We start from the raw sequence: 57,671 nt of genomic DNA, 5'->3' as shown, positions 1-57,671 counted from the left end.
CATCTCAGATATTTGCTGCCATAGAGGTGCTTCTATTTCACACGGAAAGGTTCTTAGTAATGGAGAGCGTGTAATTTGTCCTTTCCATGGATTCGAATACGATTCGCAAGGAAGAGTACGGACCATTCCAGCAAACGGAAGAAACACACCAGTACCCGAAAATTTCAGGGTGAAATCTTACCCGACCTATGAGTTAGCAGATTTCATATGGATCTGGTACGGCGATAGGGAACCAGAAAAACCACCAAAGTACTTCGATGATATAACTGATGAACTGGTCTACACAGAGTTTAAAGAAGTTTGGAACGTTCATTATTCAAGGGCAATAGAAAATCAACTTGATCCCATACACCTTCCCTTCGTACATTACAACACAATAGGCAGAGGGAACAGAACAGTTGTCGATGGTCCAATAGTTGAATGGAAGGATGACGAAATGTTCTATTTCTACGTGTTCAATAGAATCGATGATGGCACACCAGCTCGAAAACCAGAAGAGATGGATCCAAAAAGAAAGAGCAAGGTTTATCTCGAGTTTAAATTTCCAAACATTTGGCAGAATCATATATCCGAAAAAATCAGGGTAACGGCTGCATTTACTCCCATAGACGACGATCATACGATGATCTATCTGAGATTTTACGTGGGTCTTACTGGAATCAAGTTTTTAGATAAATTGATAGCGGTTTTAGGAAAACCTTTCAACAAGATAGTGCTTCACCAGGATAAACGTGTTGTTGAAACCCAGATTCCAAAAAGAAGCGAGCTTCGAATGGGTGAAAATTTAATTCCGGGCGATGCACCGATACTTGAATACAGAAAAAAAAGAGAAGCATTGAAGTCCATGCAGCAGAATAATAGGGTGAAATGATGGAAGATCAAGGGCAGAGGATAACAAGTTTCGAACAGTTAATAAAACTTTGAGAGAAAACATATGACGAAAAAAGAAAATCCAAGCGGTTTCATCTGCTTCCGTACTACTCGAAAAACATTGTGTTCAAGATCTAGATAAAGATTGCAAGGGAAAAAAGCAGAGTACTCCCTGGTAAAACTGCTGAATCAGTTGTCAAAGTTTTCATGGCCGTAGATAAACCACCAGAGGATTTTGAGAAAATATCGAACGCGCATTTCTTTTATACACCATCCAGGTAAGGCGTAGGTGAAATCGAACGAACTGAGCTCCAAAATTTAAAGGATTCACTGAGGAAAAATTTCAACGAAGAAGAAATATCCCGTTGGATCGACAGATTTTGCAAACATACTTCATACGAAATTTCTATTCCTGTGCTGAGAAACAGGAAATTAGCGCTGGAAGGAAAAACAGGAGTCATAGTAAACTTTTTCTTTGACTACCAGTTGGTGAAGATGATATACGATTCTGGTTGGTACGATAAGTTCAAAATGATTCTAGAAAGCGATAGAAACGCTATCGGAAACGGTATGCCTCAGTTTGAAAGATAAGGCGATTTTTAAGTTCTCTTCAACTCCTTTGACTATAGAAAGATATGTGGGCACATCGATGGTTCTGTCGTTGGCTGGGCATTCAGCGAAAAACTCTATAAAAATCTGTCGAAGTCGCCTCTAACTCCCTTTCCAGATATCTACAAGGCCGGTCAGTGGGCATATCAACCTGCGGGTGTACCCATGGCGATTCTAACGGGAAAATTGACCGCAAACAAAGTCTAAGAGAGAAATGAAACTACGATCTAAAAAAAATCGCTCCGGCATTGCGCCGGAGCTGTTTATTCTTCCCTTGAATTTTTTCAACCATCTTGTATTATACCACAAACTGTTTCTGTTTGTCAAGTACTTTTTTGTCCCGTTTCTTCTTTCGAAATCATTATAACACATTCCCGCGAAAAGACAAGTCCCCCTCAACTTTCAAATTTTTCCCTCATCTCCTTTGCAAGCGCTACCATGTTTCTGAGCGATGGAATTACTTCGTCCCAGTTTCTCGTCTTGAGACCGCAGTCGGGATTAATCCAGATCAGCTCCTTAGGCAGTACCCTGAGAACTCTTTCGACTATTTCCCTCATTTCGTTGATGGAGGGAACAGCAGGAGAGTGGATGTCCCAAACACCAACACCGATCTGCTTGATCCATCCCTTGAAATTTTCAAAGGCAGAAATGATCTCACCTTTACTCCTCGAAGCCTCAATGCTGATCACGTCGAACTCCAGCTGGTGGATGTACTCAATTATTTCGTTGAAATCCGAGTAGCACATGTGGGCGTGGATCTGTGTTTCCGGTCTCGCGTTGGCCGCCAGGTTGAAGGCGTTTATCGCCCATTCGAAGTACTCAGGCCATTTACTCTTTTTGATGGGTGCTTTTTCTCTGAACGCGGGCTCGTCGATCTGCACGATTTTTATTCCCGCCTCTTCCAGATCCTTCACTTCTTCGTTTATCGCAAGGGCTATCTGGTAGGCTATTTCTCTCTCTGGGATGTCTTCCCTGTAGTAGCTCCAGCTCATGATGGTGACGGGTCCTGTGAGCATTCCTTTGACGGGCTTTTCCGTGAGAGACTGAGCGTAGGTGATTTCTTTGAGCGTCATGGGTTCTGGTCGTGTGACGGTGCCGTATATGATTGGTGGGCGATAACACCTCGAACCGTAGGAGAGAACCCAGCCGTTCTGAGTAGTGGCGATGCCGTTCAACTTCTCAGCGAAGAACTCAACCATGTCGGTTCTTTCAAACTCACCGTGCACAAGAACGTCGAGTCCTATTTCTTCCTGAAGTTCTATAGCCTTTTTTATCTGTTCCTTTATGAAAGCTTCATATTCTTCTTTGGAAATTTCTCCCTTTCTGTATTTTGATCTCATCTTTCTCACTTCAGGAGTCTGCGGGAAAGAGCCAATGGTCGTTGTTGGAAAGAGTGGAAGGTTCAGTCTTTCTCTTTGGATTCTGTCGCGCTCGGTGTATTCTTTCTCCCTTCTGAACGAATCTTCTGGAAGATTTCTTACCCTCTCAACAGCTTGGAGGTCCACCGCGAAATCTTCAAAAGACACGTTAGGAAGGTCAAATGTTTTGCCTTCCAGGAAATCTTTCAACATTTTTAGCTCTTCGAGCTTTTCTTTTGCAAAGGCAAGTTTTTCCTTCAATCCGCCTGGCAGATTGTTTTCCAGTTCCAGAGTCACTGGAAGATGAAAGAGTGGGCAGGAATTTGAGATGGCACTCGCACCGAGTTTTTCTACCAGCGATGCCACCTTTCTGAGATCCACTTTCCAGGGCTGGCGGCCGTTTATCACACCAGCCACGAGTTTTTTGTCTTCCGGGAACCCGTGTTTTTCGAGATTTTTCAGATTTTCTTCGTTCGAAACGAAATCGAAGTGAAGTCTCTTCACCGGAAGGGAGACGCACGCTTCGTAGTCGGAAACGCTGTCGTAATAGGTGAAAACAGTCAGTGGAAATTCTGAAAGCTCACGGTACACGTTCAGTATCAGATCCCAGTGGGCCTTTTCAAGATCGCAGACGAAAGCGGGTTCGTTCACGAGAATCTCCTTACAGCCATTTTCCACGAGCTTTTCGAATACTTCTTTGTAAACAGAAACGAGGCTTTCCAGCAGTTTTTCCATTTGATTTGGTCTTCTGATCCACTCGCCGTTTCTTTTGGAAAGGTACAGGAAAGTGAAAGGACCTATCACCCACGGTGCTGTTTCTATTCCCTTCGATTTGAAGAACAGATAATCCTCAAGAGGTTTGTTTTCGAGAAGATAGAACTCTTCGGTTTCTATTTCCGGAACGAGGTAGTGATAGTTGGTATTGAAGAATTTGGTCATTTCCAGAGCCTTTCCACCGCGCGCCATATCGAAGTACGTTGAAAGTCCTCTGTACTCACCGAACCTCTCCGGAACTGCCCCCACCATCACCGCTGTGTCGAGCACAAAGTCGTAGTAGGAAAGTTCGTTTGAAGGAATCACATCGACGTTCTTTCTGTAGTTTTCCACCATGTACATTCTGAGTTTGTTCATCTCTTCCTCGAACTGTTCTTCCGTGATCTTTCCCTTCCAGAAATCCTCCAGAGCCTTTTTGAATTCCCTCTTTTCTCCTATCTTCGGAAAACCGAACGCGTAAGCCTTCAACCCTTTTCACCTCCATTTGTTGTATGTTTTGAAAACATGATACCACATGTTGTGTGTAACATGGTTAACAGAAGGAAAATTTGCATAAACATTTTTTGAGGGAAAAACTGGCTCTTTCAGATTGTGATGTGTGATATACTCAAAGTCAGAAAAATCGATGAAGGAGGGAACAGGTATGGTCGTGAGATCTTCTGAAATCACCCCTGAAAGGATTTCTAACATGCGCGGTGGGAAAGGTGAAGTGGAAATGGCACATCTTCTCTCCAAAGAAGCTATGCACAACAAAGCAAGACTCTTTGCCAGAATGAAACTCCCTCCCGGATCTTCCGTGGGGCTTCACAAACACGAGGGGGAATTCGAAATCTACTACATCCTCTTGGGAGAAGGCGTCTTCCACGACAACGGAAAGGACGTTCCCATAAAAGCAGGAGACGTGTGCTTCACGGATTCTGGAGAGTCTCATTCGATAGAGAATACAGGAAACACAGACCTTGAGTTTCTGGCGGTGATCATTCTGCTGTAGTGTATCTGTAGTATCTTCGGCCGCTGTACTCGATGATTTTCACATTTTTGCAGGATCTGAGTTTTTCCAAAACCGGTTTGGGATCGATCTTCTGTGAAGTCAAAAGATCTCTTACCTCCTCTTCGTTCATGGGATGACGCTTGATCACGTTCAAAACGGCATCGATTCCTTCTCCTGCAGCGATGAATCTACTTGCTGCGGGAGTTTCTATCGATGCGGCATTGAAAAGCTCTTTTGCTTTCTCTATCGTTTCCTCATCTGGAGGTTCAACCCATCCCTCTGCCGGAGGTCTCACAGGAACGTTCACATAAACCCTGTCCGACTCTACCTGCGAGATCTTTTCTTTTAATTCTTCCAGTGCGAAATCGTTCAATCCCTTCACCAGCATCACTTCGAGCCAGATCTCACCGCTGTACTCTCTTCGAAACTTTTTCAAACCCTCGAACACTTTTTGAAACGACAGATTTTTGTGAGGTTTGTGGATCGTCCTGAAGCTCTTTTCGTCCCACGCAGAGAGTGTGGGCATTATTATGTCCGACAACTTCGCCTCTTTCCTGACTTTTTCACTCCAGAAGAGTGATCCGTTCGTTATGAGTACAACGGGTTTTCCGGTGATCGATTTGCACAGATCTATCAGGGCATCGAGGGGAGTGTAGAGAGTGGGTTCACCCTCTCCAACGATGCTCACCACGTCGAAATCATACCGGTGCCTCTTCACGAACCCTTTCAACTCTTCTTCGAACACCTTCAACGGAAAGAACGTCTGCCTTTTCACGGTGAAGTTCGTTGTTCTTCCAAGCTGGCAGTACACGCACGAATACGTGCACGTTTTGAACGGAATAGGGGAGACACCGAGAGATCTGCCGAGCCTCTTAGAGGGAACGATCCCGTACACACGGCTGTTAGAACTCATCCCATCTTCCTCGCCCTCTACCGTATCCTCTTCCCATGCCTCTGCCGAAACCTCTTCCAAGCCCTCTTCCAAAACCTCTTCCCATTCCTCTCAGCGCGGGATTCTCATAATTAGGTCTGATGGCTCCAACAGGGCATGCATCGAAGCACTTTCCACATCGAATACACTTGTAGTTGTCGATAACGGCCTTTCCGTTCTCTATTCTAATTGCACCTTCAACTGGACACACTTTGACACAATTTCCACAGCCAACACACTTCGAATTCACCCAGGGCACATCCTCACCCCTCTCTGGTGAAGGTCGTCAACTCCTCGAGCCTTCCTTCGCTGAAAGCGTCGATTGCCTCCTGAACCGTTCCTCCTTCGAACCGATAGACCTTCACTCCAGCCGCCTTCAAAGTCTCAAACGCGTTTCTGCCGACATTCGAGGCTATGAGATACTCTACTCCCTTCGAAACGAGACTTTGAACAACCTTCGGGCCTGTCCCATGCGCATCGGCGATGGTGTTTTCAACGACTTCCACATTTCCAGACTCCGTGTCATAGATGATGAAATACTCTGCCCTGGCGAATCTATCGCTCACCATGGAAGACAGATCCTTCCCCACAGATGGAATCGCTACCCTTGCCATGATGCCACCTCCTCAAGAAATTTTCTCTATGATCTTCTCAACTATCTTCTTTATGGACTCTGCAGCGGGACTGTTTTCGTACGTAACCACCGGTTTACACTCCACAGAAGCCCTCACCACCGTTTCGTCGAACGGGATTTTCCCCAGTAAATCGAGCCCTTCACTCAAACAGTAATCCTCTATCTCTCGAGACACGACCGAGTTTATATCGTACTTGTTGATCACTATTCCAAATTCTCTCTTGAGACACTTCAACGTTTCCACGATTCTCTTGAGGTCGTGAAGTCCGGACATGGTTGGCTCAGTGACAACAACCACATAGTTCACTCCGACGATAGACGACGTGGCAGAGCACCCTATACCGGGAGCCCCATCTATGATCACATAGTCTCGTTTCAGTTCTTTCGCTTTCTCGAGAGCGAGCTTGCGAACTTCCGCTACGAGTCCACCGGAATTTTCTTCACCGGGGCTCAGCCGGGCGTAAACAATGGGTTTGCCTCCAGACCAGGCGAAGAAATACCTTCCAGCGAGGGACTGAACCAGAGTGATGGCATTTCTGGGACAGGAAACCACACACGCGTTGCACCCTTCGCAAGCGTACTGGTCAACTCCGTATTTCTCACCCGGGATTATCGCGTCGAATCTGCACACCCTTTCACAAATACCACATCTGTCACACTTCTCTTGATCTATAACGGCCTTCTTCCCTCTGTAGTATTCGTGCTCTTCCACGGGATCTCCGGGAAACAGGATGTAGAGGTTGGACGCATCGACATCACAATCTGCGAGCAGGGAATTTTCAAGAAGAACCCCGAGAGACGCGGTGAACGTTGTTTTCCCTGTTCCACCTTTTCCACTCACGACAGCGATCTGCTTCATCGAACCATCACCTCGATCTTTTCGAACAGCTCCAGGAAGTCTTTTTTCATATCCTGGAAGGCCTCGACAATCAGCTTTCCTTCGGCGCAGAGAGAAGCTATCTCCCTTTTGAACGGTATCTTCAGAAGAACAGGTATTCCCTCTTCATCGGCGAACTCTTCGATGATGGTGTTACCTGGAATGTATCTGTTGACAACGATACCGGAGGGTATCCCCATCTCTTTTGTGAGCTCGACTGCCAGTTTCAAGTCGTGAAGGCCAAAAGCGGTCGGCTCGGTTACCAATAGAGCGAAATCTGTGTTTCTCAAGCTTTCCACGACAGGACAGGACGTGCCCGGAGGAGCGTCAACGATCACAACATCCGCTTTCTCATCGATGTGCTTTTTCAACTTCCTGATGACGGGAACTCCCGTTCGCTCTCCGATGTTCAGAATCCCCATACCGAACGAGATGTTTCCATCGGCCGTTCCAAATCTTATCTTTCCTATCTCCTTTGGCCTTTCGGAGATCGCGTTGACGGGACACATTATAGAACATGCACCGCACCCATGACAGAGACTTTCGAAAACGAACGTTCCGCTCGGAAAGACGGATATGGCTCCAAACTGACAGGTGCTTGCACACTCACCGCATCGAATACACACGGAGTTGTCCACAACCGGAATCATCAGGTGGACTGGCTCTTCGAAAGAAACATCGACGTTGAAAAAGATGTGATCGTTGGGTTCCTCCACGTCCGCATCGAGAAGCTGCACCCTGTAACTTTCCGAGAGCGCTTTTGCCATGTTGACAGAAACGGTGGTCTTTCCTGTTCCTCCCTTTCCGCTGAGAACAGTTATCTTCGTCATGCATATCCCTCCACGGTTTCATTATATACCATAAACATATATTATTGCGAACATTTCTCAATAAATTCAAAGAAAAGTCATTTCTTCGTTCCTCTTATCACCACAAAAGCACCTTCACCGTAGCCTTCCTTAACCGGTTCGATCTCACTGAGCTCCGATGGGTGTTTGAAGAGAGTTTGGACGACTTTGAATTCTTCAAAACCCGCTTTTCTCATCAGATCCATCAGTTCCTCCGTTGAGAAGAATCGAGCGTTTTTGTAGAAAACGCTCTTTTCTTTGTTTTTTTCGTATTCTCTTCCAAGAAAACTCTCCCTGTCCACGATACCGACGATGAGATACCCACCCTTTTTGAGGATACGATAGGCTTCTTTCAACGCCCTTTCCGGATCATCCACAAAGCAGATCGTTGTCACCATCAACGCGAAATCGAAGCTTTCATCCTTCAAGGGAAGGTTCTCCGCTGTACCCTTCAAAACGAACACGCCTCGCTTTCTTGCTATCTCTGCCATGCGCTCTGAAGGTTCCACTCCGATCTTTATTTTGAGAGGAACGGCAAATCTTCCCGTTCCTACACCTATTTCCACACCTCTCCCTTCTGGAAGAAGGCACTTCACCGCTTGCAGTTCGGAAAGGTACGCGAACCTGTGGACCAGAAACCACCGCTCGTATTCGTTCACGAAACGTTCAAAGATATGCCACACGAATCTTCACTCTCCTTTCTGATAGAATTGAAATCTGTGGGGAGGGATCCTCTTGTTCGAAAAGTACACCTCTTTTGTTTTCAAAAACAGAAAGAGAATATTCGCTCTCGTTCTTGTGATCAATATTTTAGCACTCTTTGGCCTTTTCAGACTCCACTTCACAACGGAGTTCTCCATTTTGATGCCGCAGAAATCCCATCAGAAAGAGATCTATGACAGGATGAACACCATCTTCAAGAGCGGAGAACAGCTCGCGGTGATGGTGAAGATGAACACGGACCCTCTGAGCAGGGAAGGACTGAACAAGGTCTTTGAGATCAAAGAAAGGCTCTCCTCTATAGAAGGTGTTAAAACGGTCATAACACCCGTTCCAGAGAAATTCCCCGTCGGCTTCAGGCTCGTGGAAACAAAAGGCATGGCAGAAAAGGAGTACGAAGATTTTCTGAGTTATGTTCAGAGCGTGAAGGACCTTCTCAACGTGAAGAAAACAGATGATGGATACTACGCCCTTTTCATGATACTACCCGAAGAGAGCGCTCCACCTGAAAAAATCGAAAAGGTTCTCTCGGACTACGAGCATTATCTGTCCGGAACTCAGTACTTGGAAGACCAGATATTTCGCTATCTTCTTTTCATGATCTTCACGCTACCACCCTTTGCGGTCGTTCTTCTTTTGAACGTGTTCAGAGTACAGCTTGGAAGGTTCAAATACGCGATCTTTTCTCTCATTCCAGCTGGTTTCGCTGCTCTCTGGACACTCGGCATCGTCATGGGATGGTTCGGCCAGGATCTTTCGATAATCACTTTTCTGGTACCCATCTTCACCATTGTTATGGGTAGCGCTGATGGTCTTCACTTCGTTTCTCATTTTCTCGAGAGAAAAAGAGATAGCGAAACCACTTTCAACGCGGTAAAGAATACCCTTGAAAGCGTTGGAAGGGCGATGATACTGACTACCCTCACCACGATGGCCGGATTTCTTTCTTTTCTCACGTTGAACTCCGAATCCATGAAACAGATGGGAGTGCTCGCGTCGATCGGTATAGGGCTCGCCGGTGTCTCCACTTGGATCGTCCTCCCCGTGATCCTCTCGAGGGTAGAGAAGGTAGAACCGAAAAACAAAGAAAGCGGAGTGTTTCGCGTCTTTCAGAAACTTTCGAAACGCGCCTTGGTTGTCACAACCGTCTCTGTTCTCATCTTTCTTCCCGGTCTGTTTTTCCTGAAAGCCGATCTCAACATCCTGAAACTCTACAAGAGCTACACACGGGTGAGAAAGAATGTGAAGAAGATCGAGGAAGTCTTCGGGAGGGCGCTTCCTGTGTACGTTCTTTTCGAGTCGGAAAACCTGTTTGATCCTTCCTTCGCACAGAAGGTTCTGTCCATGGAGGAAGATCTGAAGAAAGAAGGTTTCGATGCCTTTTCGATGTACGACATCATCTCGAAGTTGAACGAACGCCTCTTCAAAGAAAAAGGATATCCGAAGATTCTCGCGAGAGCCCTGATACTGAAAAGACTCCTTCCAGACGAGTACACAGAAAATCTCGTCTCCGGAAACACGGGAAGGGCTTTTATCTTTCTGAACGACCTGGACAGAGAAATCTTGGTGAAGGTAGAAAACGTGGTAGAGAAACACGGTTTTCAGGTCACCGGCATTCCTTACATCATAAAGGAGATGAACGATTCGATAGTACCTCAGCAACTACTTTCTGTGTTTCTGGCTATCAGCATGGTTTTTCTCCTGCTCGTGCTGTTTCAAAGAAGTTTTCTTTATCCTGCGAAAGCGATCGTTCCCGTTGGTATCTCTCTTGTGTCGCTCTTTGGTTTCATGGGGCTTTCCGGGATCCCACTCAATCTGATCACCGCGAACATGGCTGGAATAGTGATAGGTGTGGGAATAGACTACGCTATACACGTGACGGAACTGTTCAGGTACTACGGTGACATGGAAAAGACTGTCAGGATAGCGTCCACTCCCGTTCTTGCCAACGCGTTCGGACTCTCTATAGGACTTTCCGCATTGATACTCTCTCCTTTCACCTTCCACACCTATCTTGTTGCGATCATGTGGGTGACCATGACGGTGAGTTCTTTCATGAGCCTTGTGATTCTTCCAAAACTCCTGGAGGCGAAAAAATGAGGAAAGATGAATACAGAGCCACACTTCTTGAGCCGAATGTGTGGCATATCGCAGATTACAGGGGAGACAGCATGTACCTTGTAGTGGGAGAAGAGAAAGCCCTTCTTGTAGACACGGGAATTGGAGAAGGAGATTTGAAGGGCTTTGTGAGATCCATTACAGAAAAACCTGTCGAAGTTGTCCTCACCCACGCCCACTGGGATCATATCATGCAGGCAAATCAATTTGAGAAGGTGTACCTCAACCACAGGGATTTCCAGATCATAGAACTGTTCAAAATAAACGTGAATTATGAAAACTTTCTGAACGTGAAAGAAGGTGACAGGTTCGATCTCGGTGGTAGAACTCTTGAAGTGATAGAAGTTCCGGGACACACGCCCGGCTCGATCGTTCTCCTCGATAGAGAAAACAGACTTCTTTTCAGCGGGGACTCCGTGGGAGCCGGTCACACCTGGATGCACCTTCCTGGGTGTCTTCCTTTAAGAGAATACCTGAAGAGTCTCAAGAAACTGAAAGAAACTGACAGCTTCGAAAGGATCTACCACGGGCATCTCACAGGAACTCAGCTGAAACCCTTCGGCCCGGATTATCTGGACGATCTGATAAAGGTCGTCGAAGGTGTGATAGATGGTTCTCTGAGAGGTGAACCCTACCTTTACGGGAATTTCAAGGGACTTTACGTAACGTGTGGTTCCGCAGTGCTGGTGTACGATCCAAAGAACATCTAAACAGTTCTCATTGATCTTTTTTTCTCTCCACCAGATATTTGATAAGTAATCCAACGCCAACTCCTATAAGGAATGCAGTAGCAAAGTAAAACACAGAGTATCTGAAAAGAATAAAACCAATTCCAAGGCCTATCAGGGTCGTTCCACCTGTTATACTATTTTTTTCATAAACATCCTCCTTTTTTAGTCAGTGTTCTTATTATACTCTCAAAATCCTCCGGCATCCACTCGACGTTTGATTCTTTTTTAGCGGCTTTCTTTGCCAGACTGTCAGCCTCGTCGTTGCAGAAGTTCCCGGAGTGGCTTTTTATCTTTTCGAATACCACCTTCAGTCCCATCTGACAGAATTTTCGATAGTAGTGTCTGTACACCTTCGTTACCAGCTTGTTTGTCCTGTACTCCTCCGTTGCCCACTTTTCCAGACCTTCAAGGTCGTACCTGAGAACGAGTTTTCTCGCTCCCTTTTTGAGAGCGTAATCCATCGCAAAGAGTGCCGCCATAATTTCACCGGTGATGTTTCTTGAGTCTTTGAACTCCCCGATGTTCGTCCAGAAGTAGTATTCTTCCTTTTTTCCTCTATAGCACAAAACAATTCCGGATCCGCACACCTCATCGTAACTTCCATCGATGTACGCGATCATCGTCTCTGTGTCCAGTTCTGGACAGATGCACTCGTTCTTTCCTTCCATATAGGCTTTCGCGTCTTCCAGTCTTTCAAAACTTTTGTACTCGGCTCCCGGGAAACCTTTTACCTGTTCTTCCGCCTCTTTCCAGGTTTTGTAGATCCCGGGAACTCTTCCTTTTCTTACAGCGTAGTATTTTTTTGCCAACTTCATCACCTCTCAAACCCATTTATACCATGTCCATTTAAAATCGATACAATTTGGAGAAATTAAGGTCCTGGATGTATAATAGACCCAGTCGTTGAAGGGGGGATTTTCCGTGGAAAAAAGAGTTCTGGGGAAAACAGGTGAAAAGCTCTCTGTGGTCGGATTCGGCGGAATCGTTGTGATGAACGAGTCCGTGGAATCTGCAAAAAAGATAGTTGCCAGAGCGATCGAGAGGGGCATAAACTACTTCGACGTTGCTCCTTCCTACGGAGACGCCGAGGAAAAACTTGGCCCAGCGCTGAAGCCTTACAGAGACCAGGTGTTTCTGGCCTGTAAAACGATGGAGAGAACAAAAGAAGGTGCCTGGAAAGAATTGAACGAATCTCTGAAGAGACTCCAGACGGATCACTTTGACCTTTATCAGTTCCATGCTGTGACCACGCTCGATGAGGTGGAGGCCATCTTTTCACCGAATGGAGCTATAGAGGCCTTTTTGAAGGCAAAAGAAGAAGGACTGATAAGGTACATCGGTTTTTCTGCTCACAGTGAGGAAGCTGCACTTTCGATGCTGGAAAGGTTCGATTTCGATACGGTACTTTTTCCACTGAACTGGGCAAGCTGGCTGGGAAAAGGATTTGGCAAAAGACTTTACAGCAAAGCCCGGGAGAAAAACATGGGAATTCTGGCAATAAAGGCTCTGGCAAAAAGACGTCTGGAGGAAGGAGAAGAAAAACGCTGGGAAAAATGCTGGTATCATCCTGTGGATGATTTCGAAGAAGCATCCATGGCACTTCGCTTCACACTATCACTGCCCGTCACCGCAGCTGTGAGTCCAAGTCACCAGGAATTTCTCTGGTGGATGTGTCAAATCGTTGAAAATCAGGGAACAAAAATCAGCGAAGAAGAACTGCAGATACTGAAAGAAAAAGCACAGAAACTGACACCCGTTTTCCCACTCGATCACTCTTGAGTCATCCAGTGTAATATCCTCACCAGTCTTCTTCTTGCCCTGCCGTCCTCTTCACACCAGAAGGCAACAAACAGGGGCTGAACCTTGAGAGAGTGCCTCTTTGCAAACTCTCTCACCACATCCGGCTTCCTTAGCCTGATCCCAAACCTCACTCCATCGTACCTTCCGCAGTTCCTCAGAAATCTATCAAGGAATTTTCTGTCAGGCTCTTTCATCTCGATGTATTTCAAAGTGAATCTTTCTAGTTTCTTTCTTTTCATCTATTGCGCTATCTATTTCTGAGAGAGCCTCCTCATAAAGCTTTTCATGACGGTATTTCAGAAATCTTATGTAATGTTTCCAGGATGCATCATGGCATGTTTTGAAGCAGTATGTAACAAGTGGTCGTGAGAAAAGAAATCCATGCTGAAATGGTGCTTTCAAAAGTTGATGACTTTTCAATCCTTTCCCTCCAAAACTATTATTTTTACGCTATTTTATCACACTGCTGTGTAACGTTAGGAGTGAAATTGCACAAAACATGAAATCTCAATGAAAATCCTTTATCGCAGAACGCTTTAAAAAGGGCTTTTCAAAACCAGGAAGATTTGAAAGGTCACAAAAGATCTGTTCTAATGAGGAAGGGGGATGAAAATCATGAAAAGCTATCTTATACGCATTCGTGTTTCCTAGCCTTTTCAACGATTATCAAACGACCATGATGGGTCTATCTGACACGAAGACCATTGCTGTGACATTTTTTGGTGGAGAGCCTTCTCTCTATCCTGAAAAGTTGAGTGAAATTATTAGAATTGCTGAAAAAGAGCAAGTGCCGATCAAGCAGTACAATATAATAACAAATGGTGTGAGTTTTTCTAATCATATGTTTGAAGTACTAAGTAATTCCAAATTCAGGTTTATTCAAATAACCATAGATGGGCCAAAAAACATTCATGATAAAAGAAGGATCTCGCAAAACTACGACGGGACTTGGGAAGTAATAATAGATAACATAAACAAATTACTTAATAAAACAAATTTAACAATAGTTATCCATACTGTTTTAGACAGAATGAATTCAGAGGAAAAATACGGTATGATGATAGATGAGCTCATAGACATCTTCGGTAAAAATACGATAAAAGAGAGATTTTTATTCAACATTGGATTACTAAGTCATCCAAATAGTTCTTGTGCCTATACGATCGAGAATATACCTGATATTGCAGAGTATGCAAATATTTATGTAAATACTATAAAAGTTGCTCTAGAACGGGACATTTTCCTATTGGATTTTCTCAACATCTGGCCATGTACCTACCATAAGGAAACAGATCTAGTTGTTGCTCCTAACGGAGATTTGTACAATTGTATTTCGGGAGTGGGAAGAGAGGAGTTTAGGATATGTTCCTACAGTGAATTTCTTAATTCTCCAATAGACTTTTTGAGGCGTTACTCTCAATTCATGGAAAACGATAATACTGACAACGAGTGTAAGGACTGTATCTATTTACCTATATGTAATGGTGGCTGTAGGTTTAACGCCTATATTTTGAAAACAAAGAAAGATTGCTGGAAAGTTTTTCATCAAAATTCTTATCCAGAACTTTTGAGATTATTTTCAAAGTTCCGTGAAAGGGTGAAGTTGGTATGAGAAAAGTCGTAGAAGTGTCCGGTGTCAGGAAATCCTTCGGAGAACTTCGAGTTCTCGATAAAGTTGATTTTTACGCAGAAGAGGGAGACTTCAAGGTAATCGTCGGCGAGAACGGTTCGGGAAAAAGCACACTGCTGAAAATCATGATAGGTCTCTTGCTTCCTGACGATGGGGAAGTGAAGGTTCTCGGCGTTGATGTGAAAAAGCACTGGAAGAAACTATCTGCGAGAATAGGGGTGGTTCTTGCAAACGAGAGAAGTCTGTACTGGAAACTCACTGCCTGGGAAAACCTCGATATCTTTGGGGGTGTATACGGCGTACCGAAAAAAGTCAGAAGAGAACGAATGGAAGAGCTTCTCAAAAGATTCGGTCTGTTCGAATACAAAGACAAACCCGTCGAAGAGTTTTCAACGGGCATGAGGAAAAAGTTGATGATTTGTAAAGCGCTAATTCACGATCCAGAGGTACTGTTCATCGACGAGATACTCAACGGTCTGGATCCACCGTCGGTGCGTGAAATGGTCGGTTTTTTGGATGAACGGAACAGGAGGGGATTGACTATCGTAATGATAAGTCATGTACTTCACGTTCTTCCCGAGAATGCCTGCGTTGTTCTTCTTAGAAACGGTCGTGTACAGATGGAAGTGAGATACAAGGATATCCGCAGCGAAAGAAGCGAAGTATATGAGGTGTTCGAAAACCTCATCAGGGGGCGAAATATGGATGAGGAAGATACTCCATCTGGTTCTGAAGGAGATGAAGATAAGGCTTAAATACAGGTTCGTGTGGGTGAACATGGCTCTGACACCATTTTTCATCATAGGACCTTATGTGTTTTCTTCCAGAATCGCTGATGTGAACTCGCTTGCAGAGAACGTGTTGATAGGAGCCCTGCTCTGGTACTGGCTGAACCAGTACTTCTTTGGGGTGGGAGACGGATTCACAGAAGAAAGAGAAGAAGGTGCCCTCATCTCCGTGGTACTTGCTCCAATCAGTCTTTTGGCTTTTTTGTTCTCAAAAGCCGCTGACACATTCTTAATGAACCTGTACATAACATTCTTCACATTGCTTTTCTTCTACCTTTCCGGTATAAAGCTTGAGATCCATCTTTACTTTCTTCTTTTGCTGGCGGTGAGCGGTGTTTACATAACATTCTTTTCGATATTTTTCGCAGCGTTGTCGTTGTGGAAGAAGAGAATCAGAAGCATAAATTCCACTGCCCAATTCTTTTTTGGCGTCCTCTCAGGGATGGTCAATCCTGTTGAGAATTTCCCTTCTTACGTTCGACTCATCTCGTACATGATACCGCTCACCTACCTCATCTCCATAGGAAGAAGCATAATAAAAAACGGAAACATGAGTGGCTTTGTTCCCCAACTCCTGATACTGACAGGTTTGAGTTTTGCCTATCTGATCCTCGGAGTATGGTTGCTTAAAAAGGCAGAAAACGAGATTCGAAAAAAAGGAGAATGGGAATCATGGTGAGAAGTCTGTATCTTGCAAAAGCCAGTTTCCTGAGTGCGAAAAGATACAGAATAGACTGGTATGGAGCTTTCCTCACACCCCTTCTGACGATAATGCCCGTTGTCCTGCTCTATTACTTTGGCACAGAATCAGGCCTTGTACGGTTTTTCTACGGTGCGACGAACACGAAGAACATCATCGGATACCTCCTGCTAGGGGCAGCTTACTGGAACTACGTTGAGGTACTCTGGGGATCTGTCTTTGCTTTGAGGTACTACATGAGAATAGGACAGCTGGAAGAACTGTTCATCATGCCCGTGAGTTCCATAGGGTACATCCTCTCGTGGTCGGTTTTTGGTCTTGTGAAAGTTACCGTGGAGTCTGTTCCGATAATCGTCCTGGCAGTGCTGCTGAATCTGATGACCTTCAACCTGGTTGAGTTTGCCCTTGCAGCGGGTGTTGTTATTCTTTCCATAATCGCTTCTTTCGGTCTTGTCTTTCTGTTTTTTGGCATCACGTTGAGATTCAAAGAAGGGGACGAACTGGTGAGTTTGCTTGGTAATGCCGCTCCTCTGATTGGTGGTATGTTTTTTCCTGTGAATGTTCTTCCAAAAGTGCTGGAATATCTTGCATATGCTTTTCCATTTACGTGGGGGTTGGACCTCACACGCTATTTTCTCATGAAAACAAACACATTGCTTGACTTGAAAAAAGAATTCATCATCTTGATTGTTTTATCTTTACTGTACTTAGCTTTTGGCACCATTTCTTTTAAGGTACTTCAAACCAAAGGAAGGAAAAATGGGTTGCAGGGTTTTTGATGATTCTTTCACGTCCCATTGCTATATTGTTCAACAGTGGATAAGTAGCAATCACCGTGGGAATTTATCAAATGAAAATAGGTCTCGTGCAAGCGGGTGGTTTGGTGGCAGTGTTGGTGGTCGCAATCTTTCTGGAAAAGAGTGCCAGAGGCTGCTACTTTGCAAAAATTTCTGCATTATCAGAATCCGCTGATATTGATTGAAGCGGGGGAATTAGATGGAAACTGCCGTGGTTGTGGCTTATTCTTATTTTGTCTTGAAGTTGGAGTTTGCCATTTCGAATCCCGTGATGTTTGCCTGTTCGTTTCTGATACTGGTCCTTTCCTTCATTTCCACCTCTTTCGTTTTTGCAACGCTTTTGACACTCTCAAAGAACGCCTTTTCATGGATGTCAACGATCCAGTATCCGGTGTATTTCATCTCGGGAATGCTCTTTCCGATAGACATTCTTCCAAAATGGATTCGAGTGATTTCCAGTTTCCTTCCCATAAGCTGGTCAGTTACGCTGATGAGAGATTCCTTTGAAGTTGGCAGTGCTGGAAAGGATTTGATTTTCAACGCACTTTTACTCACGCTTTTTTACTTTCTTTTAGGACATGTTCTTTTCAAAAAGATAGAAAGAAAAAGCAGAGCGGAAGGGGAGCTGGTTTGAGAAGTGAGGCTGCTCAGACATTTTTGGATTTCGTACAAAGGGGTTTCCCTGTGGCTGAACTGGAAAGCCTATGCCGCTGAAAAGATCATCAATCCGATTTTTCGGCTGCTCTTTTACTCAACACTTCTTGCATATGGATATAAAACGCTGCACGATGCGAGAGCTTTCATAATAGCAAATATCATGGCTCTGTCTTCAATAAGCGTTTTTAAAGGGCTCGGTATAATATTTTTTCTCCGAGCGAGATCAGGGATCGTTGATTTTCTTCGTTGTTTCGCCTTCATCGAAATTCAAAGTAATGCTAAAAAAGATGCCTTTTCACATAATCGATGCACTGGCCACGGTGATTCTGGGACTGGCTGTTTCATTTTGCTTTTTAAAACTTGATCCCTCCATTACTGCGAGCCTTTTTGCCCATATGACGATAGGTGTACTGGCTCTGAGCAGTTTCGGAATGACGGTGGCAGCTCTTGGACTGCTGACGAGAGATATCAACATGCTTCTTGGTGTTGCAGAGATGATGGTTTTCATCTTAAGCGTGCAAGTTTTCCTGTAGAAAGACTGCCCGTGTTTTTCAGATGGCTTTCACAGCTTTTGCCGCTTTCGCGTTCGGTCGAAAGCATAATATACGCTCTGCAAGGATTTAAAATGAAGGCCTGGATTTCAAGTGCCTGGGAAGCATCAGTAGGTCTTGCATACCTCGTTTTGGCCTATTTCACACTGCGGCTGATTGAATTTGCAGCAAGAAAGTACGGAAACATCGATATGTATTAGCGAACATTGGTGCTGGGAAGGCCTTCCTGAAAAGTCTTCCAGAACATCAGGGAGGGAAAGTAAAGAATCATAAAAGAACTTGGAATAGAACATCTGAGAGGAAGAAAACTTGGAGAAGGAGGAAGTTTCGTCTCAGGAGGAGAAAAACAGAGGATACAACTTGCCAGACTCTTCTATGCAGACAAACCAGTTGTTGTTCTGGATGAACCTCTCACAAACCTGGACACGATAACAGAAAAATTCTTACTGGAGAAATTGATTGAATTTTTGAAAGAAAAAACAGCCATCATGATATCGCACAAACCGAATATCATCAGGGTTGCGAGTAAGATAATCTTCCTTGAAAACGGAAAAGTTTCTTCTATCGGAAGAAGATCTGATGCAAAACAACGCAACGTTCAAAAAGATAATAGAAACGTATGTGAACGAATCGAAAAGAATCGCTGATAAAGATGTATGAACCAATTTTGAAGTTTTTCCTAATCCAGAAGGGATGGGGGTTGTTCAATGAAGGGTATCTCTGACCTTATGTTTTCCTCTCACAGTCTTTTGATCATCTCCTCGATGCTGATTTCATGATGTGTAGCCACATCGCTCAGGATTGCCTTAATCCCACCTTTAACCTCTAACAGCCTTATCAAACGGTCTGCCGGAACATCTCTCGGCAGCTTCATACTGTGATCATCACATCCTTTACAAAATGAACATGAATATACTACGGATGATTTTTCTTATAAGTGATTTGGGCAAGGCTCTTGCATGAAATGGGATGGTCGTATACTTTCCATTGCTGTGCCTGTAGAACACATGACTTCCTTTTTGGCGAACACGTTGAAATCCAAGTTTCAGTAAAACCTTTTCCATAGTTTTTGGATCAACTATTGGAAGACGACTCAAGTTTCCACCTCTATCATCTCAAGAGCCACGAATTCCTGGTGATTTATTTCATCTCCTGCTTCCTCCAATACGAGTTCAAGCACCTCTTTTAAATTCCTTCTCACTTCTTCTAAGGAACTACCTACAGTATGCACACCCGGAACGTCCGGAACCATTCCAACATATTGCTTTGTTTCAGGATCGTATTCAATGATAGCTGTGAAAATTTTGCGCACGTTTTTCACCCCTCATTTTTCCATCATGACAAATGATATGGCAATTTCGATTAAATTATAGCAGGAGAAAGAGATTCTAAGGCTGGAACTCCGGGTTCAATTCAGGACCATATGCTTCAAGACTCTTTCCAGTCTTCTTCTTGCTCTGCCGTCCTCTTCGCACCAGAAAGCAACAAACAGAGGTTGAACCTTGAGAGAGTACTTTTTTGCAAATTCTCTCACTACTTCTGGACCTTTTAACCTGATGCCAAACCTCACACCATCGTACCTTCCGTAGTTCCTCAGAAATCTATCAAGGAGCTTTCTGTCTGACTCTTTCATCTCGATGTATCTCAGAACAAATCTTTCCAGTCTCTTTCTTTTCATCCTTGCAAGGGCTCTCTTCACTGCTTCTTTTCTTCCTTCAACGAAAGGATGAGCCTTCACCATTGAAACAACAAATTCCATGGTCCGGTGATCTTTTGCCATGAAGTCAGCGAACGATTCAATATCTTCAAGGAGTGTGTATGCCTTTTTGAGTCTTTCTTTCCTTGAAAGGAATTTCCTATCAATAAGAGCCGTGTAGGTGGAAAGGAAAAGGATTTGTCTTTCCTCCAATCTTTTTGTTTTTATCTCTCTCAATGCAGCCGAGAAATTCTCTTCTATCCTCAGTTTTACCCATTCACTTAATAAGGGAGGAGGAAAAGACAAAATGTTGGACTTTTCAAAAGCTTTTGCTATTTTCCTCAACGTCTCTCCCCGAATCTTTTGTGTTTTCCCGTTTAATATGTCGCTCAGTCTGTTTCTTGCAACTCCTGTTATTTCTGAGAGGTGTTTGATGGATGTGGTGTTTCTTCTCAGAAATCTCTGGAGAGATTTTGTGTTCCTATAGAGAGAATTGTTCAATCTCAAAAACAGTCTCTGGTCTTTTTTCAAGAGATCACTTGCGCTGTCTTTTAATCCTTCAGAAGCGATTTCAATCAGTCTGGCAGTTTCAACGATTGCGGGATCAGAAGTTGTCCTTTGAACCTCAAACAATGTGTCCAGCGCATAGAAACGCGGAGCATCAAAAAAGTATCCATTCCAGTAGAGTGCCTCTTCTGCCATATCTTTGGCTTTTTCTGGATCTTTCTCCTTTGTATACCATGCCATATCGTTAAGACAGGCAATTATTCCAGAAGGATGAGGAATTTCTTGCAGTATTTTCAATGCTTTTTCATAGGACTCTATTGCTTCTTTGACGTTTCCTGTTCTTGCCATATATCTTGCTTTTCCTATCAGTATAAAAGCATAAGAGGATTTCTCCAGATGATGAGCCTCTGGCTTTATTCTCCTTAAACATTCAAAAGCGTTGTGTAGATACATGGAGCAATAGTTCAGAAGGTTTCCAATAAATATGCTCCTGAGATTCGGTGAAACGTTTCTCATTCTACCGCGTAAATGAGAGTAAAGTTTTATTCCTTCCTCGTGTTTTCCCATATAACCGAGCACGGTGAGTTTTTCTGAAAGAAGAAAGTAGCGAAAGGCGATCGAGTTGCAAACCTTTATTGCGTTATCTATCTCTGAAAGAGCTTCCTCGTAAAGCTTTTCATGACGGTATTTCAGAAATCTTATGTAATGTTTCCAGGCTGAATCATGGCATGTTTTGAAGCAGTACATAACAAGTGGTCGTGAGAAGAGAAATCCATGCTGAAATGGTGCTTTCAAAAGTTGATGACTTTTCAATCCTTTCCCTCCAAAACTATTATTTTTACGCTATTTTATCACACTGCTGTGTAACGTTAGGAGTGAAATTACACAAAATATGAAATCTCAATAAAAATCCTCTATCGTAGAATGCCTTAAAAATGGCTTTTCAGAACCGGAAAAGTTTGAAAGATCACAAAAGATCTGTCTTAATAAGGAAGGGGGGTGAAAATCGTGAGAAGGATCATTCTCACAATAGTTATTCTGCTTTCTCTCTTATACACGCTTGTGTTTCCCAGTCCTTCTGATGATTATCAAACGACAGTGAGGAAAAAAACTGTTGTTCACACCTTCCTGATAGAGAAGTTGCATTCGGAAGATTTAACTGTTGGAAATTAGGGTTTCTTTTGTTTATTAAGTAATTCTGAATCCGAACACCGGTGTTCGGAAACCACATACGAAAGGAGGGGATGCTATGCAGAAGATGCCAAAACCAGTTGTTCCTAATGATTATTTGAACCCAGGAAAAGGATGTGGAGGAGCTGGTCTCGTCTGTGGTTGGTGTGGTTAAGGAAAAATAGCAGCCGCTTTTTTCCCTTTCCCCTGGCGAAAGGCCAGGGGAAGGGGTTCATCAAGAGGCTCTATTTCATTTTACCAAGGAGGTTTTAAGAGATGATAACCATTAATCTACCCAAGGTCTTTTTCTCATTGATCGAAGCTCCTCGCAATAATAGGTATCTTCTAGACAAGGTTAATTTTGATTTCTACAAATTAGATGATAGTATACAAATAACAAGAAAGGCTTCTTCTTACCTAGTTCGCACTAAAGCCAAAAATGTCATAGAAGAGCTCGAAAAGTTAAAGAAAAATACTTTAATTTCTCTGAAAAGAAAGTTGGTTAAAGATAATGATATTTTGCGTTTAGCGCTAAATGTATCTCAGGTTTGTAGATTAAAATGCAGATACTGTTATGCTAACGCTGGAACATATGGTAATCCTGGCTTTATGAAGAGAAATGTATTAGTACGGACCCTTGATTTCTTTCTTTCGAATTATAATGTGCACAATATACATATTTTTGGTGGAGAACCTCTCCTAAATATTGAAATGATAGAAGAAATGTTCAGAATATTGACATCAAAGTATGCTAAAAAATTCAATAATCTGCGAATAACCGTAGCTACAAGTTTATTTGTTTCAGAGGAAACTATCAATCGCTTTATTAAAATTTACGAGTCCTATAAGGATAAATTCCAAATCTATATGGTTGTTAGTCTAGATGGGCCGAAAGAAATACAAGATAATACAAGACCTAGTCTTGATAGCAAGTCTAGCAGTTTTGATCGGATAAAGAATAACATAAATTTGCTTAAACAGAAAGGTTTTTCTATATCATTTGAAGTTACCTACACCAAGTTACACAAGCAACTCGGTTGGAATATTTTGAAAATATACAAATATTTCTATACCGAATTCAATGCTGCAAATGTGATTATCTCTCCGGTGTACGACTGGAATGGTTCTTTAGACAAAAATTTACGAATCGATATTTCCATTGCTCAAGAATATTATGAAATAATAGCTTCTCTGTTAGAAAAAAGTCGCAGAGGAGATTTAAATGACTTTGATCGTGCCCTGCTGTGTAAATTACTGATGAATTATCTCAACCCTAGTGACTCTTCTGGCAAGATAATTGTTAGTACATTTTGCCCTGCTGGGTCGAATTCATTTATTGTAGATATTTTTGGAAACATATACCCATGCCAGCTGGTTGTAGGAAATTTAAAATACAGAATATCGAATGTTGTAAAAGATAATGAAGAAAAAATACTAAAGAATTTGAAAGACTGGAGGTATAAAGCTTTGAGATTATTTACCAAAGCTAGATACAGCAAGTGCAAGGATTGCTATTTCTTGTTTTACTGCAGTAGATGCATTTTTAAGCGTGATTACCAAAAAGATATGTTCAAAGCATGTGATGTTGAAAAGAAAATAATAGAAACAATTTTGGAATTTGATCCATGGACATTATTACCTTTAATGGATAATTTTAACGGAGGATGAAAACTATGAACCTCTTCTTATTTACAGGTCATCTCAGAGACGATATCAGAAAATTCGAGAGGAAGTACAAAAAACACTATCCGATTTTCTTCTTACTGGAAGGCCTGTTTTTGACCACCAACGTTCTTACTCCACTTCTCATCAAAAAGACCATCGACAGTGCGTTTTACAGAGGTGATGTGGGAGAAATCGCTCTGTTCTCAGTACTATACTTCATCGTTCTTGTGGCCCAGTCTTTCATCATGTACAAACTCAACTACTCAGCTGCGAAGTACTTGCTGAACGCATCCCGGGCTAGGGAATCGAAGAGCGCATACGCAAAAATCCTGGCGCTTCCACTGACTTACGCGAACTCACAGAACACCGGTGATTATCTTTCGGTTTTCATGAGGGATGTTCCGAAGGTAGCTTCGGGAGTTTACCTTGGAAGGTTGCAGTTTTTCTTCAACCTGGGATTTTTCCTTGCTGTTCTTTTCCTTTTGTTCATTCTGAGTGTAAAACTCACTCTTGTGGTCCTGGTGAGCATCGTTCTGTTTTTTGTGTCAACCTCGATTCTGAGGAAGATGGTCATCAGGGCTTCTCAGAGAGATCAGGAATCCTACCAGAGGTTTTTGAAAAGATCCAGGGAAGTGGTGGAAGGAATTCCTGTTCTCAAACAGTTTTCTGGATCTTCGTTTCTCAAAAACTTCCTCGATTCAAGTGCCGGAGAATGGAGCAGGGCGAGTATCGCTCACAGTACGGCAAATGAACTGTCGAACAGAAACATCGACATTAACAGATGGATCGGGAGTACCATCGTTCTTGCCTTCGGTATTTATCTTCTCTGGAAGGGTGAGATAAGTGTCGGAACACTTCTGGCCTTCGAATCTTACATGAACTGGATGTACGACATCGTCAGAATGGCGCTCACAGGCCTGACAATGTTCTTTTCGACGCTTCCAAACTGGGAAAACTTTGCGAGAATATTTTCCATGCCCTTTGAAAGAGCAAGCGGTATAAATCTTGAAAAGTTCGAAAAACTGCAATTGAGGAATGTGTATTTTAAATACGACGGAACTCCTGTTCTCACTGGTTTGAATTTCGAGATAAACTCCGGGGATAAGATCGCAATTGTGGCAAGATCTGGGGCAGGAAAGAGCACGCTCGTTTCTCTTTTCAACAGGCTACTGTCTCCCACAGAGGGTGAAATTCTCATAAACGGTGTTCCCATCGAACAGTACTCTCTTCAATCACTCAGAAGAAACATCGTTCTTGTTCGCTCGAACGATATACTCTTTGATACAACAATCAGAAACAACATCACCCTTTTTGAAGACTTTCCAGAAGATGAAATCGAAAATGTTCTCAAAATGTGTGAGTGTGACTTTGTTGAGAAACTGGAAAGCGGAATAGACACGATCGTAGGAGAGAGGGGAACAAAACTCTCAGATGGTCAAAGGCAGAGAATAGTCCTCGCGAGAGCTTTGATAAGAAAACCACAGGTTCTCATCCTAGACGAGGCCACCTCTGGTGTTGATGGCAAGACGGAGGAGAGGATTTTCGAGAAAATCTTGAGGGAAATAGAAACTGTGATTATCATCTCACACAGGCTTTCCACTGTGAGAAAGGCCAAAAAGATATACGTCATGGAGAACGGACGGATTCTGGACTCTGGTTCTCACGAGGAGCTGATCGTCAGGTGTGAAAAATACACAGAGATTCTAAAGGAGCAGTTTGTAGAATGAATTGGGAGGAAAAGTGGGCATGAAAACTGGAAAGTTTCGGCTCTTGAGGAAGAATCACATAGCACTTGCCGTTTTGACAACTGCGAGCTTAGTTGCCTCGGGTTTTTTCTATTCCAGAAGGGTCACTTTGCTTCAAAGTGCCGTTGACAGAGCGATTCACAGCAAAGAACTTTCATCTTTCCTTGGAGACATTCTGTTGTTTCTTGTGTTCCTCTTGTTAACCATTATTTTCGATTTCCTGGCCAGTTTCATGTCCGCTGTCAACAACGTCGGTATGTTCAAAAATTTGGTCAGAAGTCAGATAAGACTGATGCTCGACGCTGATATGCTTGAACTGAAAAAGCAAAACACAGGAGAGATAATAACCCGCATGTTCGATGATGGGTGGTATATAATCAGTCTGTACTCCTCTACAATTCCAGACCTTGTGGCAACATCGTTCAAAGTAGGACTGCTCGTTTTCGTGTTCTACCAGCTCAGTCCCAGGATTCTTCTCATTGCCCTGCTTCTGTCTCCTCTCTACAGTTTTCCACTATCGAGTCCCAGACGGAGAATAATGGAACATCAGGAAAAAGAACGCTCGAGTTTTGAGAAATGTGTCAAGTTTATAAACGAGACGTTGAGTGGGGCGGCGGTTATCAAGGCATTCGAATCGAAGAGATTTTTCTACAAAGAATTCGGAAAATTAACTAACCTGTGGTTGAACACGTCGAATACGCTCTTCAATGTGGTGGCGAAAACGGAGAGTCTCTATCCGTTTTTAAACGGATTGCTCCCGATACTCGTTGTTGCTCTATCGTCTTTTCTCATCGCGAAAAAGGAAATAACAATCGGAAGTGCGATATCGTTTTTCTACTTCATCAGCGGTTTTTATTCATCAATAAGCAACGTTTACAGTTCTGTTCTAGACATTATGAGATCAAGGACGTATAAAGAACGAATTTCAGAGGTTATGGAACTCAGCGCTGAGAAAGGTGGTGGAAAAGAGCTCGGAGACTTCAAACAGATGAGTTTGCAAAATGTTTCCTTTGGATATCCAGATGGCGGGGAGATACTCACTGATTTAAACATAAAGATAGACGCAGGCGACAGGGTGGCCATAGTGGCGAGTTCTGGGGAGGGAAAGAGCACACTTGTGTCACTCTTCAACCGCTTTCTCACACCCACAAAAGGTCAGATCCTCATCAACGACATCCCTATCGAGCAGTATTCACTTTCTTCACTCAGAAAGAAAATCATCCTTGTTCGATCGAACGACATCTTGTTCGATACTACCATCAAAAACAACATCACGCTTTTTGAGGACTTCCCGGAGGATGAGCTGGAACGTATTCTCAGGATGTGTGAGTGCGATTTCGTCGAGAAACTGGAAAACGGGATACACACCGTTGTTGGTGAAAGAGGAACAAAACTCTCGGACGGTCAAAGGCAGAGGATCGTCCTTGCAAGGGCTTTGATCAGGAAACCACAGGTTCTCATCCTGGACGAAGCCACCTCTGGTGTGGACAGCGAGACAGAGGAGAAAATCTTTGAAAAAATTCTGAAGGAAATCAACACCGTGATCATAATCTCCCATAGGCTTTCCACAATAAGAAAAGCAAAGAAGATCATCGTACTGAATAATGGAAGAGTGGAAGCCGAAGGAACACACGAAGAACTCATGGAAAAATCTCCCCTTTACAGGGAGATTGTAAGGAGTCAATTGGAGGTATAAGAACAGTAGAAATGTTTGTGTGGGGAAAGTACTGATATAGATTTTCGAGTATTTTCTTGAATTCTTCCACTGATATACCCGCTTCACGGATGATTTTTCTTATTAAGTGACTTGGGCAAGTCTCTTGCATGAAATGGGATGGTCGTATACTTTCCATTGCTGTGCCTGTAGAACACATGACTTCCTTTTTGGCGAACACGTTGAAATCCAAGTTTCAGTAAAACCTTCTCCATAGTTTTTGGATCAACTATTGGAAGACGACTCAAGTTTCCACCTCTATCATCTCAAGAGCCACGAATTCCTGGTGATTTATTTCATCTCCTGCTTCCTCCAATACGAGCTCAAGCACCTCTTTTAAATTCCTTCTCACTTCTTCTAAGGAACTACCTACAGTATGCACACCTGGAACATCTGGAACCATTCCAACATATTGCTTTGTTTCAGGATCGTATTCAATGATAGCTGTGAAAATTTTACGCATGTTTTTCACCTCTCATTTTTCCACCATGACAAATAATATGGCAATTTCGATTAAATTATACAGGACCATATGCCTCAAGATTCTTTCCAGTCTCCTTCTCACTCTTCCATCCTCTTCACACCAGAAGGCAGCAAACAGGGGCTGAACCTTGAGAGAGTACTTCCTCGCAAACCCTCTCACCGCTTCTGGACCTTTCAATCTGATCCCAAACCTCACTCCATCGTACCTTCCGTAGTTCCTCAGAAATCTGTCAAGAAGCTTTCTGTCAGATTCTTTCATCTCGATGTATCTCAGAACAAATCTTTCCAGTCTCTTTCTTTTCATCCTTGCAAGGGCTCTCTTCACTGCTTCTTTTCTTCCTTCAACGAAAGGATGAGCCTTCACCATTGAAACAACAAATTCCATGGTCCGGTGATCTTTTGCCATGAAGTCAGCGAACAACTCAATATCTTCAAGGAGTGTGTATACCTTTTTGAGTCTTTCTTTCCTTGAAAGGAATTTTCTATCAAGAAGAGCCATGTAGGTGGTAAGAAAAAGGATTTGTCTCTGATGGAGGGAGAATCCTTTTATTTTTTCTGATGATTCCTTGTATTTTCTTTCAATCTCCATCTTTATCCACTCGTTCCAGACAGGAAAAGGTGCCCCTGTATCAACACCAGATGTCAACAGTTTTCTTATCGTATCTGCACGAATCATTTTTGTTTTCCCTTTCAATATATCTGAGATACCTTTGGAGCTGAGAGTTTTTCCTTTCCAAGCGACCTTTTCAACATATCTTCTCAACTGACTTGTGTTCGGATAAGTTGATCTTGTGTAGTCCAACACAAATTTCTTCGCTTTTTTGAGTAGAGACAGATAATCTTCTGGTACGGGAAGCGAAACGATGATATGTGCAGTGCTGTGGATAGACGGTGAATCCATGTCTTTTTCCACAACAAACAGAGTATCCAGGGCTCCAAAGAGATTTCCTGGTTCCTCTCTGTAGTATCCTAGCCAGAAAACGGCTCCTTGAGAAAGAGCATGGGCAAGTTTTGGATGTTTTTCCCTGATATCCCATGCAAGATCGTTCAGGGAGGAAACAATACAGGTTGGGTGAGGAACCTCCCTGGATAGTCTGTAGGCCTGTATGTAATCGTGTACCGCCTCAGAGAGTCTTCCAGAATCTGCTTCCCTTCTTGCCAGGGAAAGATATAAAAAGGAAAGTGTGGATTTTCTGTAATCGTTTTTCCACACCCTCACCTTCCGTAGTGGCTTTATTCCGCTTGCTTCAAAGTTTATTAAAGTAACGATCACAGTATCTCTTATTGATTTTGACATCTTGGGAAGGTTTCTTTTCAGGTATCTGTATAAGTTCACATCCGTTTTACCTGTATATTTTAAAAATACCAGTTTGTTCGCTAAAAGGAAGTACTTCGCAGTTTCAGACCTGCTGTTCTCCACAGCTTTGTCTGCTCTCCGAATCGCTTCTTTGAAGTTCCCTTTCCAAGCGAGTTTCAGTATACAGAGAACCTCTCTGCACTCTTTTGGAAGGTTTTCTTCGAGTAGCATGTAATTCACTGCTGGAAGAGAAAAAGCACCGTACTTGAATGTCTCTTTCAGGCCTTCTATACTTTTCATCTTTACTCCCTCTGTTATAGTTATACCTCAAAAAACCAAATTGTTTCAAAGCCCATGAAATCTGGTGCTGAAAATGTGCTTTTAAAGAGGATTTTGGAACAGCCAAAACTTGAAAACCATATAAGGTTTGATAAGGTGATGACAGGTGATCAGAATGCGAAGGGTTTTGATGATAATCTTTTTGATACTCGTTCTCCTGTCTACAATCATTTTCGCTGACAAAGTGAAGACAGATAACGAAACGCATTCCTGGAAAAGTGAGATTACGGAACAGGTTCAGGTTGCACCCAAAAGTGCAGCTACTTGTGAGGTTACTTTCAAAGGTTCAACTGCTGGAAATCAGAGTTTTTAACCTTTTGCTGTTACTTACAATCTGACTAAATGAAGTTAAAGGGCATTATTAGTATCAATAAAGGATATTTAAAGCAAAATAAAAAATGGAAAGGAGGGTAAGTCATGGAATTTTTAAATAATCCGACTATAGGAAAGATTGGACTGGAGTGTTGTCAAAGTAATGGGAACTGTTCTGAGTGTTTCAATCCGGATTGTAATGGGATATGTGACCCTTCATGCAATGCGGTATGTGATTGTAATGCTCTATGCACACTGTGTATTGTGCCATAAGAAGGAGGGTGAAAACTTATGGAGTTCCTGAACGATCCATTAGAGGTTTTTAAACCAGTTGGAGATATCATGTGTTGTGATAAGAACGGTAACTGTGATTGCATAAACACAGTATGCAACGATTGTGCGTGCTAAAAATATTTACCGTGGGGGTAATAACATGGAATTTTTGAATTTCCCAGATAACTCTCTTTCTCCTCTTTGCTGTTCTACAAATCCCAATTGTGATTGCTGGGATTTGAACTGTTCTGGATGTTTTGATGACATGTGTGCTGGTTGTCTGGTGTGTCCTCCAAACGTGAACTGTACCAGCTGTTTGGCGAAAAACTAAGGGGGGATCTTTCGTGTTCAAACCTTCAAGATACAATGTGATTTTCAGAGATGGCGACTACGTTGTGTTTGTGAACTTTCTAACCAGAGCGATCGCTCGTCTGGAAAAAAGCAAAGCAGAAATTGCAGAGAAGATTCTCAAAGATCCAGACGAAGAGATCCCTGAAGAATGGCTTTCCATAAAGAAAGATTTGATCTACGGTGGGTATATCGTTGATGAGGACTTCGACGAAATAGAGCATCTGAAACTTATGAACAGAATGACCCGCTATGATTCTTCCTCGGTTATGGTCACAATCATACCCACCCTGGCATGCAATTTTGATTGTATCTACTGCTATGAATCGAAAACAGGACCTTCGATGACAGCGAAAACGGCAGAAAGGATCGTAGAATATCTGAAAAGGCTGATTCGAACCAGAAGATCTATAAGTGTAGGCTGGTTCGGCGGGGAACCCCTCCTGTGTTTTGACGTGGTGAAGTTCGTAAACTCATCGCTGATAGAAGCATGCAGAGAAAACAATGTGGATTTTCACTCCTCCATGTCAACGAATGGATACCTTCTCGACAAAGAAAAAGCGGAATGGTTTGACAGGCTCGAAATAAGAAACGTTCAAATAACGATCGATGGCCCAGAAGATGTTCACAATAAATACAGGCCTTTGAAAGGTGGCAAGGGAACTTTCGACACCATTGTGGAAAATCTGGAGAATCTCTTCAGGGTCACGGAGAAACTTCAGGTCACGTTCAGAATGAATGTGGGACCTGACAACTTCCATCGTGTAGAAGAGTTTCTGAACGTTCTGGAGCGATTTCCGAAAGACAGAACGAGGGTATATTTCAGGTGGATTTTTGGATCGAACAGCAGGGAATTCTTTTTCAGGAAGGTCTATGAGATCAGAGATCGGGAGTCTCTGAACATTCTCAATTTCTACGAAAGTGCTGCGAAAAGAGGCTTCAATGTGTTTCTTCCCGTTCTTGTGCAAAACAGATACTGTGAGTACGACTGTGTGTCTTCTGTTGTGATAGGTCCACAGGGAGAGTTGTATCCATGCACAGTGAGAGTGGGAAAAGGCATGGAGATAGGAAGATTGACCAACCGAGGACTGGAATACGACAGGAAAAAATATCTCAGATGGCATTCTTTCGATGCTTTCGAAAGCGAAGAATGCATGAGGTGCAAACTCCTTCCTGTGTGCATGGGAGGATGTAGAAGTGCCAGGTTCGATGGCAAAACGGGATGCCCTGAAGAGAAAAAGGATCCGGAGAAATTCGCAAGGGAATGGTACAGGATAAAACTCCTTGAAAGGCAGGTCGAAAGACATGAAGCCTTCGAGATTTAATTTGGTAATAAATGAAAGCGATGGCACACTTTTGTTCAACACGCTTTCTCAAGCCCTTCTGTGGATAGATAGGAAAAACACCAACAAGGTACTGAAGACCCTGGAAGATCCTTCCTCGGCAGAACTTTCGAAAGCGGAAGTTGAAAAGTTGAAACGGGGAATGTTTTTGCTTGATGACAACTTCGATGAACTGGAGTTTCTGAAATTTCGCTTCAACACGTATCGCTACAGTGATAGATTTTTGAGATACACAATTGTTTTAACCCACTCCTGCAACTTCGATTGCGTTTACTGTTATCAGAAGGTAATTCATATTTCCTCAGGATCCTACATTTCTGAAAAAGTGCAAAGCAACTTCCTCCTGGATGTGGAAAGAAAATTAGAATACCAAAAACCAAACCTGCTGAGCGTTACTTTCTACGGGGGAGAACCTTTGCTTCTGGAAGAAACAGTGGTGAATCTGAGCAGCAAACTGAAAAGACTCTGCGAAAAATATGGTGTGAAGTACGATTCCTTCATCGTGACAAATGGCTACCTTCTGACGGAGAAGATGGTAGATGATCTTCAGAAAGCAGGAATAAAGGCACTGGACATAACACTGGACGGTACAGAGGTGTACCACGATCGGTACAGGAAAGCCAGAAACGGTGCTCCAACTTTCAGCACCATTTTCGAAAATATCTTTCGTGCTGTCAACAAAGGCTTATTCGTTCAGATCAGAGTGAACGTGTCTAGAGAGAACATTGAAGATGTGAAGAAACTCATCGATAGGATAGCAGAGAAAAAGTTGAGAGTGGAGTTCAATTTCCAGCCCATAGAGATCGTTGAGGGAAATCCCACAGGCTTTCAGGACACAGCACTGAACACAGAAGAGTTTGCGGAGATAGAAACGAAGCTGTGGTGGTACATCAGGGAGAAAATTCCTGAGTATCCTTTTGAATATTTCAAAAAACCACGTTTTGCAAGATGTGATGCCATGTGTAAGAACAGTTTCGTGGTCGATGTGGATGGAAGAGTGTACAAATGTTGGGGAGAACTTGGTATGGAGAACTGTTCAGGTTTTTTGAAAGAAACCGGAGTCGAATTCACTGGATCGTATTTGAAGTGGTTGACGTATGACCCACTTGAAGACGAAGAATGCAGAAGATGCCTTGTGCTTCCTTTCTGTATGGGTGGATGTGCTTTCAACAGGGTGGTTTATAGAACCCTGAAATCCTCAAAGGTAAAAAAGCCTCACACATGCATCCCGTTGAGGTACAATTTAAATGAGTTTATAAAGATAGTTGCAGATTACAAAAGGAGGAGTGCCGTTCATGGAATTTCTCAACGATCCAGTGGTGGATGAAAAGGTCTATCTGAGTTTCTGCGATAGTCTGAAAGACCGATGTGGAGACAGAGTGGGAAACTGTGATGAATGTACGAACAGTCACTGTGTAGGCCTTTGCAACACCGAATGTGATCATGTTCCATGGTGGAAGCGAATTTTCCTCTGGTGGTGAAGGTCATTTGAAACTTCTGATCAAAACGTTGTACTTCATTAGAAAAGATATCCTCATCTGGCTTTCTTACAGAACACAGCTTGTTCTCGGGCTCTTATCCGGTTTTGTGGGAATTGTCCAGTTCGGTTTCATTGGAAAATTCATCGCACAGGGGAACTACTTTCCCCTGATAGAGCGATACGGTGGTGACATCCTGGCGTACTTCATCACTGGTTCTGTTTTCATGTCTTACACGAATCTTGCCCTCATGACCTTCAAAGGTGTCATACAGAGAGAACAGAGCATGGGAACTCTCGAGTACATCCTTCTTTCAAAGACACCTCTCTGGCAGCTTTTTCTCTTCAGTTTCGTGTCTTCCTTCTTTTTCACCACGCTGAACATCACACTGATTTTTCTGGGACTGGTCTATCTCTTCTCGGTTCATATCACACCGAACTTTCTTGAAGCCCTGGTTGTTCTTTTCACTGTAATGCTTCCTCTCATGGGTATTGGCCTTCTCTCTGCGTCCATCGTTCTCGTCACAAAAAGAGGAGATCCTGTGGGGTGGCTTTACACCACACTCAGTGGCTTGTTTTCTGGTATCTACTTTCCCGTGGAAATTCTTCCAGACTGGATAAGACCTGTTTCGTACCTCATTCCCAGCACGTATGGCATAGATCTTTTGCGAAGAGTCCTCATGAGAGGCGAACACCTCTCCAGTGTGTCGGAAGGACTGGTTCTTCTTGCAGCAACAGGAACAGTGTTGATATCAGCGGGAATCGTTGCGTTCAAAAGATCCTTCAATCAGGCCCGATTGAGAGGAAGTCTGAGCTGGTACTGAGGTGAAAACGTGCTAGAGGTGATCGATGTCTGGAAGAAATACCCTCCGAAAACACAGGCTTTAAGGGGAGTGAGTTTTGAGGCGGAAGAAGGAAGTATCACGGCGGTCTTCGGCGAGAACGGTTCTGGAAAGACGACACTTTTGAAGGTTATAGCCTCCTTTCTCATTCCTGACAGAGGGAAGGTTCTCATAGACAGTGTGAACATCGTGGAAAAGCCTTCCTTTGCAGTAGAAAAGGTCAGCATATCAACCGGGTATGAGAGGAGCTTCTACTACAGGTTGAGTGTGGAAGAGAATCTGAAGTTTTTTGGTATGTTGAACGACCTTCTTGGAAAAACGTTGAAGAGAGAAACAGAAAGAGTGATGAAGGAACTGAGTCTTCTGGAGTGCAGGAAAAAGAGGTACATGGAACTTTCCACCGGGTACAAAAAAAGAGTTGATGTGGCAAGAGCCCTGATGAAAAAGGCGAGCATATACATCTTCGATGAGCCGTGCAGTGGAGTTGATCTCAGAACGAGATTGAAGATACACGAGATCATGAAAAGACTCAAAGAGAGTGGTAGAATCGTTATCTTTGCAAGTCATGACCTGGAGGATCTAAAGATCGCAGACAGGGTGATCGTTTTGAAAAAGGGCGAAAAAGTTCTCGAATTTTCTCCAAAAAAGGAAGATTTGGCGGCAGTGTTGAGAGGTATTTTAGAGATACAGGCATTTCCGGGGGATTGAGAGGCTATGAAATTTTTCTCAGCAAGTAACGTCAGAGACGATATCAAAAAATTCGAGAGGAAATACAAAAAGCACTATCCGATTTTCTTGTTACTGGAGAGCCTGTTTTTAACCACCAACGTTCTCACTCCACTTCTCATAAAAAAGACCATCGACAGTGCGTTCTACAGGGGTTCTGTAGAAGAAGTCGCTCTGTTTTCCATACTTTATTTTGTCGTTCTTGTGTCTCAGTCCTTCATCATGTACAGACTGAACTTCTCAGTTGCGAAACACCTGCTGAACGCATCACGGGCTAAGGAATCAAAGGGGGTTTATGCGAAAATCCTGACACTTCCACTATCTTTTCTGAACTCGAAAAACACCGGTGATTATCTTTCGATCTTCATGAGGGATATTCCGAAGGTGGCCTCGGGGGTTTATCTTGCGAGGCTTCAGTTTTTCTTCAATCTGGGATTTTTTCTTGTTGTTCTTTCGCTTCTGTTCATTCTGAATGTGAAACTTGCCCTTGTGGTTCTGGCGAGCATCGTTCTGTTTTTTGTATCGACTTCAATCCTGAAAAAGATGGTCATCAGGACATCTCAGAGAGATCAGGAAGCCTACCAGAGATTTTTGAAAAGATCCAGAGAAGTGGTGGAAGGAACACCGGTTCTCAAACAGTTTTCTGGCCTTTTGTTTCTCAGAGATTTCCTCGATTCAAGTGCCAGAGAGTGGAGCAGGGCAAGCATCATCCACAGCACGGTAAACGAACTTTCGAACAGGAACATCGAGATGAACAGATGGGTCGGGAGTACCATTGTCCTTGCCTTCGGTGTTTACCTTCTCTGGAAGGGTGAGATAAGTGTTGGAACGCTTCTGGCTTTTGAATCCTATATGAACTGGATATACGACATCGTCAGAATGGCACTCACAGGTCTGACGACGTTTTTCTCTACAGTTCCAAACTGGGAAAATTTTACAAGAGTGTTTTCCCTGCCCTTTGAAAGAGCAAGCGGAATAGATCTTGAAAGGTTCGAAAAACTGCAGTTGAAAAACGTGCATTTTAAATACGATGAAACACCTGTTCTCACTGGTTTGAATTTCGAGATAAACTCCGGGGATAAGATCGCAATTGTGGCAAGATCTGGGGCAGGAAAGAGCACGCTCGTTTCTCTTTTCAACAGGCTACTGTCTCCCACAGAGGGTGAAATTCTCATAAACGGTGTTCCCATCGAACAGTACTCTCTTCAATCACTCAGAAGAAACATCGTTCTTGTTCGATCGAACGATATTTTGTTCGACACCACTATCAAAAACAATATCACCCTTTTTGAAGACTTCCCAGAAGATGAGATCGAAAATGTTCTCAAAATGTGTGAGTGTGACTTTGTTAAGGAACTGGAAAACGGAATAGACACGGTTGTTGGAGAAAGAGGGACAAGACTCTCAGATGGTCAGAGACAGAGAATCGTCCTTGCAAGGGCCCTGATAAGAAAGCCGCAGGTTCTGATTCTGGACGAGGTTACATCTGGTGTTGACAGCGAAACAGAGGAAAAGATCCTTGAAAAAATTCTGAATGAGATCGAGACGGTGATCATCGTCTCTCATAGACTTTCTACCATAAAAAAGGCCAGCAGAATCATTGTACTGAACGATGGAAGGGTGGAAGCTGAAGGGACCCACGAAGAACTCATGAAGAAATCTCCTCTCTACAGAGAAATTGTGAAGAGCCAGCTGATGAGATGATTCGATTTTTCTGCCACACGTCAACTGAATTGTAACAAATCGTCCATTTGTAAAATTATGACTTATTTAGGTTATAACCGCTAACGGGTGTATAGGGGAAAGGACGGTGTTCATGAAAAAAGAGATAATAACATTGGACGAGTTTCAGAAAGAATTCGAAGAACTGATAAAAAGGTATGTTCCAAGACGAAGAAGGGATAAATTGATATCGAAATATGAAAGTCTGATAAATACTCTGGCCATTGAAGGAGAAAAAGTCTTAGTGCAACCTTACTTCGAAAAACTCAAAGGGATTGGTGATGTGAATTTATATGCTCTTAGGTTGGAAAAGAAAAATCCAAAAAGAACTATGTAGTTTTTCTCTGCGCTTTTTTAGAAAAGGAAAGCAGCGATTATGACAGAGCTATAAACAACGCAAAGAAAAGATTACAAAAGATCACGGGAATATTGTGAAAGATCTAAGAGGAGGTGACGGAGGTGAAGGAATTCAAAAAGTATTCCGATGTTTTTGAATTGTTCGAAGAAATGGGATTTCATCATTCTGAAGAGGAAAAAGTTTTTATCGAAGTGATGTCTCAGATAGGAGGTCAGCTGCTAGCCTATAGGAAGATGCACAACCTGACCCAGAAAGATCTGGCCAAAAAGCTTGGAGTATCCCAGTCTATGGTTTCAAAAATTGAAACAGGAGAGAAAAACATATCTATTAGGGTGCTGGCAAAGATAGTCGCTGCACTTGGTGGTAAAATCAAAATATCTCTTGGGTTACTGCCGGAAGAAGAGGAAAATAAATCACCAAGATATGGCTTTTGAAACTCAAAGGAGTGTCGCTGCATGATGAAGCAAAAAAATAGTATTATCCCTTCAAGGAGTTTTTTCAGAATGCTGGGTTACTTCATTGAAGAAGCAAAATTTCAGTTAAAAGAAGTAAAAGGCAATTTTATTGATTACCAACTCGAACTCGAGCCAGAATTTAAAGAAATAGTTCGACAGGGCAACAGTTTTTTAGAAGCATTATTTTGGGTGTTCACATAGAAGGAAAGCAAGAAAACGTGCAGGTTCATGATATTTATGTGAGAATAAAAGGTAATTTCGAAGCTGATCTCAAAGAAAGCGAAAAGGATTTATTTGATAATCTCTGCAGGTACAACGGTTTGATGAACTTGCTTGTTATAGCCCGTTCTTTCATCGCTACAACGACTGCTCAAATGGGAATTCATCCTGTGCTCATTCCTATGATAGACTTAACAAAGGTTGAGGTAAATTAGTTTTTGATTGACAGATCTTCAACTGTACAAGCCACTCTTCTTTAGAAGAATGGTAAGCGGTCAGTGGAGACAGGATTCACAGATTCCATAAAGAGTTAGGGCATCGTGTTCAATTTAGAAACATGTATTTCAAAATTCTTTCCAGTCTTCTTCTCACTCTTCCATCCTCTTCACACCAGAAGGCAGCAAACAGGGGTTGAACCTTGAGAGAGTACTTTTTTGCAAATTCTCTCACTACTTCTGGACCTTTTAACCTGATGCCAAACCTCACACCATCGTACCTTCCGTAGTTCCTCAGAAATCTATCAAGGAGCTTTCTGTCTGACTCTTTCATCTCGATGTATCTCAGAACAAATCTTTCCAGTCTCTTTCTTTTCATCCTTGCAAGGGCTCTCTTCACTGCTTCTTTTCTTCCTTCAACGAAAGGATGAGCCTTCACCATTGAAACAACAAATTCCATGGTCTGATAATCTTTTGCCATGAAATCAGCGAACGACTCAATATCTTCAAGGAGTGTATATGCCTTTTTGAGCTTTTCTTTCCTTGAAAGGAACTCTCTATCAAGAAGAGCCATGTAGGTGGTAAGAAAAAGGATTTGTCTCTGATGAAAGGGGAGCTCTTTAAGCTTTTCTGACGACTCCCTGTATTTTCTTTCAATCTCCATCTTTATCCACTCGTTCCAGACAGGAAAAGGTGCCCCTGTATCAACACCAGATGTCAACAGTTTTCTTATCGTATCTGCACGAATCATTTTTGTTTTCCCTTTCAATATATCTGAGATACCTTTGGAGCTGAGAGTTTTTCCTTTCCAAGCGACCTTTTCAACATATCTTCTCAACTGACTTGTGTTCGGATAAGTTGATCCTGTGTAGTCCAACACAAATTTCTTCGCTTTTTTGAGTAGAGACAGATAATCTTCTGGTACGGGAAGCGAAACGATGATATGTGCAGTGCTGTGGATAGACGGTGAATCCATGTCTTTTTCCACAACAAACAGAGTATCCAGGGCTCCAAAGAGATTTCCTGGTTCCTCTCTGTAGTATCCTAGCCAGAAAACGGCTCCTTGAGAAAGAGCATGGGCAAGTTTTGGATGTTTTTCCCTGATATCCCATGCAAGATCGTTCAGGGAGGAAACAATACAGGTTGGGTGAGGAACCTCCCTGGATAGTCTGTAGGCCTGTATGTAATCGTGTACCGCCTCAGAGAGTCTTCCAGAATCTGCTTCCCTTCTTGCCAGGGAAAGATATAAAAAGGAAAGTGTGGATTTTCTGTAATCGTTTTTCCACACCCTCACCTTCCGTAGTGGCTTTATTCCGCTTGCTTCAAAGTTTATTAAAGTAACGATCACAGTATCTCTTATTGATTTTGACATCTTGGGAAGGTTTCTTTTCAGGTACCTGTACAGATTCATATCTACTTTGCCTGTATATTTTAAAAATGCCAGTTTGTTCGCCAAAAGAAAATATTTCGCTGCTTCGGATTTGCAGCTTTTCAAAATTTTATCTGTTTTCTGAATCGCTTCTTTGAAGTTTCCTTTCCAAGCGAGTTTCAGTATACAGAGAACCTCTCTGCACTCTTTTGGAAGGTTTTCTTCGAGTAGCATGTAATTCACTGCTGGAAGAGAAAAAGCACCGTACTTGAATGTCTCTTTCAGGCCTTCTATACTTTTCATCTTTACTCCCTCTGTTATAGTTATACCTCAAAAAACCAAATTGTTTCAAAGCCCATGAAATCTGGTGCTGAAAATGTGCTTTTAAAGAGGATTTTGGAACAGCCAAAACTTGAAAACCATATAAGGTTTGATAAGGTGATGACAGGTGATCAGAATGCGAAGGGTTTTGATGATAATCTTTTTGATACTCGTTCTCCTGTCTACAATCATTTTCGCTGACAAAGTGAAGACAGATAACGAAACGCATTCCTGGAAAAGTGAGATTACGGAACAGGTTCAGGTTGCACCCAAAAGTGCAGCTACTTGTGAGGTTACTTTCAAAGGTTCAACTGCTGGAAATCAGAGTTTTTAACCCTTGTTCTGCTGTACGTAAAAAATCATTTTTATTTAAGTTCACAGAAATTTTGCGATCTAAAAAACAGCCCTGTAAGTTCTTTTCAAATCATTGAAGAATTTTCTTTAAAACTTGAAAACCATATAGGGTGTTTTAGCATCTGTGCGGGGGGTGAGAAATATTGGCACCGTGCAGATGTGGGAAAGTTCCTGAGTTGTTGAGGAGGATTTTGATTCTGATGGCAAGACAGACGCAGGGAACGAAATGCAAACTTTTTGAGAGAGTGTATATAATATCTTTAGGAGAAGCGAAAAAGACCGATGGCTCAAGTGAGAGGTAAAGGATGAAAATTTGTACAAAGGGCAAGAAATGGTTCATTTTGGGGGATGAAACATGAGAACTTCTCTTCTTTATAAGATCAAGGAAGAAGAAAGAATACTTCCTTCCAAAAATTTAAAAGGCAATGAAATCATCTTCATTCTGGCTTTTCCTGACATATACAAGTACGGTTTGCCGAATCTAGGAATCCAGACCCTGTATAAAGAGCTGTATCTTAGAGATGATGTTGCTGTTGATAGGTATTACACAGACGAAGATCAGCCTTTCTCTTTCGAATACGGTTTCAAACTAAAAGATAGTGATTTCATAGGTATTAGTTTTCAATACGAAGGAATCGTGTTAAATGCTTTCAAAATATTGAAAGCAGGTTCTATACCATTGATCAATCTTCTCAGAGAAGAGAACGATCCCATTATAATAGGTGGAGGACCTGTAGCTAATTATAATCCACTGCCGTTATCTCTAGTTTGTGATGTCATAGTCTTAGGAGAGGCAGAAGAGGCTATTCATAAAATCATAGATTCATACAAAGTTTATCGAAATGTAAAAAGAAAGCGTATGAAATTCCTGCAGGCTGTCTCTCAAATAGAAGGGATTTACGTGCCTTGTATTCACGGTTTTTTCCAAACGGGTATGGTGAAACAAACCAGTCCTGTTGATATAAACGAACATCCAGCACATAGTATATTCGTTACTAAAAATACCGTTTATGAGGAAAGAGTTTTTTCTATAGAAGTGAGACGAGGATGTACCCAAAGATGCAGATTTTGTTATATGGGGCATAGGTTAAAACCACCTAGAACTTTAAGATGGGAAACATTCAAGAAAATAGTTGATCTAGCAATTGATCAGTGCAATGTGGAAATAATTAAACTCTTCTATGAAGGACTAGAAACTAGGATTGTAGAGCATTATCTTGAATACATCATTAAAAAAGGAGGGAGAGTGAGGATCGGTTCTCAGAGATTAGAAAAATTGTCGAAGCGGATAATAGAGATTGCTGCAATTTCCGGCCAAAGAAAGATAACTGTAGCACCAGAAACGAGCGGAAGATTACGCAAAGTAATAGGTAAACACGAAATAAAGGATGAGGAAATATTGGAAGTGGTTAGGATCTCTTCCCTCTATGGCATACCAGATTTCGGTCTTTACTTTATCTTAGCCATACCTGGCGAGACATTTGAGGATTTAGATAAGATAGCAGATCTTATAATGAAGGTTCGGCATCAAATGAACAAACTAAAGAATACTGATGGGCGCTTGGAAATAGGTATAAATCCTTTATATCCTAAACCTTTCACTCCTTTCCAGTATGTGAAACTTCCGTCGCTTAAGAATATTGAGGACAGATTTCTTTACATTGTAGAGAAAGTTAAAAAAGAAGGATTTCCTGTGGTTATATCAAATGATGTTGTTGACGAAAAAGTGGAAAAAAGACAAAAAGATGAAAATGAAAATGAGTCGCTTGTAAAATTTGAAACAACGGTGTTTCATCCAATTTCTTTACTCCAACCAATGATTTCAAGGGGAGGATTAGAAATAGCTTTCTTGCTACACTATTTGCATAGCAAACGCTTCAATACTGTCAGTGATCTTGAGAATCTCCTGAATGAGTTTGGTATAAATGCAGCTTGGTACTTTGAGGAATATATTGATAAATACTGTCCTTGGAAGATCCAGAAAACTTTAATATCAGAAGATTATCTATTAAAAGAATATTTTAAGGCTTTGAACTTTATATCAACAGATGAGGAATGTAAGTTAAATTGTTCTCAATGCTTTAATCGATGTATTGATATATCGACGACCAACTATCAGGGGGGAATGTCGAATGCTTGAGATTGTGGCCTTCAGAGGGGATGAATATGGTCTTTCAGCCAGGATACTGGCTGATTTTCTCGATGAATTCAGAATCCATGAAATGTCCCCCGATAACTTCAACGGGAAAGAAGAGATAGAAAATGACTTCATAATCGTGTGCAATCCAAAACTGCTGACGGAAAATTTCCTGAGGCAGGCGTATGAATACTCCAGAGACAGGGGCATTTACTTTGGAGTCATATCTGCCCTCTCCATCGATCTGCTGAGAGAAAAACTCGCAAATTACCAGGAACAGATCTCACTTGATCCCCAGCAGTATCTTATAATCTTGAGGAAGGAAAACAAAAGTATAAAACACAGACTCAACGCGGAAGTTTTCACGCGGTACGAAAGCACGGTGGACAACTTCGACAGAGTGAAGCACAAAAAGCTCTGTTTGAGCATGGTGATAGATGGAAACAGAAGGCATCTGCATCTGAGTGACGGAAAGATCTGCGGAATCAACAGAGACATCCCTCTGGAAGAGATTTACAGATACTTCCCGGACTGTCAGAACTGCGAATATGAGAGGGTTTATGCTCAGGATGTTCAGGCTGAGTGTATCTTCATGGACTCGTGCTCAAGCACTCTCATTTCCACCTCAGAGAAGGGAGAGTACATAAACGTTGGAATGAACTTTTTGAAGAACGCAAAGGTCCTCATCAGCTCTTACAGGCCAAAACAAGGCTATAACAGTGAGGCTCTTCTTTTCCATCATCTCATCTCTCACGGATTCGAGGCAGGAGAAGTGCTCTACATTCTGAACACGAACTCCTACAACCACTGCTCGGACTACCTTCCGTACATACTCTACGGCTTTCCAAACGCAAAGGTGACCATTCCAGAAAAACTGGAAGTGGACAGGCTGAGAATGGGGAAAAGCGAGATCGTTTTAGAAATCGACAGAATTGCTGGGATGAGGCTTTTAGAGATTCATGCAGGAGAGGATATTCTCAATGAAGTATTGAAAAGGCAGTTCTATGTGTTTTCCAGCGACGAGATAAGGAAGGACGTGTTCTACTCGGTGATACCCTATCCGCTCAAAAACAGTATCAAACTCTTTTTGTATTCATGGGAAGAAGTGAATGGGCCGTTGAGAATTGTTTTCGGAGTGGGGAAAAGGCTAAGAGAAGATGTGTATTCAAAAAGATATTTCAACATGAGAAAACTGGAACTTCTGGGATTCAGGCACAAGAAGATTCAGAATCAGGTTCACGATTACTTCTCGAAGATAAACGAGCAAACGGAGGTTCTGGACGAAGCAAACAGAAACCTGAAAAACTTCGATTTGCACAGATTGAGTAAGAATCTGTCAGCAGTGGAGGAGAGAATCTACAACCTTCTGGCCGATCATCTTCTTTCACAGAATCCGAAGTTTTTCATAGAGGTGTACGGCGAAAACATGACGGTCAGATGTGCAGAAGAAGACCTTCACAAAACCATCAGGTGTCCGTACTGTGGTAATTACCTGTCAATAAAAGAGAGCGAAAACACTCTCGTACCCATGAAAAGATACTCTGGATTTTGCAGCAACTGTCACAACGTTTTCGACACCGAGAGCGTTCATCCCCCGAAGTATCCTGAGATAGTCCTTGTTCACGAGCAACCCGACAGAAAGATCTTCTACGTGAAAGTCTGGAATGAAAATGCCCACACCACGAACAACCTGGTGTGTTTCAACCTGTGGTGTGAGAACAGAAGTGAAATGGAAAACATTTATTTGAGCAGAGATTTTCAGGTCTTCACGCTTGAGCCTGGTGGGGAGGAAAAGTTCGAAGTCGAGGTGGCCCTGAAAAGGACAGATCAGAGAATCAACAAGACCTACTGTCTCTACGTATACTGGTTTGAAGACTTCAATCTCAGTGTCAGCACCTACACCTTCAGACTGAAGAACGTGTAGAGGAGGTGAAAGGAGTTGAACAGAAACCTCCTTCTTTTCGCCTCCGGTTCGTTCGTTTCGCTGATCGGCACCAGGATCTATCAAGTTGCACTGGCATGGTGGCTCTACTCGAAAACCGGCTCGAGCGAATACGTGGGCCTCTTCATGATATCCTCTTTTCTTCCCGCCATAATAGTGAGTCCCTTCGCTGGAACGGTGGTGGACAGGCACAGCAGAAGAAACATGATGGTTGTGATGGATATTCTCAGGGGAGTTCTGTTCATGTATCTGTTTCTCATGGAATATTTCTCAGAGTTAACGATGGCGCTTCTTCTGATCGTCACCGTTCTTGTCTCCGTGTTCGATTCTTTCTTCAATCCAGCAGTTGATTCCCTGCTTCCCGATCTGGTCAGAAAAGAAAACCTGGTCAGGGCGAATTCACTCTACAGGTTGCTGAAGAACCTCTCAAAAATACTTGGACCTGCCCTTGGAAGCCTCCTTCTGAAGGTAGTGGGACTTGCAGGAGTGATTCTCATAAATTCTCTGTCCTTTTTGATTTCAGGAATCTTTGAGATGTTCATAAAGGTTGAAGAAAAGCATCTGAAGAAAGTGTCGAAGGAAAGAAATATGTGGCAGGACATAAAATCTGCTCTTTTGTACATAAGATCGGTGAGGTTCATCCTGGTGACGATACTGGTCATTGCCATCATGAACTTCTTCACAGGTTCAATGCACGTTCTGCTACCTGAACACGTCTCGAAACTGGGAAAGAGCGAGTGGGTCTATGGAACGTTGATGAGTATGCTGTCGTTTGGGGGACTGATAGTCACATTTCTGATGGCAACGATAAGAACAAGAGCCAGCGTGAAAACCCTGGGTTTGAATCTGGTGGGGTACGGGCTGGCTGTTTTCGTGTTTGCCATGACGGGTAACCATTGGCTTATGTTTGCCATGTATTTCCTCATTGGAATCTTTCAAACCCTTTTCAACATAAACGTTATCACACTGCTTCAACTGGCAATACCGGAGGAAATGAGGGGAAAGATCTTTTCCCTGATCTCAGCCGTATCTTTCTCGCTACTGCCCGTTTCCTATGGTTTCTTTGGATTTCTCTCCAGTTACGTTGCAACGGCGCACATCTTCATAACCACTTCCATGGCGCTCATCGCAGGAGGCGTGCTGATTTCTCTTCAGAGGTTTGAGGGGTGAGCGGTTGAAATATCAAGAAGATCTGTTTACCAGCATCAATGAGTGTAATCAAAGGACCGTGATACCAAACACTCCTAATAATAAAATAACGAAAAGGAGCATTACTACTCCTTTTCTTTGGTTGTGAGTGATTTTGCTTTATCTTGTTTGACAAAGTAAATGCGTGTAGGAACTGAATAATATCTCGTCACTCTTTCAGTATCATCTCCCACCAAACTTCTTTGATTCAAAGGTAAGCCACAAAGGCTCACCTCACTGCCAACCAAGCTTCACAACCCAAAAATCAGCGCTTCCATGATTTCCAGTCACATCTCCATCGTTTGATTTGGTAAATCCAGCCACTATGTATCCTCCATCTGTTGTCTGCTGAACTGACCAAGCACTATCCGAACCAGATCCGCCCAGTGCTTTTTGCCACTGCATGTTCCCATTGCCGTCAAGCTTTACTACCCAAGCATCGAGTGATCCATGATTTCCTCGGATAACCCCATCGGTTGAATAGGTTCCTCCAGCCACTATGTAACCTCCATCGGTTGTTTGTTGAACTGAAGTGGCCCAGTCATTTCCGGATCCGCCAAGGGTTTTCTGCCATTCTATGTTTCCATCTTTATCAAGCTTTACTATCCAAAAGTCACCGTTTTCATGATTCCCTTTGACATCTCCATCGTTTGACTCGGTATATCCAGCCACTATATACCCACCATCGGGTGTTTGTTGAATTGAAAAAGCATAATCATCACTGGATCCACCAAGAATTTTCTGCCAAATAATTTCTGGCGCAGTTTCAGCTATGCAAATTAAAGAAACAGTAACAAGCATTATACCAAAGAACACAGTGATAAACATCTTGCTCATAAAAACACCCCCCTTACACCATTTAAGTGAACTCTGTCGATTTCTCCAGGCTTTCTGAAAACCTCATTTACTATTTAATTGGTGGTATTGTATCACAAAGCCCCTGATATGCAAAATCTTCTCACTTCAAACCTTAAAGCAAAGAATTCTTTAAAAGCTTCTTTTCCCTTCTGCCTCAACAAAAAAATAATATTTCACCAGTACAGGATATGAGCTTTGCCCTTTTCTGATACACCCTGGCTATTATGACCTCACCTCCTTCCACTAGTTATAGTCCGTTTCTTTGTGTTTCAACTCTGGAACAATTTGGTGAGGACCCATAAAAAACAAAAAGCCCGGCCATTTCGACCGGGCTTCCCTATTCATTCAACGTACAGCAGGATAGAACGGTCTATTCTTCTTCGTTCCACTAGTGGTAAAAAGAGACGAACAAGTTCTTCTTCTGTCTCACTGTCGATGGGAACACGGTTTACAACACGAAACGTCATAATCCAGGCTCTGAGGCCTTCTTCTCCGTCTTCTAAAATGCCGTAGAAAGGAGAGTCCGTTCCAGGTATGTGCCCTCTGATGGTCGTACCAAGCCCTGTAAGCTTTTCAAACGTTCCTTCTTTTGCCACAAAAGTGTACTCTCTGCCGTCTGTACCCTTCACAGTTTTTCTGATCACCACAATCACCTCCTCATTCGACCGTTCTGAGATCACTCTCGTTTTTTCCAATTCCAAAACTATGGTATCATTAAGAAAAAACAAACAACGGACGATGGGGGGGCGCCGCAAGAAGTGTCTTCAATGTGGTTTGCAGTTCTTTCATCGAATGAGGTGAGGAGAAAACCCGTTGGAGTTAGGCGACTCGGGAGAGACCTGGTGTTCTGGAGGGACAGCTTGGGAAAAGTCTACGCCCTGGAAGACTTCTGCGTGCACCGGAGGGCTAGGCTCTCAGCGGGGAAGGTTATAAACGATAGAATCCAGTGCCCCTTTCACGGGTTTGAGTACGACGGTAACGGCAGGGTGAGGCTTATACCGGCCCTCGGGAAGAACTACAAAGTTCCTGATAGATTTAGGGTTAATTCATACCCGGTTTACGAAAAAAATAACATAATATGGCTCTGGTTCGGAGAAGGAGAGCCAGAGAAGGAGCCAAAGTTCTTCGATGATATAGATGAGGACTTCGCTTATGCGGAGTTCAGGGAGCTCTGGAACGTCCCGTTCCCGAGGGCGGTTGAGAACCAGCTCGACGTCATGCACCTACCTTTCGTCCACAGAACCACCATAGGCCGGGGAAACAGGACCCTGGTCCACGGCCCCGTCGTCAAGTGGATAGACGAAGACAGTTTCATTTTTTACGTGTTCAACGAGGTCGATAGGGGGCAGAGGGTCAAAAGACCCGAGGAACTCAGCGGGGAGGAGTCGAGGGTTTACCTTGAGTTCATATTTCCCAACCTCTGGCAGAACCACATAAGTGAAGGTACGAGAGTGGTAGCCTTTTTTGTTCCCGTGGACAGGCAGAAAACCATGATATACCTCCGCTTTTACGTGAAAATGACGGGATTGAAACCCGTTGATTCCATCATAGCCCGTTTAAGCATGCCCTTAAACAGGATAATCCTCCACCAGGATAGGAGAGTTGTGGAGACCCAGGAGAGGGACATAAGGAAAGATGTCCTCGTCCAGGGTGACCTGCCCATAATGGAGTTTCGCAAAAGGCTTTATAAGGAAAAGAAACTGATTGATTTCCTGTTTGGTGGAGGTCAGTGAGATGTCCGGAGTGAAAACCTATGACCCGACTTCATGGAGACCAAAGCACCTTGACCTCCTGCTTTCAGCTGTAATAGCCTTCTCTCTCCCTGCTGTGGCGGGATGGCTCTATGATCTGAGCGGGGTCCTCATTCCCATGCTTATCTACTACTCCCTCGCCTGGGGCCTTGTGAAGCTGAGAAGAGGCGTTGTAGGCTATGGAACACCCTTCCCGAAAAAGCCTCCCAAGTGGTTCTATGTGAACGTCCTTGTAATACTCACGGCCCTATTCTTTGCCTACCAGGCACGGATTAGAGTTGAGGAAGTTGACCGGTTTGGTGTTCTCCTTACGGCACTTTTGTGGGCTCCGGTGAATGCTTCGACCGAACAGATACTCTGGCTCTACCTGTTTGATTCATGGGACCTGTACCCTGAAAAACCCAGGCTCAGATATCGCCTTGCAGGCCTGGTGTTCTTCGCCGCCTTCGTGGGGCTAATACACACGATGTTCTGGACAAAGTTCCTCCATGTAGCAAGTCCCGAGGGATTCTTTGGGGTGGCGTTTGTGCTGATGACGACCATTTCAGGGTTCATCCACATAGTGGTATGGCGTCAGTCCGGAAACATGGTTTTCACGTTCATACCACACTTTCTTCTGAACCTCGGCCCGCTCTTCTGGACGGGCTATAGCATAGTACCATACCTGTGGAGGTGAGAACCTGCGTCTCTGGTCGCTCCACCCAAAATACCTTGACGCCAAAGGGCTCGTGGCACTCTGGAGGGAAAGTTTACTGGCTAAAAAAGTGCTCGAAGGAAAGACCAGGGGGTACAGAAACCACCCGCAGCTTGAACGTTTTAAAAACCATTCAGAGCCGTTAAAGGCCATAAACGCCTACCTCTTTGAGGTATGGAGGGAAGCGGAAAGGAGGGGCTACCGCTTTGACATCAGGAAGATAGAGGTAGTGGAACTCAAGGAAAAGATCCCGGTCACGAAGGGCCAACTTGAATATGAGTTTCACCACCTCCTCAAGAAACTTCAGAAAAGAGATCCAGAGCGATATGAAACATTGAAAAGCGAAAAGGATATCCACGCCAGTCCTGTGTTTCTGATCATCGAGGGAAAAGTAGAACACTGGGAAAAAGGAGTCTTCCCTTGAATGGATACGAACCTTTTCTGGTTTACCCCGTTCTCATGCCTTCGTTTTCTTTCACTGGATACAGTCATATCCTTTTCTATCCACGAACACTTAAGGCAAGAACCCATAAAAACAAAATAACCCGGCCAAAACGGCCGGGCTGTTCATATCGATCTGGTAGCGGGGGTGGGATTTGAACCCACGACCTTTGGGTTATGAGCCCAACGAGCTGCCAGACTGCTCCACCCCGCACCGTCTAATCCCGTTTTTATAATATAGCATCACCCCGTTAGGTTGTCAAGAGGGAGAAACTCTTGAAAGGTTTCCCCAATGTATGATAAAATAATCAACGAACGAGCGGGTGTAGCTCAGCTGGTAGAGCACCAGCTTCCCAAGCTGGGGGTCGCGGGTTCGAATCCCGTCGCCCGCTCCACAACCCGGCACATGCCGGGGTATGTTTTTGTGGTATAATCATCCTTGACCCCAGTCTGGGGAAGAACCTGGGCTGGCGGAGACTGATAAAATGGAGGTGTTCGGTGGTGTCTCTCGACCCTGAAAAGAAAAACGAAATCATCAAGGAATTCCAGATCCACGAGAACGACACAGGATCCGTTGAGGTGCAGATCGCTCTTCTCACTGCGAGGATCAAACATTTGACAGAGCACCTGAGAAAGCATCCAAAGGATTTCCACTCCAGAAGAGGACTCATGAAGATGATCGGAAGAAGAAGAAAAATGTTGAAGTACCTGAGACACAAGAAACCGGAAGTTTATCGAGAACTCATCGCCAAGTTAGGAATCAGGAAATAAAATTCTAAGGAGGGGGAAGCGGGCTTGTTGCCCGCTTCCTGATTTAAATTGATTGGGTAGAGGTGATAGGAATATGAAGGAATGGCGACGTAACATCCTTGGAAGAGAACTCGTAGTTCAGTACGGAAAAGTAGCGAAACAATCGAGTGGTTCAGCCCTGGTGAGGTTTGGTGACACAGTTGTTCTGGCAACCGCAAACATTTCAGACAAAGCAGTGGAAGGAATCGACTTTGTACCTCTCACCGTTGAGTTCCAGGAAAGGTTCTACGCTGCCGGAAAGATCCCCGGTGGTTTCATAAAGAGGGAAGGTAAACCCAGCGAATCCGCTATTCTCTCAGCCCGCCTCATCGACAGACCGATAAGGCCTCTCTTTCCAAAAAAACTCAGAAACGAGGTCCAGGTTATCGTGACCGTGCTTTCGGTGGATCCGAACGTTCCACCGGACGTTGTGGGAATCTTTGCCGCGTCCCTCGCATTGAACGTTTCAAAGATACCGTTTGAAGGTATAGTGGCGGGTATTAGGGTTGGTTACAGAGACGGACAGTTCATAGCCTTACCCAGTGAGGAAGACATAGAAAAGGGTCTGATGGATATCACCGTTGCTGGAACAAAAGACGCTGTCACCATGGTCGAAGGTGAAGCAAAAGAAGTAACAGAAGAAGATATGGTGAAGGCCTTGAGATTCGCCCACTCCGTCATAAAAGAACTAGTCGATTTCCAGGAAGAGATTCTCTCAGAGTTCAACGTGGAGAAAATCCCCGTTGTCGAGCCCACACCACCTGAAGGCCTCGTTGAGGCTTTCAAAGATCTTCTAAACAAAGAAGAACTGGAAAGAAGAATCCTCGTAAAGGTGAAGAAGGAAAGAGAAGTGGCTCTCAAAGAGTACGAAGAACAGCTTCTGAATCAGATTGCAGAAAAATTGTCCGTAACCGATTTGGAAGGAATCAAACCCTTTGTCTCGGAACTCTATGAAGATGCCGTCAAAAAAACAATGAGGAGATTGATAGTGGAGAAGGGTATCAGAGCGGACGGGAGAAAACCGACCGAGATCAGACCCATCTCCTGCGAGGTTGGATTGTTCCCGAGAACACATGGCTCTGCTCTTTTCACCAGAGGGGAAACACAGAGTCTCGGTATCGTTACTCTCGGCGCTCCCATGGACGTTCAGATCATAGACACACTCCTCGAAGAAGGCGTTAAGAGGTTCATGCTGCACTACAACTTTCCTCCGTTCTGTACAGGAGAGGTGAAGCCGCTCAGAGGTCCCAGCAGAAGGGAAATCGGGCATGGACATCTGGCAGAAAGAGCTCTGAAGAACATGCTTCCACCCGAAGAAGAGTTCCCCTACACCATAAGAGTGGTTTCTGAGATCCTGGAGTCCAACGGTTCTTCCTCAATGGCCACGGTGTGTTCAGGATCCCTGGCGCTGATGGATGCTGGAGTTCCTATCAAGAAACACGTTGCAGGAATAGCGATGGGGCTCATTCTTGAAGAAGACGCCGAGATCATACTCACAGACATCATTGGAATGGAAGACCACTACGGTGATATGGACTTCAAAGTGGCTGGAACAAGAGACGGAATCACCGCCTTTCAGATGGACTGTAAGGTCTCAGGTGTCTCAGATGAACTCCTCATGAAAGCGCTCATGCAGGCAAGGGAAGCGAGAATGTACATTCTCGACAGGATGTATGAAACCATCTCTGCTCCAAGACCGCATCTGTCCAAGTATGCACCGATCATAAAGGTAACCAAGGTCGATCCAGAAAAAGTGGCAGATGTCATAGGACCTGGAGGCAGAGTGATAAAGAAGATCATAAAAGACTTCGATGTGAAGGTGGAGATCGACGACGAAACAGGCCTCGTCAAGGTCGTTGGAAGTTCTGAAGAAAACGTTGACAAGGCCATCGAACTCATAAGGGAAATAGCCAAAGAAATAGAAGTGGGAGAAGTTCTGGAAGGAAAGGTCACAAGGATAGAACCTTACGGACTGTTCATAGAGGTGAGACCAGGTAAGATAGGCCTCCTTCATCAGAGCAAAGTAGGAGAAGATATGAGGCAGTTCTTGAAAAAGGTGAAAGTCGGTGATACCATAAAGGTACAGGTGATCAACATAGACGACCTCGGAAGACTGCAGTTCAAACGTGTCACAGAGGGGGAAAACACTCAGCATGGAAAGACACACAGTAAACGAAATTGAGATTTTCACCATACCATTCGACAAGGCGCGGACGATCTCCTGCGCCTTTTTAATTAAAAAGGGATCCGCTCACGAACCAGAAGAACTTGCGGGGATCTCCCATTTCATAGAACACATGGCTTTCAGGGGAACAAAAAGCTACGATCACTTTTCTCTCAAGTACACCGTAGAAGTGGTTGGAGGAACTCTCAATGCCTTCACCGATAAACTCGCCACCGCTTATTATGCAAAAGTTCCGGAGTTTCACTTCGGAAAAACGCTGAACGTGTTGAAAGAGATAACTTTCTATCCCATTTTCTCTCCCGAAGACACCGAGATAGAGAGAAAGATCATTCTTGAAGAGTACAAGATGTCCCAGGATGATCCAACCAGTAAACTCTTCGATACTCTGGTGGAAACTGTCTGGCCCGGGCCCTACGGAAGGCCCATCATTGGAAGGAAGGAAACTATTGAGAAGATCTCGTCGGAAGATCTCAGAGAGTATCACAGGAAAAACTACAATCTTCCGGATACCAAAATCATCCTCGCTGGAAAAGTAAACGATGACTACCTTTCTCTTCTGGAAAAAGAATTGAGCGAATTAGAAAGGAACAAGCCAGGAGATCCTCTTCCACCTCCACCTTCGTTCGAACACACGGAACCCAGATACATCGTGAGGAACGACCTGGAGCAGGTACACATTGCCATGGCAAGACCCATTTGTGGAAGAATCAGTGAAGATATATACCCGCTTTATGCTCTCAACACCGCACTGGGAAGTGGAATGAGCTCCATTCTGTTCCACGAAATAAGGGAGAAAGAGGGCTTCGTTTACGATGTGTTCTCCCAGATCTACGCGCTGAAGGAAACAGGAATCATCATCGTGTACGCGGCTCTTTCTCCTGAAAAGATAGATGAGTTCTTCTCAAAGATGAAAGACGTTCTCTCCAATGAATCTCTTTTCATGAAGAATTTCGAATACGGAAAGATGAGATACCTTGGAAAGCTCGATATGGTCACAGACAATCCAGCCGGCATGATGAGTTTCGTGATCGATGATCTCTCTAATGACTCTCTGGAGACCATAGAGGAAAGGGTCGAGAGAATAAAGAACGTTTCGAAAGAAGACTACAGAAGGGCCTACGAGAGATTTATTGCGGGTAACTGGAGCGTGTTCGGAATAGGACCTGAGTCCGGGAAGATTATTGAAAAACACGAGATGATCGTTTGAGGAGGGATTGGATGAAAGAAGCCCTGACCTTTGACGATGTGCTGCTTGTTCCACAGTACAGCGAAGTCCTTCCAAAAGACGTGAAAATAGACACCAGGCTCACAAGACAGATACGAATAAATATACCACTTGTGAGTGCCGCCATGGACACAGTGACCGAAGCGGCTCTGGCAAAGGCTCTCGCAAGGGAAGGCGGCATTGGAATCATTCACAAAAATCTCACTCCCGATGAACAGGCGCGCCAGGTATCGATCGTAAAGAAGACCGAAAACGGCATCATATACGATCCTATCACCGTAACCCCGGATATGACGGTGAAAGAAGCAATTGATCTCATGGCAGAGTACAAAATAGGTGGACTTCCCGTTGTGGACGAAGAGGGAAGGCTTGTTGGCCTGCTCACAAACAGAGATGTCAGGTTCGAAAAGAACCTTTCAAAGAAGATAAAAGATCTGATGACACCAAGAGAAAAGCTCATCGTTGCCCCTCCAGACATCTCCCTTGAAAAAGCAAAAGAAATTCTCCACCAGCACAGAATAGAGAAACTTCCCCTCGTCTCAAAAGACAACAAGCTCGTTGGATTGATCACCATCAAGGACATAATGAGTGTGATAGAACATCCCAACGCGGCGAGGGACGAAAAGGGAAGGCTTCTCGTGGGCGCAGCGGTTGGAACGAGTCCTGAAACCATGGAAAGGGTGGAAAAGCTCGTAAAAGCGGGTGTGGATGTGATCGTCATAGATACCGCTCACGGTCACTCCAGAAGAGTGATAGAGACCCTCGAGATGATAAAAGCAGACTACCCGGATTTGCCGGTAGTGGCCGGAAATGTGGCGACCCCGGAAGGAACGGAGGCACTCATAAAGGCGGGAGCGGACGCTGTGAAAGTAGGTGTGGGTCCCGGATCGATCTGTACAACGAGAGTGGTAGCTGGTGTCGGCGTTCCTCAGCTCACGGCCGTTATGGAATGTTCTGAAGTTGCAAGAAAGTACGACGTTCCCATCATAGCAGACGGAGGAATCAGATACTCTGGAGACATTGTGAAAGCACTTGCAGCCGGTGCCGAGAGTGTCATGGTCGGAAGTATCTTTGCCGGTACCGAAGAGGCACCGGGAGAAACGATACTGTATCAGGGTAGAAAGTACAAGGCCTATAGAGGTATGGGAAGCCTTGGTGCCATGAGGTCTGGAAGTGCGGACAGATACGGTCAGGAAGGGGAAAACAAGTTCGTCCCCGAAGGAATAGAGGGTATGGTGCCGTACAAAGGAACCGTAAAAGACGTGGTGCATCAGCTTGTGGGCGGACTCAGATCCGGTATGGGATACGTTGGTGCCAGAACAATAAAAGAACTCCAGGAAAAGGCAGTCTTCGTGAAAATCACTCCAGCTGGAGTGAAAGAAAGCCATCCACACGACATCATCATAACGAAAGAATCTCCGAACTACTGGGTCCAGGCTTAAGAGAGTTTCTTTATGATTTCGTACTCTTTCATCGCTTCTTCGTGCATACCGATTTCTTCATAAAGACGGGCGAGCTTCAATCGGAGCTTCACATTTTCCGGCTGTTTCTGGAGCAGCTTCAAATAAATCGAAGCTGCTCTTTTTTTCATGCCGATTCTCCTGTAAAAAGACGCTCTGAATCGAGCAGAAAGAAACGGTAGAGCAAGAAGAACAGGGAGAAACGGGTAATATCTACCTCTTTTCTCTTCAGACACCTTCGACTTTTTTGAAACAGCGGCCAGTTTTTCTCTGAGCTTTTCCTTGGGAATGGTGAGCTGTTCGTACTCGTCGAGGATCTCCTCCACGTTCCCAGAGGCGTCCACCTTTGCAGAGATGGAAAAGTATTTCTTTATCTGTTCTTCGAGTTCGTCTGTTTCACTGTATCCCAAGTGATGTGCCACTTCAAAAAGTCTCAGAATATAGGAGTAACTCTCCTCTTTCAGAGGTATCTCCTTTGCTTTTCTCACAAGATGGTAGGCTATTTCTTCGGCATTTTCCACCTTCGAGAGAGCCTCCACCACCTCGAATGAGAACACGAAAGGATCTTCAAGAAACCTGTTCACAAGATCTTCGGCGAACTTCTCGGGGTTTTCTATTTTCAAACTGATGCCGAGTTTCCAGAAAAATGGTGAAGAGAGAAATTCCTCCACGTCTTGCAGTTTCTCAGCAAAACTCTTCAGCTCTGGAAAGATTTTTTCCAGCAGTGGTGATTCTTCCTCGGAGAACATTTCTTCTGTGTCTCTTAGTTTTTCAAGGAGACCATGAAAGTCTTCTGAGATGATTTCCCGAGAGAGGGAGGGGTGTTTTTCAACGAGCTTTTTTTTGGCAAAGAGAAACTCTCCAACATTTTCTAATTCTGGATCAGAGGGGTGCTTTTTCATGTAGTCGAGAAAAAGATCTATGGCATTGTCCAGATTCGTCTTCGAAAGGCTTTTTATTTCCTCAAGGGATAGCGCCATAGTTAGAAGAGAAGGTATCAGTAGAAGAAGAATGAAGATAATTCTCAAAACTCTCACCCCGCCTCAAAAAGGGGCCTGAGAAATTTCCTCCAGAAGACTTTGAAAAACAGAGCGAGCGGCACTCCCACAAAAGATCCGAACAATCCGAAGAGTTTCCCAAAAAACAGGATGGACAAGATTATGTAAACGGGATTCAGCTTTTCGAGGCCTTTCATCAGCTGAATGAAGACAACGAAGGCAACGGCATGTATGAGGATCGCAAAGAGTGCTATGAGAAGAACACCTTTCACACCGAGAGTGAGAGAAAAAAGAAGTACAGGGATGTATTCCAGGACCACTCCAACGATTGGAATGAAGTTGGTCACAAAAGCCCAGAGGCTTATGATGGCGCTGTACTTCAAGTTGAAAGCTTCGAAAACAATCCAGTAAGAGAGTCCTATTATCACAGCATTTATGAAGATGACCCTTATGTACCTCCCCATACTCGCGTACACATCACGGAAAAACTCTCTCGCTTCCGCTCTTACACTCTTTGGATAGATGAGAACAAAGAAGCTGGCTATTTCGCGAATATAGAACACGGTGTAGCCGAGTCCGAAAAGCGTGAAAACAATTATCGTGGTAACAGAGACAAAATTCGTTGTTACAAGCGAAAAGACATAGTTCAGGAAATCTGTGAGCTTTGGTTCAAGAAAATTCATGATCTTATCGAACACCGGCATCAGTTCAGGAGATTTTATGTAGTCTTTCCATATCTTGCTTTCAAAAACTTTTGTCATGAATTCGATGAAACTCCCAAACTCGTTGAAAACAGGAGGAATGATCATGTAAAGCGAATAAACCATCACGAAAAAGAAGAGAAGAAGTGCTGCTACCCTGGAGAAGTACTTTCCAAATTTCAGCTTCTCCAGGAAACGAATGACCGGATCCAAAAGGAGCGTGAAGAACACCATCAACACAATCACTGCAAAGACATCCGGGAAAATCTTGAATACGAGAAATGAAATCAATATGTACAGTGTCGTGAAGAAAAAAGCTTTGTCCTCTAAGATCTTCCTGAACTCCTTCAACTTATTTCCCTCCGAGTTTTTCGAGACTCCACTCGACTATCGTTTTGAAAAACTCTTTCTGGTGCTCTGGATCTTCAAAAAGTTCATGGTATCCTCCAGGAAAGCTCACCAGTTTTTTCTCTGTGCTCAGTGCTTCGAAAAACTTCTTGCTTCCCTCAAAAGACACCACCCTGTCATCAGTTCCGTGAAGAATGAGAACAGGAACCTTTATCCTTTCAGCGTCTTTGAGAACCTTTTTCATATGGGAGAGCATATCTGAAGCGAGCTTGAAAGAGATCCTGTCGTGAACGAGGGGATCTCTTATGTACGCTTCCACCGCTTCTCTGTTCCTGGAAAGATCGCTTGGATTTATTCCGTTGCTCATCGTGAGGAATGGAACAAAAACGGACAGAAACCTCACCATGAATTCAAGGACCGGAGAATGGGTATCTGGAAGCAGGATAGCGGGGGCCGACACCACCAACCCTTTCTGGTTCTCTGGCTGAAAAATCTGAGTGAATCTGATAGCTATCAATCCACCGAGACTGTGACCAAAGAGCACGAACCTTTCCAGATCTTTCGTGATCTCGTTCAATATTTTAAAAACGTCATCAAAACGAAGGTGCCCTCTTCTTCCGGGAGATTTGCCGTGACCTGGTAGATCGAATGTGACCACCTGAACACCCTCTGAAACGAATTCTCTCACAAGTCTTCTGTACCTCCCGGAGTGTTCACCGAGACCGTGTACGATCACAACTGTACCTTTCCAGTCTTCTCCGTGTTTCTGGATGTTCATTCTCATCCCCCCAGAGATCTTTCTATTCTTCTCAAAAAGATCTCCTTTCCAAGAAGAGGAATAATGTTGACGAGTTCAGGACCTTCTTCTCTACCAGTCAGAACTCTTCTCAACGTCATATAGAATTCTTTGGGCTTTACACCGTGTTGTTTCAGTACCTTCTTGAAGACAGGTGTGATTTCTTCCATGGTCCACCGAACGTTCTGGAGCTCTTCTTTGAGCTGTGAAAACACTTCTTTCATTTCTTCTGGTATTTCAACAGGTGCTGGATCTTCAAAGAAGAAGCGGGACTCTTCAGGAAATTCTGAAAGCACCTCTACTCTCTCTTTTGTGATCTCCAATACCTTTTTAAAGTACTCCTCGTCGATTATTTTTATCCCGGCTTTCTCAAAGAACGGCTTTGCCAGTTCTGCGAGCTTCTCAATCGGCATGTTCCTCAAATAGTAACCGTTCATCCATTTCAACTTCTGTGGGTCGAAAATCGCAGGGTTCGGGCTGAGCCTGTCCAGAGAAAACGAAGAAATCAATTCTTCGAGAGTGAGGAGTTCTTTACCCTCTGGGTGAGACCATCCAAGAAGTGCCAGATAGTTGACAAGCGCCTCCGGAAGATATCCCATGTCTCTGAACGCTTCCACAGAAGTGGCTCCATGTCTCTTGCTCAGTTTTTTTCCATCGGGTCCCAGTATGGTGGAAACGTGCGCAAAAACGGGGGGAGCCTTTTCAAACGCTTCATAGAGAGCGAGCTGTCTCAGTGTATTTGAGAGATGGTCGTCTCCACGGATAACGTGTGTTATTTCCATGAGCATGTCATCCACCACACAGGCGAAATTGTAGGTGGGAAG

56 protein-coding genes, 2 tRNA genes and 2 pseudogenes (2 of these 60 only partly in view) are annotated in these 57,671 nt (G+C 43.6%); 37 read left to right on the top strand and 23 right to left on the bottom strand.

Going from position 1 to position 57,671, the window contains the following annotated elements; genetic code table 11:
• Both TRQ2_RS07935 and TRQ2_RS09850 read left to right on the top strand, forming a co-directional pair.
• Positions 1 to 871, top strand: partial view of an aromatic ring-hydroxylating dioxygenase subunit alpha gene (locus TRQ2_RS07935; protein WP_012311174.1) — the 3' portion only. Its footprint begins 125 nt before the window's first position; only the last 871 of its 996 coding nucleotides appear in the window; its start codon lies off the left edge, out of view; it ends in the stop codon at positions 869 to 871.
• 413 nt (positions 872 to 1,284) lie between these two features.
• Positions 1,285 to 1,461: a hypothetical protein gene (locus TRQ2_RS09850; protein WP_015646156.1), complete on the top strand. Its 177-nt coding sequence runs from the start codon at positions 1,285 to 1,287 to the stop codon at positions 1,459 to 1,461.
• A 413-nt stretch (positions 1,462 to 1,874) separates the two neighbouring features.
• On the opposite strand, the gene metE is transcribed toward TRQ2_RS09850, so the two are convergent.
• On the bottom strand, positions 1,875 to 4,079 hold the full coding sequence (metE, locus tag TRQ2_RS07925) for a 5-methyltetrahydropteroyltriglutamate--homocysteine S-methyltransferase (protein ID WP_004079949.1): 2,205 nt from the start codon (positions 4,077 to 4,079) through the stop codon (positions 1,875 to 1,877).
• A gap of 175 nt (positions 4,080 to 4,254) precedes the next feature.
• On the opposite strand from metE, the gene TRQ2_RS07920 reads away from it, so the two are divergent.
• A complete protein-coding gene (locus TRQ2_RS07920) occupies positions 4,255 to 4,602 on the top strand; it encodes a cupin domain-containing protein (RefSeq protein WP_004079948.1) in 348 nt (115 codons plus the stop codon).
• Here TRQ2_RS07920 and TRQ2_RS07915 read toward each other — a convergent pair.
• The 6 genes from TRQ2_RS07915 to TRQ2_RS07890 form a co-directional block, all read right to left on the bottom strand.
• Positions 4,589 to 5,587, bottom strand: coding sequence for a radical SAM protein (locus tag TRQ2_RS07915; protein ID WP_227738396.1), 999 nt, complete (start codon positions 5,585 to 5,587; stop codon positions 4,589 to 4,591). The two genes, TRQ2_RS07920 and TRQ2_RS07915, sit on opposite strands and share 14 nt — an antisense overlap.
• Positions 5,505 to 5,792 (bottom strand): DUF362 domain-containing protein, encoded by a 288-nt coding sequence (locus TRQ2_RS07910; protein ID WP_004079944.1) that lies wholly within the window; start codon positions 5,790 to 5,792, stop codon positions 5,505 to 5,507. The genes TRQ2_RS07915 and TRQ2_RS07910 overlap by 83 nt, the downstream gene beginning before the upstream one ends.
• 4 nt (positions 5,793 to 5,796) lie before the next feature.
• Positions 5,797 to 6,147, bottom strand: a complete 351-nt coding sequence (locus TRQ2_RS07905; RefSeq protein ID WP_004079939.1) for a NifB/NifX family molybdenum-iron cluster-binding protein — start codon at positions 6,145 to 6,147, stop codon at positions 5,797 to 5,799.
• A 12-nt stretch (positions 6,148 to 6,159) separates the two neighbouring features.
• Positions 6,160 to 7,026 (bottom strand): ATP-binding protein, encoded by an 867-nt coding sequence (locus TRQ2_RS07900; RefSeq protein WP_004079937.1) that lies wholly within the window; start codon positions 7,024 to 7,026, stop codon positions 6,160 to 6,162.
• Complete coding sequence (locus TRQ2_RS07895; protein ID WP_004079932.1) at positions 7,023 to 7,874, bottom strand: ATP-binding protein; 852 nt, start codon at positions 7,872 to 7,874, stop codon at positions 7,023 to 7,025. The genes TRQ2_RS07900 and TRQ2_RS07895 overlap by 4 nt, the downstream gene beginning before the upstream one ends.
• A gap of 77 nt (positions 7,875 to 7,951) precedes the next feature.
• A complete protein-coding gene (locus TRQ2_RS07890; protein WP_004079931.1) occupies positions 7,952 to 8,575 on the bottom strand; it encodes a class I SAM-dependent methyltransferase in 624 nt (207 codons plus the stop codon).
• A gap of 52 nt (positions 8,576 to 8,627) precedes the next feature.
• Between TRQ2_RS07890 and TRQ2_RS07885 the strand changes: the two genes are divergently transcribed.
• Complete coding sequence (locus tag TRQ2_RS07885; protein ID WP_012311173.1) at positions 8,628 to 10,712, top strand: RND family transporter; 2,085 nt, start codon at positions 8,628 to 8,630, stop codon at positions 10,710 to 10,712.
• On the top strand, positions 10,709 to 11,440 hold the full coding sequence (locus tag TRQ2_RS07880; RefSeq protein WP_012311172.1) for an MBL fold metallo-hydrolase: 732 nt from the start codon (positions 10,709 to 10,711) through the stop codon (positions 11,438 to 11,440). Before TRQ2_RS07885 ends, TRQ2_RS07880 begins: the two co-directional genes overlap by 4 nt.
• A 164-nt stretch (positions 11,441 to 11,604) precedes the next feature.
• On the opposite strand, the gene TRQ2_RS07875 is transcribed toward TRQ2_RS07880, so the two are convergent.
• Positions 11,605 to 12,270 (bottom strand): viroplasmin family protein, encoded by a 666-nt coding sequence (locus TRQ2_RS07875; protein ID WP_012311171.1) that lies wholly within the window; start codon positions 12,268 to 12,270, stop codon positions 11,605 to 11,607.
• A 112-nt stretch (positions 12,271 to 12,382) separates the two neighbouring features.
• Here TRQ2_RS07875 and TRQ2_RS07870 point away from each other — a divergent pair, with 112 nt between their 5' ends.
• Positions 12,383 to 13,240, top strand: a complete 858-nt coding sequence (locus TRQ2_RS07870; protein ID WP_004079927.1) for an aldo/keto reductase — start codon at positions 12,383 to 12,385, stop codon at positions 13,238 to 13,240.
• On the opposite strand, the pseudogene TRQ2_RS07865 reads toward TRQ2_RS07870, so the two are convergent.
• A pseudogene (locus tag TRQ2_RS07865) lies at positions 13,231 to 13,500 on the bottom strand (hypothetical protein); the annotation flags it as partial. The gene TRQ2_RS07870 and the pseudogene TRQ2_RS07865 sit on opposite strands and share 10 nt — an antisense overlap.
• A 470-nt stretch (positions 13,501 to 13,970) precedes the next feature.
• On the opposite strand from TRQ2_RS07865, the gene TRQ2_RS07860 reads away from it, so the two are divergent.
• The 7 genes and pseudogenes from TRQ2_RS07860 to TRQ2_RS09965 all read left to right on the top strand — a co-directional run.
• Positions 13,971 to 14,873 (top strand): radical SAM protein, encoded by a 903-nt coding sequence (locus TRQ2_RS07860; protein ID WP_238514443.1) that lies wholly within the window; start codon positions 13,971 to 13,973, stop codon positions 14,871 to 14,873.
• A complete protein-coding gene (locus TRQ2_RS07855) occupies positions 14,870 to 15,646 on the top strand; it encodes an ABC transporter ATP-binding protein (protein WP_004079917.1) in 777 nt (258 codons plus the stop codon). The genes TRQ2_RS07860 and TRQ2_RS07855 overlap by 4 nt, the downstream gene beginning before the upstream one ends.
• Positions 15,597 to 16,358: an ABC transporter permease gene (locus tag TRQ2_RS07850; RefSeq protein WP_004079916.1), complete on the top strand. Its 762-nt coding sequence runs from the start codon at positions 15,597 to 15,599 to the stop codon at positions 16,356 to 16,358. Before TRQ2_RS07855 ends, TRQ2_RS07850 begins: the two co-directional genes overlap by 50 nt.
• Positions 16,352 to 17,158, top strand: a complete 807-nt coding sequence (locus TRQ2_RS07845; RefSeq protein WP_004079915.1) for an ABC transporter permease — start codon at positions 16,352 to 16,354, stop codon at positions 17,156 to 17,158. The genes TRQ2_RS07850 and TRQ2_RS07845 overlap by 7 nt, the downstream gene beginning before the upstream one ends.
• A gap of 217 nt (positions 17,159 to 17,375) precedes the next feature.
• Positions 17,376 to 17,810 (top strand): ABC transporter permease, encoded by a 435-nt coding sequence (locus TRQ2_RS07840; protein ID WP_041434362.1) that lies wholly within the window; start codon positions 17,376 to 17,378, stop codon positions 17,808 to 17,810.
• 256 nt (positions 17,811 to 18,066) lie between these two features.
• Positions 18,067 to 18,366 (top strand): hypothetical protein, encoded by a 300-nt coding sequence (locus TRQ2_RS09970; protein ID WP_004079911.1) that lies wholly within the window; start codon positions 18,067 to 18,069, stop codon positions 18,364 to 18,366.
• A 284-nt stretch (positions 18,367 to 18,650) separates the two neighbouring features.
• Positions 18,651 to 18,737, top strand: a pseudogene (locus tag TRQ2_RS09965) (hypothetical protein); the annotation flags it as partial.
• A 540-nt stretch (positions 18,738 to 19,277) separates the two neighbouring features.
• On the opposite strand, the gene TRQ2_RS07825 reads toward TRQ2_RS09965, so the two are convergent.
• The 3 genes from TRQ2_RS07825 to TRQ2_RS07815 all read right to left on the bottom strand — a co-directional run bounded on the left by TRQ2_RS07825 (position 19,278) and on the right by TRQ2_RS07815 (position 21,400).
• Positions 19,278 to 19,448: a type II toxin-antitoxin system HicA family toxin gene (locus TRQ2_RS07825; RefSeq protein ID WP_238514490.1), complete on the bottom strand. Its 171-nt coding sequence runs from the start codon at positions 19,446 to 19,448 to the stop codon at positions 19,278 to 19,280.
• Between the two features lie 29 nt (positions 19,449 to 19,477).
• A complete protein-coding gene (locus TRQ2_RS07820) occupies positions 19,478 to 19,696 on the bottom strand; it encodes a type II toxin-antitoxin system HicB family antitoxin (protein WP_004083352.1) in 219 nt (72 codons plus the stop codon).
• A gap of 96 nt (positions 19,697 to 19,792) precedes the next feature.
• Positions 19,793 to 21,400, bottom strand: a complete 1,608-nt coding sequence (locus TRQ2_RS07815) for a helix-turn-helix domain-containing protein (protein ID WP_012311168.1) — start codon at positions 21,398 to 21,400, stop codon at positions 19,793 to 19,795.
• Between the two features lie 195 nt (positions 21,401 to 21,595).
• Between TRQ2_RS07815 and TRQ2_RS09785 the strand changes: the two genes are divergently transcribed.
• The 5 genes from TRQ2_RS09785 (at position 21,596) to TRQ2_RS07800 (ending at position 26,863) form a co-directional block, all read left to right on the top strand.
• Positions 21,596 to 21,760, top strand: a complete 165-nt coding sequence (locus TRQ2_RS09785) for a hypothetical protein (RefSeq protein WP_004083364.1) — start codon at positions 21,596 to 21,598, stop codon at positions 21,758 to 21,760.
• A 76-nt stretch (positions 21,761 to 21,836) separates the two neighbouring features.
• Positions 21,837 to 21,932 carry a Cys-rich RiPP peptide gene (locus TRQ2_RS09780; protein WP_010865309.1) on the top strand — a complete coding sequence of 32 codons (96 nt, stop codon included), beginning with the start codon at positions 21,837 to 21,839 and terminating at the stop codon, positions 21,930 to 21,932.
• Between the two features lie 101 nt (positions 21,933 to 22,033).
• Positions 22,034 to 23,425, top strand: coding sequence for a radical SAM protein (locus TRQ2_RS07810; RefSeq protein WP_004083362.1), 1,392 nt, complete (start codon positions 22,034 to 22,036; stop codon positions 23,423 to 23,425).
• A 5-nt stretch (positions 23,426 to 23,430) separates the two neighbouring features.
• Positions 23,431 to 25,149: an ABC transporter ATP-binding protein gene (locus TRQ2_RS07805; RefSeq protein WP_011943915.1), complete on the top strand. Its 1,719-nt coding sequence runs from the start codon at positions 23,431 to 23,433 to the stop codon at positions 25,147 to 25,149.
• Positions 25,150 to 25,168: 19 nt separating this feature from the next.
• A complete protein-coding gene (locus tag TRQ2_RS07800) occupies positions 25,169 to 26,863 on the top strand; it encodes an ABC transporter ATP-binding protein (RefSeq protein WP_004083354.1) in 1,695 nt (564 codons plus the stop codon).
• An 83-nt stretch (positions 26,864 to 26,946) separates the two neighbouring features.
• Here the strand turns inward: TRQ2_RS07800 and TRQ2_RS07795 are convergent, their stop codons facing one another.
• From TRQ2_RS07795 to TRQ2_RS07785, 3 genes are read right to left on the bottom strand one after another with little or no spacing between them, the layout of a single operon-like run.
• Positions 26,947 to 27,096: a type II toxin-antitoxin system HicA family toxin gene (locus TRQ2_RS07795; protein WP_227738448.1), complete on the bottom strand. Its 150-nt coding sequence runs from the start codon at positions 27,094 to 27,096 to the stop codon at positions 26,947 to 26,949.
• Positions 27,097 to 27,125: 29 nt separating this feature from the next.
• On the bottom strand, positions 27,126 to 27,344 hold the full coding sequence (locus TRQ2_RS07790; RefSeq protein ID WP_004083352.1) for a type II toxin-antitoxin system HicB family antitoxin: 219 nt from the start codon (positions 27,342 to 27,344) through the stop codon (positions 27,126 to 27,128).
• 12 nt (positions 27,345 to 27,356) lie between these two features.
• Positions 27,357 to 28,961: a hypothetical protein gene (locus tag TRQ2_RS07785; RefSeq protein ID WP_012311167.1), complete on the bottom strand. Its 1,605-nt coding sequence runs from the start codon at positions 28,959 to 28,961 to the stop codon at positions 27,357 to 27,359.
• 968 nt (positions 28,962 to 29,929) lie between these two features.
• On the opposite strand from TRQ2_RS07785, the gene TRQ2_RS07775 reads away from it, so the two are divergent.
• The 8 genes from TRQ2_RS07775 (at position 29,930) to TRQ2_RS07745 (ending at position 36,835) form a co-directional block, all read left to right on the top strand.
• Positions 29,930 to 31,258, top strand: a complete 1,329-nt coding sequence (locus tag TRQ2_RS07775; RefSeq protein ID WP_011943909.1) for a radical SAM protein — start codon at positions 29,930 to 29,932, stop codon at positions 31,256 to 31,258.
• Positions 31,239 to 32,603, top strand: a complete 1,365-nt coding sequence (locus TRQ2_RS07770) for a radical SAM protein (RefSeq protein WP_011943908.1) — start codon at positions 31,239 to 31,241, stop codon at positions 32,601 to 32,603. Before TRQ2_RS07775 ends, TRQ2_RS07770 begins: the two co-directional genes overlap by 20 nt.
• Complete coding sequence (locus TRQ2_RS09655; RefSeq protein ID WP_004083335.1) at positions 32,572 to 32,757, top strand: hypothetical protein; 186 nt, start codon at positions 32,572 to 32,574, stop codon at positions 32,755 to 32,757. Before TRQ2_RS07770 ends, TRQ2_RS09655 begins: the two co-directional genes overlap by 32 nt.
• Before the next feature lie 7 nt (positions 32,758 to 32,764).
• The gene (locus tag TRQ2_RS07765) at positions 32,765 to 33,577 is read left to right on the top strand and encodes an ABC transporter permease (protein ID WP_004083333.1); all 813 of its coding nucleotides are present in this window, start codon (positions 32,765 to 32,767) and stop codon (positions 33,575 to 33,577) included.
• Positions 33,578 to 33,586: 9 nt separating this feature from the next.
• Positions 33,587 to 34,303, top strand: coding sequence for an ATP-binding cassette domain-containing protein (locus TRQ2_RS07760; RefSeq protein WP_012311166.1), 717 nt, complete (start codon positions 33,587 to 33,589; stop codon positions 34,301 to 34,303).
• Between the two features lie 6 nt (positions 34,304 to 34,309).
• Positions 34,310 to 36,025, top strand: coding sequence for an ABC transporter ATP-binding protein (locus TRQ2_RS07755; RefSeq protein ID WP_012311165.1), 1,716 nt, complete (start codon positions 34,310 to 34,312; stop codon positions 36,023 to 36,025).
• Positions 36,026 to 36,137: 112 nt separating this feature from the next.
• Positions 36,138 to 36,380 carry a hypothetical protein gene (locus TRQ2_RS07750; RefSeq protein WP_004083342.1) on the top strand — a complete coding sequence of 81 codons (243 nt, stop codon included), beginning with the start codon at positions 36,138 to 36,140 and terminating at the stop codon, positions 36,378 to 36,380.
• 122 nt (positions 36,381 to 36,502) lie between these two features.
• The gene (locus TRQ2_RS07745; RefSeq protein ID WP_012311164.1) at positions 36,503 to 36,835 is read left to right on the top strand and encodes a helix-turn-helix domain-containing protein; all 333 of its coding nucleotides are present in this window, start codon (positions 36,503 to 36,505) and stop codon (positions 36,833 to 36,835) included.
• Between the two features lie 564 nt (positions 36,836 to 37,399).
• Here TRQ2_RS07745 and TRQ2_RS07735 read toward each other — a convergent pair.
• Positions 37,400 to 38,962 carry a hypothetical protein gene (locus TRQ2_RS07735; protein WP_012311163.1) on the bottom strand — a complete coding sequence of 521 codons (1,563 nt, stop codon included), beginning with the start codon at positions 38,960 to 38,962 and terminating at the stop codon, positions 37,400 to 37,402.
• Positions 38,963 to 39,689: 727 nt separating this feature from the next.
• On the opposite strand from TRQ2_RS07735, the gene TRQ2_RS07725 reads away from it, so the two are divergent.
• The 3 genes from TRQ2_RS07725 to TRQ2_RS07715 are packed head-to-tail and all read left to right on the top strand — an operon-like array spanning position 39,690 to position 44,583.
• Positions 39,690 to 41,474, top strand: a complete 1,785-nt coding sequence (locus TRQ2_RS07725; protein WP_004081533.1) for a radical SAM protein — start codon at positions 39,690 to 39,692, stop codon at positions 41,472 to 41,474.
• Entirely contained in the window at positions 41,467 to 43,395 is a 1,929-nt protein-coding gene (locus tag TRQ2_RS07720) for a hypothetical protein (protein ID WP_004081534.1), read from the top strand. Before TRQ2_RS07725 ends, TRQ2_RS07720 begins: the two co-directional genes overlap by 8 nt.
• A 15-nt stretch (positions 43,396 to 43,410) precedes the next feature.
• Complete coding sequence (locus TRQ2_RS07715; RefSeq protein ID WP_004081535.1) at positions 43,411 to 44,583, top strand: MFS transporter; 1,173 nt, start codon at positions 43,411 to 43,413, stop codon at positions 44,581 to 44,583.
• A 252-nt stretch (positions 44,584 to 44,835) separates the two neighbouring features.
• Here the strand turns inward: TRQ2_RS07715 and TRQ2_RS07710 are convergent, their stop codons facing one another.
• Positions 44,836 to 45,438 carry a hypothetical protein gene (locus TRQ2_RS07710; RefSeq protein ID WP_012311162.1) on the bottom strand — a complete coding sequence of 201 codons (603 nt, stop codon included), beginning with the start codon at positions 45,436 to 45,438 and terminating at the stop codon, positions 44,836 to 44,838.
• 362 nt (positions 45,439 to 45,800) lie between these two features.
• On the bottom strand, positions 45,801 to 46,103 hold the full coding sequence (locus TRQ2_RS07705; RefSeq protein ID WP_011943902.1) for a hypothetical protein: 303 nt from the start codon (positions 46,101 to 46,103) through the stop codon (positions 45,801 to 45,803).
• A gap of 123 nt (positions 46,104 to 46,226) precedes the next feature.
• Here TRQ2_RS07705 and TRQ2_RS07700 point away from each other — a divergent pair, with 123 nt between their 5' ends.
• Genes TRQ2_RS07700 through TRQ2_RS07690 form a run of 3 tightly spaced genes read left to right on the top strand, consistent with a single transcriptional unit; the run spans position 46,227 to position 48,328 of the window.
• On the top strand, positions 46,227 to 47,192 hold the full coding sequence (locus TRQ2_RS07700; RefSeq protein WP_012311161.1) for an aromatic ring-hydroxylating dioxygenase subunit alpha: 966 nt from the start codon (positions 46,227 to 46,229) through the stop codon (positions 47,190 to 47,192).
• A 1-nt stretch (position 47,193) separates the two neighbouring features.
• The gene (locus TRQ2_RS07695) at positions 47,194 to 47,886 is read left to right on the top strand and encodes a hypothetical protein (protein ID WP_004081539.1); all 693 of its coding nucleotides are present in this window, start codon (positions 47,194 to 47,196) and stop codon (positions 47,884 to 47,886) included.
• A 4-nt stretch (positions 47,887 to 47,890) separates the two neighbouring features.
• Complete coding sequence (locus tag TRQ2_RS07690) at positions 47,891 to 48,328, top strand: pyrimidine dimer DNA glycosylase/endonuclease V (RefSeq protein WP_012896509.1); 438 nt, start codon at positions 47,891 to 47,893, stop codon at positions 48,326 to 48,328.
• Between the two features lie 154 nt (positions 48,329 to 48,482).
• Here TRQ2_RS07690 and TRQ2_RS07685 read toward each other — a convergent pair.
• Positions 48,483 to 48,559 (bottom strand) — tRNA-Met (locus TRQ2_RS07685).
• 105 nt (positions 48,560 to 48,664) lie between these two features.
• Here TRQ2_RS07685 and TRQ2_RS07680 point away from each other — a divergent pair.
• The 5 genes from TRQ2_RS07680 to guaB all read left to right on the top strand — a co-directional run bounded on the left by TRQ2_RS07680 (position 48,665) and on the right by guaB (position 53,986).
• Positions 48,665 to 48,740 (top strand) — tRNA-Gly (locus tag TRQ2_RS07680).
• Between the two features lie 106 nt (positions 48,741 to 48,846).
• Positions 48,847 to 49,116 (top strand): 30S ribosomal protein S15, encoded by a 270-nt coding sequence (rpsO, locus tag TRQ2_RS07675; protein WP_008195245.1) that lies wholly within the window; start codon positions 48,847 to 48,849, stop codon positions 49,114 to 49,116.
• Between the two features lie 73 nt (positions 49,117 to 49,189).
• Entirely contained in the window at positions 49,190 to 51,316 is a 2,127-nt protein-coding gene (gene pnp, locus TRQ2_RS07670; protein ID WP_004081541.1) for a polyribonucleotide nucleotidyltransferase, read from the top strand.
• Positions 51,288 to 52,526 (top strand): pitrilysin family protein, encoded by a 1,239-nt coding sequence (locus tag TRQ2_RS07665; RefSeq protein WP_004081542.1) that lies wholly within the window; start codon positions 51,288 to 51,290, stop codon positions 52,524 to 52,526. The genes pnp and TRQ2_RS07665 overlap by 29 nt, the downstream gene beginning before the upstream one ends.
• An 11-nt stretch (positions 52,527 to 52,537) precedes the next feature.
• Positions 52,538 to 53,986, top strand: coding sequence for an IMP dehydrogenase (gene guaB, locus TRQ2_RS07660; RefSeq protein WP_012311160.1), 1,449 nt, complete (start codon positions 52,538 to 52,540; stop codon positions 53,984 to 53,986).
• On the opposite strand, the gene TRQ2_RS07655 is transcribed toward guaB, so the two are convergent.
• The 4 genes in view from TRQ2_RS07655 to gltX are tightly spaced (at most 5 nt apart) and all read right to left on the bottom strand, a layout consistent with a single transcriptional unit that may run on beyond the window.
• Positions 53,983 to 55,032: a tetratricopeptide repeat protein gene (locus TRQ2_RS07655; RefSeq protein WP_041434415.1), complete on the bottom strand. Its 1,050-nt coding sequence runs from the start codon at positions 55,030 to 55,032 to the stop codon at positions 53,983 to 53,985. The genes guaB and TRQ2_RS07655 overlap by 4 nt on opposite strands.
• A 5-nt stretch (positions 55,033 to 55,037) precedes the next feature.
• A complete protein-coding gene (locus tag TRQ2_RS07650) occupies positions 55,038 to 56,054 on the bottom strand; it encodes an AI-2E family transporter (RefSeq protein WP_004081545.1) in 1,017 nt (338 codons plus the stop codon).
• 1 nt (position 56,055) lies between these two features.
• Entirely contained in the window at positions 56,056 to 56,829 is a 774-nt protein-coding gene (locus tag TRQ2_RS07645; RefSeq protein ID WP_012311158.1) for an alpha/beta hydrolase, read from the bottom strand.
• 2 nt (positions 56,830 to 56,831) lie between these two features.
• On the bottom strand, positions 56,832 to 57,671 hold the 3' portion of the coding sequence (gltX, locus tag TRQ2_RS07640; protein WP_012311157.1) for a glutamate--tRNA ligase. It continues 570 nt past the right edge of the window; the window shows 840 of its 1,410 coding nt (coding positions 571-1,410); its start codon lies beyond the right edge, outside the window — the gene reads right to left on this strand; it ends in the stop codon at positions 56,832 to 56,834.

This window comes from Thermotoga sp. RQ2 (genome assembly GCF_000019625.1).
Lineage (GTDB): Bacteria > Thermotogota > Thermotogae > Thermotogales > Thermotogaceae > Thermotoga > Thermotoga maritima.
This window is presented reverse-complemented; position numbering and strand designations above follow the sequence as displayed.

Bases quoted from the DNA above. Each gene is read 5' to 3' on its own strand.
- TRQ2_RS07920 (WP_004079948.1), top strand. From the start codon at position 4,255: ATGGTCGTGAGATCTTCTGAAATCACCCCTGAAAGGATTTCTAACATG.
- TRQ2_RS07905 (WP_004079939.1), bottom strand. From the start codon at position 6,147: ATGGCAAGGGTAGCGATTCCATCTGTGGGGAAGGATCTGTCTTCCATG.
- TRQ2_RS07900 (WP_004079937.1), bottom strand. From the start codon at position 7,026: ATGAAGCAGATCGCTGTCGTGAGTGGAAAAGGTGGAACAGGGAAAACA.
- TRQ2_RS07895 (WP_004079932.1), bottom strand. From the start codon at position 7,874: ATGACGAAGATAACTGTTCTCAGCGGAAAGGGAGGAACAGGAAAGACC.
- TRQ2_RS07880 (WP_012311172.1), top strand. From the start codon at position 10,709: ATGAGGAAAGATGAATACAGAGCCACACTTCTTGAGCCGAATGTGTGG.
- TRQ2_RS07855 (WP_004079917.1), top strand. From the start codon at position 14,870: ATGAGAAAAGTCGTAGAAGTGTCCGGTGTCAGGAAATCCTTCGGAGAA.
- TRQ2_RS07850 (WP_004079916.1), top strand. From the start codon at position 15,597: ATGAGGAAGATACTCCATCTGGTTCTGAAGGAGATGAAGATAAGGCTT.
- TRQ2_RS07845 (WP_004079915.1), top strand. From the start codon at position 16,352: ATGGTGAGAAGTCTGTATCTTGCAAAAGCCAGTTTCCTGAGTGCGAAA.
- TRQ2_RS07840 (WP_041434362.1), top strand. From the start codon at position 17,376: ATGGAAACTGCCGTGGTTGTGGCTTATTCTTATTTTGTCTTGAAGTTG.
- TRQ2_RS07825 (WP_238514490.1), bottom strand. From the start codon at position 19,448: ATGGAAAAGGTTTTACTGAAACTTGGATTTCAACGTGTTCGCCAAAAA.
- TRQ2_RS09780 (WP_010865309.1), top strand. From the start codon at position 21,837: ATGCAGAAGATGCCAAAACCAGTTGTTCCTAATGATTATTTGAACCCA.
- TRQ2_RS07810 (WP_004083362.1), top strand. From the start codon at position 22,034: ATGATAACCATTAATCTACCCAAGGTCTTTTTCTCATTGATCGAAGCT.
- TRQ2_RS07805 (WP_011943915.1), top strand. From the start codon at position 23,431: ATGAACCTCTTCTTATTTACAGGTCATCTCAGAGACGATATCAGAAAA.
- TRQ2_RS07800 (WP_004083354.1), top strand. From the start codon at position 25,169: ATGAAAACTGGAAAGTTTCGGCTCTTGAGGAAGAATCACATAGCACTT.
- TRQ2_RS07795 (WP_227738448.1), bottom strand. From the start codon at position 27,096: ATGGAGAAGGTTTTACTGAAACTTGGATTTCAACGTGTTCGCCAAAAA.
- TRQ2_RS07790 (WP_004083352.1), bottom strand. From the start codon at position 27,344: ATGCGTAAAATTTTCACAGCTATCATTGAATACGATCCTGAAACAAAG.
- TRQ2_RS07785 (WP_012311167.1), bottom strand. From the start codon at position 28,961: ATGAAAAGTATAGAAGGCCTGAAAGAGACATTCAAGTACGGTGCTTTT.
- TRQ2_RS07770 (WP_011943908.1), top strand. From the start codon at position 31,239: ATGAAGCCTTCGAGATTTAATTTGGTAATAAATGAAAGCGATGGCACA.
- TRQ2_RS09655 (WP_004083335.1), top strand. From the start codon at position 32,572: ATGGAATTTCTCAACGATCCAGTGGTGGATGAAAAGGTCTATCTGAGT.
- TRQ2_RS07755 (WP_012311165.1), top strand. From the start codon at position 34,310: ATGAAATTTTTCTCAGCAAGTAACGTCAGAGACGATATCAAAAAATTC.
- TRQ2_RS07750 (WP_004083342.1), top strand. From the start codon at position 36,138: ATGAAAAAAGAGATAATAACATTGGACGAGTTTCAGAAAGAATTCGAA.
- TRQ2_RS07735 (WP_012311163.1), bottom strand. From the start codon at position 38,962: ATGAAAAGTATAGAAGGCCTGAAAGAGACATTCAAGTACGGTGCTTTT.
- TRQ2_RS07725 (WP_004081533.1), top strand. From the start codon at position 39,690: ATGAGAACTTCTCTTCTTTATAAGATCAAGGAAGAAGAAAGAATACTT.
- TRQ2_RS07720 (WP_004081534.1), top strand. From the start codon at position 41,467: ATGCTTGAGATTGTGGCCTTCAGAGGGGATGAATATGGTCTTTCAGCC.
- TRQ2_RS07710 (WP_012311162.1), bottom strand. From the start codon at position 45,438: ATGAGCAAGATGTTTATCACTGTGTTCTTTGGTATAATGCTTGTTACT.
- TRQ2_RS07700 (WP_012311161.1), top strand. From the start codon at position 46,227: ATGTGGTTTGCAGTTCTTTCATCGAATGAGGTGAGGAGAAAACCCGTT.
- TRQ2_RS07695 (WP_004081539.1), top strand. From the start codon at position 47,194: ATGTCCGGAGTGAAAACCTATGACCCGACTTCATGGAGACCAAAGCAC.
- pnp (WP_004081541.1), top strand. From the start codon at position 49,190: ATGAAGGAATGGCGACGTAACATCCTTGGAAGAGAACTCGTAGTTCAG.
- TRQ2_RS07665 (WP_004081542.1), top strand. From the start codon at position 51,288: ATGGAAAGACACACAGTAAACGAAATTGAGATTTTCACCATACCATTC.
- guaB (WP_012311160.1), top strand. From the start codon at position 52,538: ATGAAAGAAGCCCTGACCTTTGACGATGTGCTGCTTGTTCCACAGTAC.
- TRQ2_RS07645 (WP_012311158.1), bottom strand. From the start codon at position 56,829: ATGAACATCCAGAAACACGGAGAAGACTGGAAAGGTACAGTTGTGATC.